At 54.5% G+C, this 57,671-nt stretch carries 46 protein-coding genes (2 of these 46 cut by a window edge); 23 read left to right on the forward strand and 23 right to left on the reverse strand.

Going from position 1 to position 57,671, the window contains the following annotated elements:
* The 6 genes from ABLU86_RS10540 to serC all read right to left on the reverse strand — a co-directional run.
* Positions 1-481 carry the 5' portion of a ComEC family protein gene (locus ABLU86_RS10540; RefSeq protein ID WP_046883508.1) on the reverse strand. The gene continues 1,775 nt to the left of window position 1, outside the view, so the window shows 481 of its 2,256 coding nt (coding positions 1-481); it begins with the start codon at positions 479-481; its stop codon lies off the left edge, out of view.
* A 205-nt stretch (positions 482-686) separates the two neighbouring features.
* The gene (gene ihfB, locus ABLU86_RS10545; protein WP_004100704.1) at positions 687-974 is read right to left on the reverse strand and encodes an integration host factor subunit beta; all 288 of its coding nucleotides are present in this window, start codon (positions 972-974) and stop codon (positions 687-689) included.
* A gap of 150 nt (positions 975-1,124) precedes the next feature.
* Entirely contained in the window at positions 1,125-2,798 is a 1,674-nt protein-coding gene (rpsA, locus tag ABLU86_RS10550; RefSeq protein ID WP_015367470.1) for a 30S ribosomal protein S1, read from the reverse strand.
* 137 nt (positions 2,799-2,935) lie between these two features.
* Complete coding sequence (gene cmk, locus ABLU86_RS10555) at positions 2,936-3,619, reverse strand: (d)CMP kinase (protein WP_015367471.1); 684 nt, start codon at positions 3,617-3,619, stop codon at positions 2,936-2,938.
* A gap of 193 nt (positions 3,620-3,812) precedes the next feature.
* Positions 3,813-5,096 (reverse strand): 3-phosphoshikimate 1-carboxyvinyltransferase, encoded by a 1,284-nt coding sequence (gene aroA / locus ABLU86_RS10560; protein WP_020079258.1) that lies wholly within the window; start codon positions 5,094-5,096, stop codon positions 3,813-3,815.
* A 74-nt stretch (positions 5,097-5,170) separates the two neighbouring features.
* Entirely contained in the window at positions 5,171-6,259 is a 1,089-nt protein-coding gene (gene serC, locus ABLU86_RS10565) for a 3-phosphoserine/phosphohydroxythreonine transaminase (RefSeq protein WP_020079259.1), read from the reverse strand.
* Between the two features lie 448 nt (positions 6,260-6,707).
* Here serC and ABLU86_RS10570 point away from each other — a divergent pair, with 448 nt between their 5' ends.
* The 6 genes from ABLU86_RS10570 (at position 6,708) to ABLU86_RS10595 (ending at position 14,202) form a co-directional block, all read left to right on the forward strand.
* The gene (locus tag ABLU86_RS10570; RefSeq protein WP_015367475.1) at positions 6,708-6,935 is read left to right on the forward strand and encodes a hypothetical protein; all 228 of its coding nucleotides are present in this window, start codon (positions 6,708-6,710) and stop codon (positions 6,933-6,935) included.
* A 137-nt stretch (positions 6,936-7,072) separates the two neighbouring features.
* Positions 7,073-8,833 (forward strand): 30S ribosomal protein S12 methylthiotransferase accessory factor YcaO, encoded by a 1,761-nt coding sequence (gene ycaO, locus ABLU86_RS10575; RefSeq protein WP_015367476.1) that lies wholly within the window; start codon positions 7,073-7,075, stop codon positions 8,831-8,833.
* Positions 8,834-9,213: 380 nt separating this feature from the next.
* The gene (gene focA / locus ABLU86_RS10580) at positions 9,214-10,071 is read left to right on the forward strand and encodes a formate transporter FocA (protein WP_015367477.1); all 858 of its coding nucleotides are present in this window, start codon (positions 9,214-9,216) and stop codon (positions 10,069-10,071) included.
* Positions 10,072-10,122: 51 nt separating this feature from the next.
* Complete coding sequence (pflB, locus tag ABLU86_RS10585; RefSeq protein WP_015367478.1) at positions 10,123-12,405, forward strand: formate C-acetyltransferase; 2,283 nt, start codon at positions 10,123-10,125, stop codon at positions 12,403-12,405.
* Positions 12,406-12,596: 191 nt separating this feature from the next.
* Positions 12,597-13,337 carry a pyruvate formate lyase 1-activating protein gene (gene pflA / locus ABLU86_RS10590; protein WP_015367479.1) on the forward strand — a complete coding sequence of 247 codons (741 nt, stop codon included), beginning with the start codon at positions 12,597-12,599 and terminating at the stop codon, positions 13,335-13,337.
* Between the two features lie 73 nt (positions 13,338-13,410).
* Positions 13,411-14,202 carry a hypothetical protein gene (locus tag ABLU86_RS10595; protein ID WP_213708180.1) on the forward strand — a complete coding sequence of 264 codons (792 nt, stop codon included), beginning with the start codon at positions 13,411-13,413 and terminating at the stop codon, positions 14,200-14,202.
* A 63-nt stretch (positions 14,203-14,265) separates the two neighbouring features.
* On the opposite strand, the gene ABLU86_RS10600 is transcribed toward ABLU86_RS10595, so the two are convergent.
* The 9 genes from ABLU86_RS10600 to lrp form a co-directional block, all read right to left on the reverse strand.
* A complete protein-coding gene (locus ABLU86_RS10600; protein WP_015367480.1) occupies positions 14,266-15,414 on the reverse strand; it encodes an MFS transporter in 1,149 nt (382 codons plus the stop codon).
* Positions 15,415-15,687: 273 nt separating this feature from the next.
* The gene (locus tag ABLU86_RS10605) at positions 15,688-16,551 is read right to left on the reverse strand and encodes a dimethyl sulfoxide reductase anchor subunit family protein (protein WP_020079261.1); all 864 of its coding nucleotides are present in this window, start codon (positions 16,549-16,551) and stop codon (positions 15,688-15,690) included.
* Position 16,552: 1 nt separating this feature from the next.
* A complete protein-coding gene (locus ABLU86_RS10610; protein ID WP_015367482.1) occupies positions 16,553-17,170 on the reverse strand; it encodes a DMSO/selenate family reductase complex B subunit in 618 nt (205 codons plus the stop codon).
* 10 nt (positions 17,171-17,180) lie between these two features.
* A complete protein-coding gene (gene dmsA / locus ABLU86_RS10615; RefSeq protein WP_059444707.1) occupies positions 17,181-19,619 on the reverse strand; it encodes a dimethylsulfoxide reductase subunit A in 2,439 nt (812 codons plus the stop codon).
* A 194-nt stretch (positions 19,620-19,813) separates the two neighbouring features.
* A complete protein-coding gene (gene serS, locus ABLU86_RS10620; RefSeq protein WP_015367484.1) occupies positions 19,814-21,106 on the reverse strand; it encodes a serine--tRNA ligase in 1,293 nt (430 codons plus the stop codon).
* A 92-nt stretch (positions 21,107-21,198) separates the two neighbouring features.
* Positions 21,199-22,542, reverse strand: coding sequence for a replication-associated recombination protein RarA (gene rarA, locus ABLU86_RS10625; RefSeq protein ID WP_015367485.1), 1,344 nt, complete (start codon positions 22,540-22,542; stop codon positions 21,199-21,201).
* 8 nt (positions 22,543-22,550) lie between these two features.
* Positions 22,551-23,162: an outer membrane lipoprotein chaperone LolA gene (gene lolA / locus ABLU86_RS10630; RefSeq protein WP_015367486.1), complete on the reverse strand. Its 612-nt coding sequence runs from the start codon at positions 23,160-23,162 to the stop codon at positions 22,551-22,553.
* Positions 23,163-23,284: 122 nt separating this feature from the next.
* On the reverse strand, positions 23,285-27,364 hold the full coding sequence (gene ftsK, locus ABLU86_RS10635) for a DNA translocase FtsK (protein WP_045364544.1): 4,080 nt from the start codon (positions 27,362-27,364) through the stop codon (positions 23,285-23,287).
* 135 nt (positions 27,365-27,499) lie between these two features.
* On the reverse strand, positions 27,500-27,994 hold the full coding sequence (gene lrp / locus ABLU86_RS10640; RefSeq protein ID WP_000228469.1) for a leucine-responsive transcriptional regulator Lrp: 495 nt from the start codon (positions 27,992-27,994) through the stop codon (positions 27,500-27,502).
* Positions 27,995-28,526: 532 nt separating this feature from the next.
* On the opposite strand from lrp, the gene trxB reads away from it, so the two are divergent.
* The 5 genes from trxB to infA all read left to right on the forward strand — a co-directional run bounded on the left by trxB (position 28,527) and on the right by infA (position 34,423).
* Positions 28,527-29,495 (forward strand): thioredoxin-disulfide reductase, encoded by a 969-nt coding sequence (gene trxB / locus ABLU86_RS10645; RefSeq protein ID WP_015367489.1) that lies wholly within the window; start codon positions 28,527-28,529, stop codon positions 29,493-29,495.
* A gap of 114 nt (positions 29,496-29,609) precedes the next feature.
* Complete coding sequence (gene cydD, locus ABLU86_RS10650) at positions 29,610-31,376, forward strand: cysteine/glutathione ABC transporter permease/ATP-binding protein CydD (protein ID WP_348796118.1); 1,767 nt, start codon at positions 29,610-29,612, stop codon at positions 31,374-31,376.
* Entirely contained in the window at positions 31,377-33,098 is a 1,722-nt protein-coding gene (cydC, locus tag ABLU86_RS10655) for a cysteine/glutathione ABC transporter ATP-binding protein/permease CydC (RefSeq protein ID WP_020079265.1), read from the forward strand.
* Positions 33,099-33,140: 42 nt separating this feature from the next.
* The gene (aat, locus tag ABLU86_RS10660; RefSeq protein ID WP_015704873.1) at positions 33,141-33,845 is read left to right on the forward strand and encodes a leucyl/phenylalanyl-tRNA--protein transferase; all 705 of its coding nucleotides are present in this window, start codon (positions 33,141-33,143) and stop codon (positions 33,843-33,845) included.
* 359 nt (positions 33,846-34,204) lie between these two features.
* On the forward strand, positions 34,205-34,423 hold the full coding sequence (gene infA, locus ABLU86_RS10665; RefSeq protein ID WP_001040187.1) for a translation initiation factor IF-1: 219 nt from the start codon (positions 34,205-34,207) through the stop codon (positions 34,421-34,423).
* Positions 34,424-34,674: 251 nt separating this feature from the next.
* Here infA and clpA read toward each other — a convergent pair whose 3' ends face one another.
* Together clpA and clpS are read right to left on the reverse strand one after the other, a co-directional pair.
* Positions 34,675-36,954 carry an ATP-dependent Clp protease ATP-binding subunit ClpA gene (clpA, locus tag ABLU86_RS10670; protein ID WP_015367493.1) on the reverse strand — a complete coding sequence of 760 codons (2,280 nt, stop codon included), beginning with the start codon at positions 36,952-36,954 and terminating at the stop codon, positions 34,675-34,677.
* Positions 36,955-36,984: 30 nt separating this feature from the next.
* Complete coding sequence (gene clpS / locus ABLU86_RS10675; RefSeq protein ID WP_015367494.1) at positions 36,985-37,302, reverse strand: ATP-dependent Clp protease adapter ClpS; 318 nt, start codon at positions 37,300-37,302, stop codon at positions 36,985-36,987.
* A gap of 324 nt (positions 37,303-37,626) precedes the next feature.
* Here clpS and cspD point away from each other — a divergent pair, with 324 nt between their 5' ends.
* Entirely contained in the window at positions 37,627-37,848 is a 222-nt protein-coding gene (gene cspD / locus ABLU86_RS10680) for a cold shock-like protein CspD (RefSeq protein WP_015367495.1), read from the forward strand.
* Between the two features lie 68 nt (positions 37,849-37,916).
* Here cspD and macB read toward each other — a convergent pair whose 3' ends face one another.
* Positions 37,917-39,863 carry a macrolide ABC transporter ATP-binding protein/permease MacB gene (gene macB / locus ABLU86_RS10685; protein WP_059305359.1) on the reverse strand — a complete coding sequence of 649 codons (1,947 nt, stop codon included), beginning with the start codon at positions 39,861-39,863 and terminating at the stop codon, positions 37,917-37,919.
* Entirely contained in the window at positions 39,860-40,975 is a 1,116-nt protein-coding gene (macA, locus tag ABLU86_RS10690) for a macrolide transporter subunit MacA (RefSeq protein ID WP_015367497.1), read from the reverse strand. The genes macB and macA overlap by 4 nt, the downstream gene beginning before the upstream one ends.
* 158 nt (positions 40,976-41,133) lie before the next feature.
* On the opposite strand from macA, the gene ABLU86_RS10695 reads away from it, so the two are divergent.
* Entirely contained in the window at positions 41,134-42,090 is a 957-nt protein-coding gene (locus tag ABLU86_RS10695; protein WP_015367498.1) for a VirK/YbjX family protein, read from the forward strand.
* On the opposite strand, the gene ABLU86_RS10700 is transcribed toward ABLU86_RS10695, so the two are convergent.
* Positions 42,087-43,745, reverse strand: coding sequence for an ATP-dependent endonuclease (locus tag ABLU86_RS10700; protein ID WP_213708441.1), 1,659 nt, complete (start codon positions 43,743-43,745; stop codon positions 42,087-42,089). The genes ABLU86_RS10695 and ABLU86_RS10700 overlap by 4 nt on opposite strands.
* A 395-nt stretch (positions 43,746-44,140) precedes the next feature.
* Between ABLU86_RS10700 and aqpZ the strand changes: the two genes are divergently transcribed.
* From aqpZ to hcr, 4 genes are all read left to right on the forward strand, one after another.
* A complete protein-coding gene (gene aqpZ, locus ABLU86_RS10705) occupies positions 44,141-44,836 on the forward strand; it encodes an aquaporin Z (RefSeq protein WP_015367500.1) in 696 nt (231 codons plus the stop codon).
* 117 nt (positions 44,837-44,953) lie between these two features.
* The gene (locus tag ABLU86_RS10710; RefSeq protein WP_015367501.1) at positions 44,954-45,853 is read left to right on the forward strand and encodes a lysine exporter LysO family protein; all 900 of its coding nucleotides are present in this window, start codon (positions 44,954-44,956) and stop codon (positions 45,851-45,853) included.
* A gap of 143 nt (positions 45,854-45,996) precedes the next feature.
* Positions 45,997-47,649 carry a hydroxylamine reductase gene (gene hcp, locus ABLU86_RS10715; protein WP_047036376.1) on the forward strand — a complete coding sequence of 551 codons (1,653 nt, stop codon included), beginning with the start codon at positions 45,997-45,999 and terminating at the stop codon, positions 47,647-47,649.
* Positions 47,650-47,660: 11 nt separating this feature from the next.
* Positions 47,661-48,629 (forward strand): NADH oxidoreductase, encoded by a 969-nt coding sequence (gene hcr / locus ABLU86_RS10720; protein ID WP_020079271.1) that lies wholly within the window; start codon positions 47,661-47,663, stop codon positions 48,627-48,629.
* A gap of 95 nt (positions 48,630-48,724) precedes the next feature.
* Here the strand turns inward: hcr and ABLU86_RS10725 are convergent, their stop codons facing one another.
* A complete protein-coding gene (locus ABLU86_RS10725; protein ID WP_042895408.1) occupies positions 48,725-49,159 on the reverse strand; it encodes a DoxX family protein in 435 nt (144 codons plus the stop codon).
* A 152-nt stretch (positions 49,160-49,311) separates the two neighbouring features.
* Here ABLU86_RS10725 and poxB point away from each other — a divergent pair, with 152 nt between their 5' ends.
* From poxB to ABLU86_RS10745, 4 genes are all read left to right on the forward strand, one after another.
* Positions 49,312-51,030, forward strand: coding sequence for a ubiquinone-dependent pyruvate dehydrogenase (poxB, locus tag ABLU86_RS10730; protein WP_182940692.1), 1,719 nt, complete (start codon positions 49,312-49,314; stop codon positions 51,028-51,030).
* Between the two features lie 38 nt (positions 51,031-51,068).
* Positions 51,069-52,070, forward strand: a complete 1,002-nt coding sequence (gene ltaE / locus ABLU86_RS10735; RefSeq protein ID WP_015704864.1) for a low-specificity L-threonine aldolase — start codon at positions 51,069-51,071, stop codon at positions 52,068-52,070.
* Between the two features lie 10 nt (positions 52,071-52,080).
* On the forward strand, positions 52,081-53,523 hold the full coding sequence (locus tag ABLU86_RS10740) for an SDR family oxidoreductase (RefSeq protein WP_020079273.1): 1,443 nt from the start codon (positions 52,081-52,083) through the stop codon (positions 53,521-53,523).
* Positions 53,524-53,610: 87 nt separating this feature from the next.
* A complete protein-coding gene (locus ABLU86_RS10745; RefSeq protein ID WP_015367508.1) occupies positions 53,611-54,624 on the forward strand; it encodes an NAD(P)-dependent oxidoreductase in 1,014 nt (337 codons plus the stop codon).
* A 45-nt stretch (positions 54,625-54,669) separates the two neighbouring features.
* On the opposite strand, the gene ABLU86_RS10750 is transcribed toward ABLU86_RS10745, so the two are convergent.
* Together ABLU86_RS10750 and ABLU86_RS10755 are read right to left on the reverse strand one after the other, a co-directional pair.
* Entirely contained in the window at positions 54,670-55,512 is an 843-nt protein-coding gene (locus tag ABLU86_RS10750) for an N-acetylmuramoyl-L-alanine amidase (RefSeq protein WP_015367510.1), read from the reverse strand.
* Positions 55,500-56,639 carry a GGDEF domain-containing protein gene (locus tag ABLU86_RS10755; RefSeq protein WP_015367511.1) on the reverse strand — a complete coding sequence of 380 codons (1,140 nt, stop codon included), beginning with the start codon at positions 56,637-56,639 and terminating at the stop codon, positions 55,500-55,502. Before ABLU86_RS10755 ends, ABLU86_RS10750 begins: the two co-directional genes overlap by 13 nt.
* 365 nt (positions 56,640-57,004) lie before the next feature.
* Between ABLU86_RS10755 and yahO the strand changes: the two genes are divergently transcribed.
* Together yahO and ABLU86_RS10765 are read left to right on the forward strand one after the other, a co-directional pair.
* On the forward strand, positions 57,005-57,277 hold the full coding sequence (gene yahO, locus ABLU86_RS10760) for a DUF1471 family periplasmic protein YahO (protein ID WP_020079275.1): 273 nt from the start codon (positions 57,005-57,007) through the stop codon (positions 57,275-57,277).
* A gap of 299 nt (positions 57,278-57,576) precedes the next feature.
* Positions 57,577-57,671, forward strand: the 5' portion of a protein-coding gene (locus ABLU86_RS10765) for an outer membrane protein transport protein (protein WP_047047590.1). Its footprint extends 1,093 nt past the window's final position; the window shows 95 of its 1,188 coding nt (coding positions 1-95); its start codon is at positions 57,577-57,579; its stop codon lies beyond the right edge, outside the window.

The following is a 57,671-nucleotide window of genomic DNA, read 5'->3' on the forward strand; positions in this document are numbered from 1 at the left end:
TAAGCGGGCGATGCTGTGCAAGAGCGTAGCGCTGGCTATCGAAGCCGCCCTCATTTAACTGCCCATGTACCGGACGAGCGCGGATGGTCATCAGCCAGCGCTGCCCAACGCAGCCTGCTTCAGGTAGTTCGCTGCCGTAGAGGGTAATCCCAACCGCAGGATATAAACGCCGACCCTCAAGACGAATTATCTTACCTTGCCAGCTCGTCAGGCCATCACCGCCTACCAGCTCAATAATGGCCTGTCGGTTGCGACCGGGAATATGCTCAGTGGGCCACAGCGCTTGCCGGGCATGTAATATTCCCCATACGAAAAATAGCAACGTCAATGCGGCATACGTTGTGCAAGGTTTGCGCAGCGTTGCAATGATTAGCGCAGCGCCAATCAAGCACCAGACGCTTAGCATATTCGGTAGCGCCGGTAGCCAAAGCAGCGGCGAAATTCCGATTATGGCGCAGCCTGCCAGATGTGGTAATCGCATAACACCTCCCTGTTATCGGGGAGTGTCAGACAATTCGCCGCCGTGATCATGCATAAAAGAATGGAGTTGCGTCGCGCTATCCGGGAAATGTTGGCGCTTGCTATCAGGTAACAAAAGTTTTGCGAGCGGACGCGAAAAACAGACATAAAAAAAGCACCCTCAGGTGCTTTTTTATTAAGTAAGTCTTTGCCTGATGCGGAAAAACTTACTCTTCGTAAATATTGGCGCGGTCGCGTAGTTCTTTCCCGGGCTTAAAGTGAGGAACGTATTTACCTTCCAGTTCCACTTTATCGCCAGTCTTCGGGTTACGCCCGGTGCGAGGTGCTCGATAGTGCAGAGAGAAGCTGCCGAAACCGCGGATTTCAATGCGCTCACCTTGAGCAAGCGTTGAGGCCATATGCTCCAGCATTTCTTTAACAGCATCTTCCACCGCTTTCGCCGGGATATGAGATTGCTGGCTGGCAAGTCTTTCTATCAATTCTGACTTGGTCATTTTTCCTCCGGTTTCCTTCAAGGCAAAGTTAGCTTACAGCTTAAACAAGGGCGGCCGTAGCCGCCCTTTGTGCTTGATTACAGGACGAATCCTGCAATCTGTCAAGTAAACTCGTCATTATTCAGGCCGTTGTGGCCTGAATAACTAAGATTACTCGCCTTTAGCTGCTTTGAAAGCTTCAGCCATTGCGTTGTTAGAGAAGTTTGCATCTTCCTGTTTGTTAACAGTTGCGATTGCATCTTTCTCGTCAGCTTCGTCTTTCGCACGAACAGACAGGCTGATTGCGCGGTTTTTACGATCAACGCCGGTGAATTTAGCTTCAACTTCGTCGCCAACGCTCAGAACCAGAGTTGCATCTTCAACGCGGTCACGGGATGCTTCAGAAGCACGCAGGTAACCTTCAACGCCGTCAGCCAGTTCTACGGTTGCGCCTTTAGCGTCAACTGCAGTTACTTTACCGGTTACGATAGCGCCTTTCTTGTTCAGAGCAACGTAGTTGTTGAACGGATCTTCCGCCAGCTGTTTAACGCCCAGGGAGATACGCTCACGTTCTGCGTCAACCTGCAGTACAACTGCAGCGATTTCGTCGCCTTTTTTGTATTCACGAACTGCTTCTTCGCCTGCAACGTTCCAGGAGATGTCAGACAGGTGAACCAGGCCGTCGATGCCGCCGTCCAGGCCGATGAAGATACCGAAGTCAGTGATAGACTTGATTTTACCTTCAACACGGTCGCCCTTGTTGTGGGTTTCCGCGAACTGCTGCCATGGGTTAGATTTGCACTGCTTCAGACCCAGGGAGATACGACGACGTTCTTCGTCGATATCCAGAACCATAACTTCCACTACATCGCCAACGTTAACAACTTTGGACGGGTGGATGTTTTTGTTGGTCCAATCCATTTCGGAAACGTGAACCAGGCCTTCAACGCCTTCTTCGATTTCAACGAAGCAGCCGTAGTCGGTCAGGTTGGTCACGCGACCGGTCAGTTTGGTACCTTCCGGATAACGCTTAGCGATAGCTACCCACGGATCTTCGCCCAGCTGTTTCAGGCCCAGGGATACACGGGTACGCTCGCGGTCGAACTTCAGCACTTTAACAGTGATTTCGTCGCCAACGTTTACGATTTCGCTCGGATGCTTAACGCGTTTCCAGGCCATATCGGTGATGTGCAGCAGGCCGTCAACGCCGCCCAGATCAACGAATGCACCGTAGTCAGTGAGGTTCTTAACGATACCTTTGACTTCCATGCCTTCCTGCAGGTTTTCCAGCAGCTGATCGCGCTCTGCGCTGTTTTCGGATTCGATAACGGCACGACGAGAAACAACGACGTTGTTACGTTTCTGGTCCAGCTTGATGACTTTGAATTCAAGCTCTTTGCCTTCCAGGTGCAGCGTGTCGCGCACCGGACGAACGTCTACCAGGGAACCCGGCAGGAACGCACGAATACCATTCAGCTCAACAGTGAAGCCACCTTTAACTTTGCCGTTGATAACACCGACTACAGTTTCAGCGTCTTCGTAAGCTTTTTCCAGCGTGATCCAAGCTTCGTGACGTTTAGCTTTCTCACGGGACAGCAGGGTTTCACCGAAGCCGTCTTCTACTGCATCCAGAGCAACGTCAACTTCGTCACCAACCTGGATTTCCAGCTCGCCCTGGGCGTTTTTGAACTGCTCAGCCGGGATGGCGGACTCAGATTTCAGACCAGCGTCAACCAGTACGATATCTTTGTCGATAGCAACAACAACACCACGAACGATGGAACCCGGGCGGGTTTCGATTTCTTTTAAGGATTCTTCAAATAGTTGAGCAAAAGATTCAGTCATGTTTAATCTTCAGGTTTCATATTTAACGTCCACCTGGCTCCGTGCCGGATGGGGTTGTTTAACATACCCGCTAACACTCCGTTGCTGCGGGGGTACTGCTATAATTCGGAGGCTTGCGACGCTTTGCCGGTTAACGGTTAAGCGATAGCCAGTTTTTCGCGCGCATATTGTAGCGCTTTTTCAATTACTTGCTCAATGCTTAGTTCAGTGGAATCGAGAACTAATGCATCAGCGGCCGGGACAAGCGGCGCCACAGCACGATTACGATCGCGATCGTCACGCTCTTTTATCTCGGACAAAAGACGTTCAAAGTTAACACTAAAACCCTTCTCCTGCAACTGTAGCAGGCGGCGCTGGGCACGTTCTTCCGCCGATGCATCGAGGAAAATTTTAACCGGCGCATCCGGGAACACGACGGTGCCCATATCGCGGCCGTCGGCAATCAGGCCAGGCAGTTCGCGGAAGGCGCGTTGACGGCGCAGCAGCGCTTCACGTACACGTGGGAAAGCCGCGACCTTAGAGGCGGTATTGGCCACTTCCTGGGTACGGATCTCTGCGCTGACATCCTCGCCTTCCAGCACCACTTCCAGGTTGCCGTCAGTAGAAATAAACCGCACATCGAGATGAGCTGCCAGCGGAACCAGCGCCTCTTCTGACTCGACGTCTACGTGATGATGTAAGGCTGCCAGCGCAAGAACGCGGTAAATGGCCCCGGAATCCAGCAGATGCCAGCCAAGCGCTTCCGCCATTGCCTTGCACAACGTGCCCTTACCCGCACCGCCAGGTCCATCAATGGTGATTACCGGAACATTTGCCGTCATCTTTTTCTCCTTCAGCAAGGCGCATGAATATAAACGCCGCGCATTATACGCATCAATGCGCCAGAAAGTGAGCATTGCGTGCAAATTACGGAATAGAAGAAATTAAATGTAGAAGAATTGCGCAATTATAGCGGGCTGGCAGAATACCAGCCCGCAAGATGACAAAGCTTTACCTTAAAGGACAGAACAGACTTTACGCGAGGGTACTAATTCGCGCCAACTGCTCGAAATAATCCGGGAACGTTTTCGCCGTGCATTTCGGATCAAGGATAGTGACCGGCGTCGCCGATAAGGCCACCAGCGAGAAGCACATCGCCATGCGGTGATCGTTGTAGGTACCGATTTCAGCAAATTTCAGCGTCTCAGGCGGCGTAATACGAATATAATCTTCGCCCTCTTCTACTTCGGCGCCCACTTTACGCAGTTCAGTGGCCATCGCGAACAGGCGGTCGGTCTCTTTCACCCGCCAGTTGTAAATATTGCGTAGCACCGTGGTGCCTTTCGCGAATAGCGCCGCAGTGGCGATAGTCATTGCCGCATCCGGGATATGGTTCATATCCATATCGACAGCATTCAGCTCACCGCGGGTACAGGCGATGAAATCGTCGCCCCAGGTAATTGTCGCGCCCATTTTTTCCAGCACATCGGCAAAGCGAATGTCGCCCTGAACGCTATTGCGGCCAATCCCGGTCACTTTTACCGTACCGCCTTTAATCGCGCCGGCAGCAAGGAAATAAGAGGCTGAAGAAGCATCACCTTCCACCAGATAGTCGCCCGGCGACTGATACTGTTGCTTGCCGCGTACGACAAAGCGCTGGTAGTTGTGGTTTTCAACGTCAACGCCAAAGGTTTTCATCAGGTGCAGCGTGATGTCGATGTAAGGTTTGGACACCAGGTCGCCTTTAATCGCGATTGTCGTGTCCTGCGGCGCCAGCGGCGCAGTCATCAGTAAAGCGGTAAGGAACTGGCTGGAGACGCTGCCATCGACTTCCACCTGGCCGCCATTGAAACCGCCGCGCAGGCGCAGAGGCGGATAGTTTTCCTGCTCCAGATACTCAATTTGCGCGCCCCCCTGGCGTAACGCATCGACCAGGTGGCCTATCGGTCGCTCTTTCATTCGCGGTTCGCCGGTCAGCACAATATCGTTGTCGCCGAGGCACAACGCCGCCGCCAGTGGGCGCATCGCCGTACCAGCATTACCGAGAAACAACTCCAGCGCGCCGCTGGCCTGAAGCGGACCGCCGTTGCCGGTGACTTCACAGCGAGTACGATCGGCGGACAGGGTATAGTGAACTCCCAGGGCGTTAAGCGCATTAAGCATGTGGCGAACATCATCGCTGTCCAGCAAATTGGTCAGCACGGTGGTGCCGTGGGCTAATGCCGCCAGCAGCAAAGCGCGGTTAGAAACACTTTTTGACCCGGGTAGGTTTACGGTGCCATCAACGCGCGCAATGGGTTGTAACGTCAGGGATTCCATGAAACTCGACTCTCAAAAAAACAGAATAAAAACCCCGCAGACCGGCCGCGGGGATGAAAATAAGCGCTCAGCAATTAGCCGCGACGACGTTCAAAGTCCTGCATGAAGTCGGTAAGCGCCTTGACGCCGGCCAGCGGCATCGCATTGTATATAGAAGCGCGCATACCGCCCACCACGCGGTGGCCCTTCAGCGCATGCAGACCAGCCGCAAAAGATTCTTCAAGGAACAGTTTGTCCAGCGCGCTATCCGCCAGTTGGAACGGCACGTTCATCCGCGAGCGGTTGGCCGCGGCAACATCGTTACGATAGAAATCGCTATTATCAATCACGCCATACAGCAATTCAGCCTTCTGCTGGTTGATTTTATCCATCGCAGCGACGCCGCCCTGCTCTTTCAGCCATTTAAATACCAGCCCCGCCAGATACCAGGCGAAGGTCGGCGGCGTGTTGAACATTGAATCATTGGCGTTCAGCACGGTGTAATCAAGGATCGATGGGCAGGCGACGCTGGCTTTACCCAGCAGATCTTCACGCACGATAACCAGCGTTAACCCTGCCGGGCCGATATTCTTCTGCGCGCCAGCGTAAATCACGCCATAGCGGCTGACGTCAATTTCATGCGACAAAATACTGGAGGAGTAATCCGCGGTAACGACCACATCATCGCCAAAGTTTGGCGTTTCGTGGATAGCGATACCATCAATGGTTTCATTTGGACAGAAGTGCAGGTAAGCCGCGCCCGGCGTCAACTGCCATTCACTCATCGGTTTAACGGCTCGCAGGCCGTCAACGGTGGTTTTCGCATCAATAACGTTTGGCGTGCAGTATTTTTGCGCTTCTTTCACGGCACTTGCCGCCCAGTAGCCAGCATCCACATAATCTGCTGTCGTTTTGTCACCCAGCAGATTTAACGGGATCCCGGCAAACTGGCCGCGACCGCCGCCATGACAGAACAACACTTTATAGTTGGAAGGGATATTAAGCAGATCGCGGAAATCCTGTTCTGCCGTTTCAGCCACCTGGATAAACTCTTTACCACGGTGGCTGATTTCCATTACCGACGTCCCCAGACCGTGCCAGTCGCACAGTTCCTGTTGCGCCAGTTTGAGAACTTCTGCCGGCAGCATTGCCGGGCCCGAACTAAAGTTATAGACCTGAGCCATTTCCCCTCACCACGTTGCTATATTGTCTGCACGCGAACCGTCGCGGGCATAAGTTATTCCTGTGGCTATCGGTTTTATCATTCAGTGACACACACCGCAACGAGTAAAACTAAGCGGCCCATAAATGAGGCCATCGTCACACAAAAGAATCAACCAGCTTGACGTCATTAAACCGACATAATTGCTGCAAGAGAATCGCTTTTTAGCCTGCGTTCCGTCACCCATTCCGGATTTTGACCCACGGCATAAATAGTTATCCACTACATTCACAGGTAACGATCTCGCCATAGCGCAATCCGTCAACTCATTTAATACTTGAATATTATCTTAATTCTTCATGAATTATGTTTCCGCGAGAGCATCGCCATTTACCGCTGCATTTCCAGATCATTAAAATTTTTAAGCCAGCCGATGAAGACTGGTATTAATCACTTTTAAAGGAATAGTTATGCGTGAATTAACCTATAACGAAATGTCTGATGTGAGCGGCGGCTTTGGCCTGTTATCCATTCCGGCAGCAATTGGTTTGCTGGTCAGTATCCCGACAATTGTCATCGGCGCGATTACCGGGCCCTTTACGCTGGGGGCAGGCTTCGCAGTGATGGCGGCAGGCATCGTCGGTACCAGTCTTGCTGGCGCCGCTATGATCGTTAGCATTTGTACGCCAATCCTGTAACTTGCTATGGCATGTGGAGTTTCTCCGCATGCCATTTATCGCTCTTCTCTTTTTATCCATTGCCGCGGCTAACGACATAGCCACTTACCGGTAAAACCCGTATCATTGCCCATCCTGCCAACAATAAACGAATTGCTATGACCCAGACATTTATCCCCGGCAAAGATGCCGCCCTGGAAGATTCCATCGCTCGCTTCCAGCAGAAACTGCTCGACCTCGGATTTGATATCGAAGAGGCCTCGTGGCTGAACCCGGTACCACACGTGTGGTCCGTTCACATTCGCGATAAAGAGTGCGCGCTGTGCTTTACCAATGGTAAAGGCGCGACGAAAAAGGCGGCGCTGGCTTCCGCGCTGGGCGAATATTTCGAACGTCTGTCCACCAACTACTTCTTCGCGGACTTCTGGTTAGGCGAAACCATCGCCAACGGTCCATTTGTTCATTATCCGAACGAAAAGTGGTTCCCGTTGACCGAAGATGATGAAGTACCGGAAGGCCTGCTGGATGCCCGCCTGCGCGCCTTTTACGATCCGGACGATCAGCTGACCGCCAGCATGCTCGTGGATTTGCAATCCGGTAATGACGAGCGCGGCGTTTGCGGCCTGCCGTTTACCCGTCAATCCGACGGCGAAACTGTTTATATTCCGATGAATATCGTCGGCAACTTGTACGTTTCTAACGGCATGTCAGCGGGTAATACCCCGAATGAAGCGCGCGTGCAGGGCTTGTCTGAAGTCTTTGAGCGTCACATTAAAAACCGTATCATAGCAGAGAGTATCAGCCTGCCGGAGATCCCGGCTGAGGTAATGGCGCGCTATCCGGGCGTCGTTGAATCTATCGCTAAACTTGAAGCTGAAGGTTTCCCGATCTTCGCTTACGATGGCTCATTGGGCGGCAAATACCCGGTTATTTGCGTGGTTCTGTTTAACCCGGCTAACGGCACCTGCTTCGCCTCTTTCGGCGCCCATCCGGATTTCGGCGTGGCGCTGGAGCGTACCGTCACCGAACTGCTACAGGGCCGCAGCCTGAAAGACCTCGACGTCTTTACCCCGCCGACCTTTGATGACGAAGAAGTCGCCGAGCACGCCAACCTGGAAACTCACTTCATTGATTCCAGCGGCCTGATCTCCTGGGATATGTTCAAACAGGATGCCGACTATCCGTTTGTAGACTGGAATTTCTCCGGCACGACTGAAGAAGAGTTCGCCACCCTGATGGCTATCTTCAAAGCAGAAGATAAAGAAGTCTATATCGCAGACTACGAACATCTGAGCGTCTATGCCTGCCGAATCATCGTTCCAGGGATGTCCGATATTTATCCGGCGGAAGACCTGTGGCTTGCAAACAACAGCATGGGCGCGCATCTGCGCGACACTATTCTCTCCCTGCCGGGTAGCGAGTGGGAAAAAGAAGATTATCTGGCGCTTATTGAGCAAATGGACGACGAAGGTCTTGATGACTTCACGCGTGTACGCGAGCTGTTAGGACTGGCAACCGGCAAAGACAACGGCTGGTATACCCTGCGCATCGGCGAGCTAAAAGCGATGCTGGCGTTGGCCGGCGGCGACCTGGATCAGGCGTTGATTTGGACGGAGTGGACCATGGAATTCAATGCCTCCATCTTCAGCCCTGAGCGCGCCAACTATTATCGTTGCCTGCAAACGTTGCTGCTGCTTAGCCAGGAAGAAGAACGCCAGCCGTTACAGTATCTGAATGCCTTCATCCGTATGTATGGCGCGGATGCAGTAGAAGCCGCGAGCGCCGCTCTGAGCGGCGAAGCGCCGTTCTATGGCCTGCAGGCGGTCGATAGCGATCTGCACGCTTTCCCGGCGCATCAATCTTTACTGAAGGCCTACGAAAAGCTACAACGTGCAAAAGCGGCCTTCTGGGCCAAATAACCCTTTATAGGTAAAAAATAACGTACGGAGCCGACAGCGGCTCCGTTTTCTTATGATTTTAGCCAAAACCATGCCATTTTGTAGCCCATGAGTTAACTTTAAGTAAAAAACAATATTTGGTGATATTTAGATTGTTAATTTTAATAAAAATACTCCATTCTAATTAACCGTAATCAATGGTCACTCATGGAAATCTTCAACATTATTTATAAATATTAAAATTTAGTTTTTTATTAAAAATCAAAAAGATAAAGCAATAACAGGCTAATTCCACACGCAAAATGGGCCTATGACTCCGGTAGGATATGATCTACATCAAATTCCCTTCTATAATGCTTTGTTAGTATCACACCGCCAACTTATATAAAGAGAGAGTTAGTGTGAAAGCTGACAACCCTTTTGATCTTTTACTCCCTGCCGCGATGGCGAAAGTCGCCGAAGAAGCAGGTGTCTATAAAGCGACGAAACATCCGCTGAAGACGTTTTATCTGGCGATTACCGCCGGTGTCTTCATCTCCATCGCTTTTGTGTTTTATATCACGGCGACCACCGGTACTGCCGCAATGCCATTCGGGATTGCCAAACTTATCGGCGGGGTATGCTTCTCACTAGGTCTGATTCTTTGCGTTATCTGCGGTGCTGACCTCTTCACCTCTACCGTACTGATCGTCGTGGCGAAAGCCAGCGGGCGTATTACCTGGGGTCAGCTGGCAAAAAACTGGCTTAACGTCTATGTTGGAAACCTCATCGGCGCACTGCTATTCGTATTATTAATGTGGTTATCCGGCGAGTATATGACGGCCAACGGCGGCTGGGGCTTAAATGTTCTGCAAACTGCAGACCACAAAATGCACCATACGTTTATTGAAGCCGTCTGCCTGGGTATCCTGGCGAACCTGATGGTTTGTCTGGCTGTCTGGATGAGTTACTCCGGCCGCAGCCTGATGGACAAAGCGATGATCATGGTGTTGCCGGTTGCGATGTTTGTCGCCAGCGGCTTTGAACACAGCATCGCTAATATGTTTATGATCCCGATGGGTATCGTAATTCGCAACTTTGCAAGCCCGGAATTCTGGACCGCTATCGGTTCAACTCCGGAGAGTTTTTCTCACTTAACCGTTATGAACTTCATCACTGATAACCTGATTCCAGTCACTATCGGAAACATCATCGGCGGTGGTTTGTTGGTTGGGTTGACATACTGGGTCATTTACCTGCGTGGCGACGATCATCATTAATGGTTGTCTCAGGCAGTAAATAAAAAATCCACTTAAGAAGGTAGGTGTTACATGTCCGAGCTTAATGAAAAGTTAGCCACAGCCTGGGAAGGTTTTGCGAAAGGTGACTGGCAGAACGAAGTCAACGTACGTGACTTTATCCAGAAAAACTACACCCCATATGAAGGTGACGAATCCTTCCTGGCTGGCGCAACTGATGCGACCACCAAGCTGTGGGACAGCGTAATGGAAGGCGTTAAACAGGAAAACCGCACTCACGCGCCTGTTGATTTCGACACTTCCCTCGCATCCACCATCACTTCTCACGACGCGGGCTACATCGAGAAAGCGCTCGAGAAAATCGTTGGTCTGCAAACCGAAGCTCCGCTGAAACGTGCGATTATCCCGTTCGGCGGTATCAAAATGGTTGAAGGTTCCTGCAAAGCGTACAATCGCGAACTGGACCCGATGCTGAAAAAAATCTTCACCGAGTACCGTAAAACTCACAACCAGGGCGTTTTCGACGTATATACCCCGGACATCCTGCGCTGCCGTAAATCCGGCGTGCTGACCGGTCTGCCGGATGCCTACGGCCGTGGTCGTATCATCGGTGACTATCGTCGCGTTGCGCTGTACGGTATCGACTTCCTGATGAAGGACAAATTCGCCCAGTTCAACTCGCTGCAGGCGAAACTGGAAAGCGGCGAAGATCTGGAAGCAACCATCCGTCTGCGTGAAGAAATTGCTGAACAGCATCGCGCGCTGGGTCAGATCAAAGAGATGGCGGCTAAATATGGCTACGACATCTCCGGTCCGGCGACTACCGCTCAGGAAGCTATTCAGTGGACCTACTTCGGTTACCTGGCCGCCGTTAAATCTCAGAACGGCGCGGCAATGTCCTTCGGTCGTACTTCCAGCTTCCTGGATATCTACATCGAACGTGACCTGCAGGCGGGTAAAATCACCGAGCAAGACGCGCAGGAAATGGTTGACCACCTGGTCATGAAACTGCGTATGGTTCGCTTCCTGCGTACCCCGGAATATGATGAACTGTTCTCCGGCGACCCGATTTGGGCAACGGAATCTATCGGTGGTATGGGCGTTGACGGCCGTACTCTGGTAACCAAAAACAGCTTCCGCTTCCTGAACACCCTGTACACCATGGGGCCGTCTCCGGAGCCGAACATCACTATCCTGTGGTCTGAAAAACTGCCGCTGAGCTTTAAGAAATTCGCCGCTAAAGTATCCATCGATACCTCTTCTCTGCAGTACGAGAACGATGACCTGATGCGCCCGGACTTCAACAACGACGATTACGCTATCGCATGCTGCGTAAGCCCGATGATTGTTGGTAAACAAATGCAGTTCTTCGGCGCTCGCGCTAACCTCGCGAAAACCATGCTGTATGCTATCAACGGCGGCGTTGATGAAAAACTAAAAATGCAGGTTGGTCCGAAATCTGAACCGATCAAAGGCGACGTCCTGAACTTCGACGAAGTTATGGAGCGCATGGATCACTTCATGGACTGGCTGGCTAAACAGTACGTCACCGCGCTGAACATCATTCATTACATGCACGACAAGTACAGCTACGAAGCCTCTCTGATGGCGCTGCACGACCGTGACGTTATCCGCACCATGGCGTGTGGTATCGCAGGTCTGTCCGTTGCTGCTGACTCCCTGTCTGCTATCAAATATGCGAAAGTTAAACCGATTCGTGACGAAGACGGTCTGGCTGTTGACTTCGAAATCGAAGGCGAATATCCGCAGTTTGGTAACAACGATGCTCGCGTCGATGACATGGCCGTTGACCTGGTTGAACGTTTCATGAAGAAAATTCAGAAACTGCATACCTACCGCAACGCTATCCCGACTCAGTCCGTTCTGACCATCACTTCTAACGTCGTGTATGGTAAGAAAACCGGTAACACCCCAGATGGTCGTCGCGCTGGCGCGCCGTTCGGACCAGGTGCTAACCCGATGCACGGCCGTGACCAGAAAGGCGCTGTAGCCTCTCTGACTTCCGTTGCTAAACTGCCGTTTGCTTACGCTAAAGATGGTATCTCTTACACCTTCTCTATCGTGCCGAACGCGCTGGGTAAAGATGACGAAGTTCGTAAGACCAACCTGGCGGGCCTGATGGATGGTTACTTCCACCACGAAGCGTCCATCGAAGGTGGTCAGCACCTGAACGTGAACGTCATGAACCGCGAAATGCTGCTCGACGCGATGGAAAACCCGGAAAAATATCCGCAGCTGACCATCCGTGTATCTGGCTACGCAGTACGTTTTAACTCCCTGACTAAAGAACAGCAGCAGGATGTTATTACCCGTACCTTCACTCAGACCATGTAATTCCCTGTCTGACTGAAAAAGCGTACAATAAAGGCCCCACATCAGTGGGGCCTTTTTAACACGTGATTCCCTGCCGCAGCCTGCTTTGCCAGTTATCTATACTTTGGGTACCTGTCAAAACAGACTTAACACAGCCGGTTTGAGCTGTGCATCACAGGCCCTGGAGGGCCGAACCCGGAGATATCACCGCAATGTCAACTATTGGTCGTATTCACTCCTTTGAATCCTGTGGCACCGTCGATGGCCCAGGCATCCGCTTTATTACCTTCTTCCAGGGCTGCCTGATGCGCTGCCTTTACTGCCATAACCGCGACACCTGGGATACCCATGGCGGTAAAGAAATCACCGTTGAAGAATTGATGAAAGAAGTGGTGACCTATCGCCACTTTATGAATGCTTCCGGCGGTGGCGTCACCGCCTCCGGCGGCGAGGCGATCCTGCAGGCTGAATTTGTCCGCGACTGGTTCCGCGCCTGTAAAAAAGAAGGTATCCACACCTGCCTGGATACCAACGGCTTCGTACGTCGCTACGATCCGGTGATTGACGAGCTGCTGGAAGTCACCGATCTGGTGATGCTTGACCTTAAGCAGATGAACGATGAAATCCACCAGAACCTGGTCGGCGTTTCTAACCATCGTACGCTGGAGTTCGCACAGTATCTGTCGAAGAAAGGGATTAACGTGTGGATCCGCTACGTCGTGGTTCCCGGCTGGTCTGATGATGACGATTCCGCGCATCGTCTGGGTGAGTTTACCCGCGATATGGGTAACGTCGAGAAAATCGAACTCCTGCCCTACCATGAGCTGGGTAAACACAAATGGGTGGCAATGGGCGAAGAGTACAAACTTGACGGCGTACACCCACCGAAGAAAGAGACCATGGAGCGGGTAAAAGGCATCCTGGAGCAATATGGTCATAAAGTGATGTACTAAATTTCAATCAAACGGCTGCCTGGTGAGGCAGCCGTTTTGCTTTTATCACAGGGAAAAAAGAGGAAAGGAAGCAATGCGATTACTGATTTCAGGGCTGATATTATTCATGGTCCAAGGCGCTTATGCGGCCGACAGCTGCAATATTGATGCGATTATCAAGCAGGCCTGGCCCGATGCTCAATCGACAGCTCAGGGGGTCGTCACGCCGGGCAAGCAACTGATCAAAACACAAAATGAATCGCCTTTTAGCGCCATTTGTCGTATCTGGCCGGCGCATCCAGAGCTTACGCTGGCTGCCGTTCCACTCATGGAACTGGAACAACGTGATTTTGACCACACTGCCAATTTGGAACTGCTGGTGCTTGATACCGCGACCCTCGCGGTTAAGCAACGTTTACATCTTCCCGAACGCATGAACGATGACGCGTTCTATATCAGCGACCTTGCAATTGATACCGCACGCTGGAAGATAGCCCCAGGGCAGACCGCATTTGGCGTGCGTATACAGAAAAGGGGAAGCTCCCGCGTCAACCCCATGTATGAAGAGGCGCTGTGGCTTTACACCATCGATCGCGGCCAGCTGCGCATGGTACTGGATGGCATTGTGCTACAAGACAACGGTGGAGAGTGGGATGGCAACTGCGCCGGGGAGTTTAATGATATTAAACGCACGCTGGCAATAGACGCCGCAAAACATCACGGCTTTAGCGATATAAAAGTCAGCGAAAAAAATACCGCCTCAACGTCCTGGCTGAACGACAGTGACGAATGCACATCGAAAGACACTCTGACGCAAGCATCCTGGACGCTGCAATATGATGGTCAGCAATATCGCGTTCCGGCTAAGTTACGCCCAATACCGTAGCGATATTGTTATACTCACCATAGCAGGCCTCGATGGGGTAACCCCATTGAGGCTTAAAGGATATCAGGCGTGTGCCACCGGCGTCGGATGATGCCCGGCTTTGCGCAGCAGGGTCAGCAGATAGATAAACGATACGCTGGCGATCATGATAAACAGCAGATTATCCGAGAAGTTCTGCATCAACATCGCCGTCAGGGTCGGCCCCAGCAGGCTGCCGATGGTATAGCTCATCAGCAGCGCCTGGTTCATCGCCACCAGTTGATGGTGTTCAACCTTCTCGCAGGCCCAGGCCATCGCCACCGGATACAGAGTAAAACCGGATGCGCCGAGCACAAAAAGCGCTGGCGCCATTGCCGCCTGGCTCAGCATCGCCAGACAGCCCAGAATCACCACAAAGACCTGTACGCGCAGCACCAGCAGGCGGCCATAGCGGTCAGCCAGACGCCCGACCGGCCACTGCCCGAGAATGCCTGCGCTAACCATCACCGCCATCCAGAAACCAATACCCGAATCGCTGACGCCCTGATGATTTAGCCACAGCGGCATCAGGCCGTACAGTGAACCAAGCACGATGCCGGAGATGATGCAGCCATTCACACCGTGACGTGCCTGACGCAGTTTCAGCATCGGCCAGATACGTACCGTTTCATGCGGCTCGTCGGCCTGGCTCATAATACGTGTAAACATCAGCGGCAGGATCGCCGCCAGCGCCAGGCCGGTAACCCACGGCAGCACGCTCATTAAATCGGTCGGTAATTTGCTGACCATCAGTTGGCCCAATACAGTACCGATGTAATAGACCATCATGTACGCCGCCAGCAGTCGACCGCGGCTGCGGGAAGTACCGCTGCACACCAGTGCGCTTTCGACCACCACCCAAATCATTGCACAGCCCACGCCGGCGATAAAACGCCAGCTCAGCCATGTCCAGAAGCCGAGTGTGATACCCAGACCAACGCAGCCGACAGCAAAAATTAATGACGCCAGATAATAGCTACGGTTAAACCCCAGACGTTTAATGACCCAACCGGCAAATAGTGTTCCCACCAGATTACCGGTGAAATAAGAAGAGCCGACCATCCCAACCTGCCAGGTTGGCATATTTTCATGGGCGAGCCACAGCGGGACAAGCGTATTTAAAACCGCGATTGCCAGCGTCAACAGAAGCAGGCCACAGAGCAACATTTGCACTGGGCGAGTGTAGATGGTCATGGGTATTAACCGTGAGGAAGTTCAGATTTCGTGCGCATCATGCCACTGCTGTAAACATTGTCAATCCGCCAGAATTCAGGCCTGACGCGGTTTTCAGGGCAACGATAGAAGTTTTTTATCCAGCGGAACGGCAACGGAATTATTCTTTATATTATTCCATTGTTTTTATTAATTTATTGGAAAACTATAGTGGGAATATCAGTAGAAAAATTTCATGAATCAACCGCATTTTTTAATCACGCCGGAATAGGCTTCCGGCGTGATTTCACGTTATTAACTGGCGATAGCCATACCGACGGTCATATGCAGACCATAGAATACGCCGCGGCCAATCATCTCGCCGACCAGCACCAGCACAAACGCCAACCCCAGAAGCGGCAATGCGGGTTGATAACCTTTAAGCTGCGGTACAATCCAGCAGACCAACGCCAGAACTAACGCGACCGTCCGCCATGCCATTAAGGAACCATAATTCGGCACCAGCGCCGAGGCCTGTTGGATTGAACTATGGATCGTCGCCAACTCGCTGCCCTGAATCAGCGCGACGGTCACGCTAATCACTAACGCCACCAGCATGATCACCGGCAATAAACGCATCGCCCAACCGTCCACACCCGCGACACGCAGCAGCAGGTAACCCAACAGCGGCCCGCCGATAAACAGGGTCAGGAAGAAGTTGAGCGGTGTCCAGATGGTGTACCAGGTGGGTACGGTATCGATAGTGTTATATACGCGGATCATCATCCAGACAAAGATGACGCCGAGGATCATGGTGACGACCAGCCACAGATTACGCAGCCCGGACGGTAATTTATTTACCACCGCCAGCAGCCAGCCAATCCCGCCGACGGCGAAGAAAAGCGCGCCGCTGGCTATTTCATTGCTTAACGAGGATGCGCCAACGCGGTTCAGCGAATTAAACGCGCGCATTGGCGAACCAAGGTGCATGGTGGAGGCGATAAAACCGATCCCCATTAACACCCATAGCCCAAACATGCTCATTATCACCCGCCGCCGCTGCTCGCGCGAAAGTTCGCCCTTCATCAACGCCAGCGCGAGAACGATAAAGCCCCCGGCGACGCATTGACCGAAGACCGTGAAAATCATCAGCGGCCATTCATGCCATCCATTTCCCATTTTAGACCTCCTTCGGATTGGCCAGATAGCCGGTGGTATCGCCGCACGGACGGCTGTTGGCGTTTGGTTTTATCACAATGCTCGGCCTGGTGAAGTGCGCCGACGGCAGCGGCGCCACGGCGGCCAGTTGGCCGTGCTTTTCACGCAGTTCGGCAATCGGCCCGAAGTCCAGCGCCCGCAGCGGGCAGGACTCGACGCAAATCGGTTTCTTTCCTTGTGCGACGCGTTCGTGACAGCCGTCGCATTTGGTCATATGCCCTTTAGCGGCGTTGTACTGCGGCGCGCCATACGGGCAGGCCATATGGCAGTAGCGACAGCCAATGCACACCTCTTCATTGACCACCACAAAACCATCTTCGCGCTTGTGCATCGCCCCGCTCGGACAGACCTTGGTGCACGCCGGGTCTTCACAGTGGTTACAGGCGATGGAAAGGTAGTAGGCAAAAACGTTCTGATTCCAGACGCCGTTGTCCTCCTGCCAGTCGCCGCCGGCATACTCGTAGATACGACGGAAGCTGACGTCCGGCGTCAGGTTCTTGTAGTCTTTACAGGCCAGCTCGCAGGTTTTGCAACCGGTGCAACGGGCGGAATCGATAAAAAATCCATACTGAGTTGTCATCGGTTACTCCTTACAGCTTTTCAACCTGGACGAGGTTGGTATGCGATGGGTTGCCTTTCGCCAACGGCGACGGACGTTGGGTGGTCAGCACGTTAATGCTGCCGGCCTGATCCACGCGTGAGGCGTCCGGGTTATACCAGGCGCCCTCGCCCAGCGCGACGACGCCCGGCATCATACGTGGCGTCACTTTCGCTTCGATATGGACTTCGCCGCGGTCGTTGAAAATACGAATGCGATCGCCATTGACGATGCCGCGCGTCTTCGCATCGATCGGATTGATCCACATCTCCTGACGGCAGGCTGCCTGCAGGACATCAACGTTGCCATAAGTTGAGTGGACGCGAGACTTGTAGTGGAATCCCGTCAGCTGTAACGGATATTTAGCAGTCAACGGATCGTTGTAATTTTCAAACCCAGGAGTGTAGATCGGCAGCGGATCGATGACATCGCCTTCCGGCAGCTCCCAGGTCGCGGCGATTTTGGCGAGCTCCTGGGAATAGATTTCGATTTTGCCCGATGGCGTGGTCAGCGGGTTGGCCTGCGGATCGTCACGGAAGGCTTTATACGCCACATGATGACCTTGCGGGTCACGCTGCTTGAAGATGCCCTGCTGGCGGAAAGTATCGAAATCCGGAAGTTCGGGAATCGCTTTACGCGACTGCTCATACAAATAACGCATCCAGCCTTCCTGAGTGCGGCCTTCGGTAAACTTCTCCGCCACCCCCATGCGTTTCGCCAACTCGGTGGTCATCTCATAGATAGTTTTGCATTCGAAACGCGGTTTGATCGCCTGGTCGGCAAAGATGACATAGGACATATTGCCGCAGGAGGCGTCCAGCGCGAAGTCCATCTGCTCAGAGGCGGTACAGTCCGGCAGCAGAATATCGGCGTATTTCGCAGACGACGTCATGTGGCAGTCGATTACCACGATCATTTCGCACTTCTTATCGTCCTGCAGGATTTCGTGGGTGCGGTTGATCTCGGAGTGCTGGTTGATAAGGCAGTTACCCGCGTAGTTCCAGATCATCTTGATCGGCACGTCGAGCTTATCTTTGCCGCGTACGCCATCACGCAGCGCGGTCATTTCCGGACCACGTTCAATCGCATCGGTCCACATAAACATAGAGATGCTGGTCTCAACCGGATTTTCCAGCGTCGGCATACGTTCGAAAGGCAGGCTATATGAACCTTCACGCGCGCCGCTATTGCCGCCGTTAATCCCTACGTTGCCGGTCAGAATGGCGAGCATGGAGATGGCGCGGGTGGCGATTTCGCCGTTGGCGTGACGCTGAGGTCCCCAGCCCTGGCTGATATACGCCGGTTTCGCCGTCGCTATCTCGCGAGCCAGCTTCACAATGCGCTCACGCGGGATCCCGGTAATGGTGGATGCCCACTCCGGCGTTTTAGCGATACCGTCGGAACCCTGACCAAGGATGTAAGCTTTATAATGTCCATTCGCCGGCGCATCGGCAGGCAGGGTTTTCTCGTCGTAGCCGACGCAGTATTTATCGAGGAAGGGCTGATCGACCAGATTTTCAGTAATCATCACCCACGCCAGCGCTGAAATGAGCGCCGCGTCGGTTCCCGGACGAATCGGGATCCATTCATCTTCACGCCCGGCGCCGGTGTCGGTATAACGCGGATCGATAATGATCATGCGGGCATTGGATTTCTGCCGCGCCTGTTCAAGGTAGTAAGTCACCCCGCCGCCGCTCATGCGCGTTTCGCCAGGGTTATTGCCAAACAGCACCACCAACTGACTGTTTTCGATATCCGACGGGCTATTGCCATCGGCCCAACCGCCATAGGTGTAATTCAAACCAGCCGCAATCTGCGCCGATGAATAGTCGCCATAATGATTGAGATAGCCGCCGCAGCAGTTCATCAGACGAGCAATCAGCGTTTTTCCTGGCGGCCAGGAACGAGTCAGAGTCCCGCCGAGCGTACCGGTTCCGTAGTTCAGATAGATAGATTCGTTGCCATAATCTTTAATCAGACGCTGCATATTGCTGGCGATAGTGTCGAACGCCTCTTCCCAGCTAATTTGTTCGAATTTTCCCTCACCGCGTTTGCCGATGCGCTTCATCGGATATTTCAGCCGGTCAGGGTTATAGACGCGGCGGCGCATAGAGCGGCCTCGCAGACAGGCGCGAACCTGATGCAGACCGTCGTAGTTATCATCGCCGGTATTATCGGTTTCTACGTACTTAATCGCACCATCAACCACGTGCATGCGCAGCGGACAGCGGCTGCCGCAGTTTACTGTGCAGGCGCTCCAGACCACTTTCTCACTGGCTGGCGCCAGCGTATCAGCGGCGTGCGCAATACGCGTGAAGGGTAAGGTCAATGCGTTGCTGGCCATCGCCAGGCCGCCTATCGCCGTGGTTTTCATTAAACCACGTCGGCTAACTTCGGCAGCCAGTAAAGCATCGGGGGCTTTGATTTTCATAGATACTCGCTTTGGTTGCTCACAATAAGCTGACAATCGTTATATAATTTTATATATATCGGATTTTATTGGCTTTTTATGCTGTATTAATCCAAAGGGAGTATCACCGGATTCACTGAATGGATTATTGCCCGGTATCAATAAGGATATAAAAAAAGCGCCCACAGGCGCTTTTAAGGAAAGAGCAGTAAAGATTAACCGATATATTCGAGGCCACGCATATACGGGCGCAGAACTTCCGGGATCTCGATACGGCCATCGGCCTGCTGATAGTTTTCCATTACCGCAACCAGCGTACGGCCAACCGCCAGACCAGAACCATTCAGGGTATGAACGAGACGAGTCTTTTTGTCGGACTTGCTGCGGCAACGCGCCTGCATACGACGTGCCTGGAAATCCCAGACGTTAGAGCAGGAAGAAATTTCGCGATAGGTATCCTGCGCCGGAACCCACACTTCGAGGTCATAGGTTTTACAGGCGCTAAAGCCCATATCGCCGGAACACAGCGCTACCTTACGGTACGGCAGACCCAGCAGTTGCAGAACCTTCTCAGCGTGGCCGGTCATCTCTTCCAGCGCCGCCATAGAGTCTTCCGGACGTACGATCTGCACCATTTCAACTTTGTCGAACTGGTGCATACGGATCAGACCGCGGGTATCACGACCATACGAACCCGCTTCAGAACGGAAGCACGGAGTATGGGCGGTCATTTTAATCGGCAGATCGTCTTCGTCGATGATTTCGTCGCGGACCAGGTTGGTCAGCGGCACTTCGGCGGTCGGAATCAACGCATAGTTGCTGCTATCAGCTTCTTCTTCCAGCGGACGAGTATGGAACAGGTCGCCGGCGAATTTCGGCAACTGGCCAGTACCATACAGCGTGTCCTGGTTCACCAGGTAAGGAACATAGTTCTCGCTATAGCCGTGCTGTTCGGTGTGCAGATCCAGCATAAACTGCGCCAGCGCGCGGTGCAGGCGAGCCAGCTGGCCTTTCATCACCACGAAACGGGAACCGGTTAGCTTAACGGCGGCGGCGAAGTCCAGCCCCCCGTGCATTTCACCCAGCGTAACGTGGTCGCGCACCTCGAAATCGAACTGACGCGGCGTCCCCCAGCGGCTGACTTCAACGTTGTCGTTTTCGTCGCGGCCCACCGGCACGTCATCGTGAGGAATGTTCGGGATCGCCAGCGCGATATCGCGAATTTCCGCCAGCAGCGTTTCCAGCTCGGACTTTGCGGCATCCAGCTGTTCGCCAAGCTTGTTCACTTCCAGGCGTAATGGCTCGATATCTTCCCCGCGCGCTTTCGCCTGGCCAATGGATTTCGATCGGGAGTTACGCTCCGCCTGCAGGTTTTCGGTTTGAACCTGCAGAACTTTACGACGCTCTTCAAGAGCGCGCAGTTTATCTACATCCAGCTTAAAGCCCCGGCGTGCCAGTTTTTCTGCGACTGCGTCTGGCTCGGTACGCAGCAGATTGGGATCGAGCATGCTTATCCTGTGCTTATCGAATTTAAATAGGAAAAATGGCCGCAAACTACGGCCACGGAAATATAGGTAATAACCTTACCGCAACGCCACAATTAGCGGTAGCGTTTTATCTGGCTATTTTGATCCAGTTCGGCAAGCCAGGCGAGCTTTTCAGCGATTTTGCCCTCGAGCCCCCTGTTTGTTGGCTGATAATAGCGCGTTTGCGCCATTTCCTGCGGGAAATACTGCTCGCCAGCGGCGTAGGCGTTAGGTTCATCGTGCGCGTAGCGGTACTCCTGACCATAACCCATTTCTTTCATGAGTTTGGTCGGCGCATTGCGTAAATGTACCGGCACGTCGTAATCAGGGCGATCGCGGGCATCGGCCAGCGCAGCCTTAAAGGCGGTGTAGACCGCGTTACTCTTCGGCGCGCAGGCCAGATAAACAATCGCCTGAGCAATAGCCCGTTCGCCTTCCGCCGGCCCAACGCGGGTAAAACAATCCCACGCGGAAATGGCCACCTGCATGGCGCGAGGATCGGCGTTGCCGACATCCTCAGACGCGATAGCCAGACAACGGCGAGCGACATACAACGGGTCGCCGCCTGCGGTAATGATTCGTGCGTACCAGTACAGCGCCGCATCCGGCGCGCTACCGCGCACGGACTTATGTAACGCGGATATAAGATCGTAAAAACGGTCGCCTTTATTATCAAAACGCGCGCTACGCTCGCCGGCAATTTCGGTAAGCAGTTCCGCTTTCAGCACTCGCTTGCCTGAATCGTCGTTTTCAGCCATATCGGCCATCATTTCCAGCGTGTTCAACGCCCGGCGCGCATCGCCGTTGACCAGCTCGGCAATCGCTTTGCGGGTTTCATCCGGCAGGATAATATCTTGCCCACCGTAGCCTCGCGCTTTATCGCTCATCGCCTGGTTGAGCACCTGCTCGATATCGTCCGTGGTCAGTGATTTGAGCAAATAGACTCGGGCGCGGGAGAGCAAAGCGGAATTAAGTTCGAATGACGGGTTTTCGGTCGTCGCGCCAATAAAAGTAATAGTGCCGTCTTCGATGTGCGGCAGAAAGGCATCCTGCTGGCTTTTATTGAAACGATGCACTTCATCAACAAACAGGATAGTGCGTCGACCAGCGTTGCGATTTTGCCGCGCACGTTCGATAGCTTCGCGGATCTCTTTGACGCCAGATGTAACAGCCGAGATACGCTCGACATCAGCATTGGCGTAGCGAGCGATCACTTCCGCAAGGGTAGTTTTACCGGTGCCCGGCGGCCCCCACAGGATCATCGAGTGCAGATGCCCTGCCTCAATCGCCCGCGGCAGCGGTTTACCCGGCGCCAGCAGGTGCTGCTGGCCAATGTACTGCGCTAAATTTTCTGGCCGCATACGGGCGGCCAGAGGTTGAAATGCATTATCGGAAAAATCGAGCGAAAAGTTGCTCACATTCGCCTCTACTTACGTTGATCGTCCACCGTCACCCCTTGCGGCGGCGTAAAAGTGAACTTAGATGCGTCGACGGCGCCATTCTGCTGCGACTTCAGCTGATAGCTGCTGCGCTGGTCGTCTTGCTCAACGGCGCTGAACTGATGGATAGTACCGTCACGGCCCACATTGATTGTGAACTGCTTGAGGTTGCCGTTACCGCTTTTCGGCGTCAGCACAAAATCATCGCCGTTTTGTTTGATGTTGTATTGCTGCCAGTCCGCTGACTGGTTGCGGGCGATCAGCATGAACGGCGTGTTGCTGGTCGCGTTTTTCAGCCAGGTTGCGGTTGCCTGCTCCACAAACGGATTATAGAACCACAGCGTTTTCCCATCCGATACCAGAATACTTTCATCCGGCTGGGTCATATGCCAGTTGAACAGATTCGGGCGCTTCACCCACAAATCGCCCTGCCCGTCCTGCACGGCATTACCGCTTGCGTCGGTCACTTTCTGAGTGAAGCTGGCATGGAAACTGCTGACTTTATCCAGACGGCTTTTTAAGTCGCCGGCAGCGTCTGCCCAAACCTGGCTTACCACGAAGCCAGACAATAATGCACAGGTGATGGCAAGTTTCTTCATTGTTGATCCTTATTGTGCGTCACTCCCGACGCGGGAGCCTGTTCTGTCCCTACTGTAGAGCCGTTGAGAGCAACGGAATAGCAGAACAGGCTGATTTTGCGCTTATTTACCGAACTTTGCACTTACTCGAAGGGCGGCGGCGCCAGGACTTCACGGTTACCGTTATGGCCTTGCTCGCTGACGATCCCCTGAGCTTCCATCTGCTCAATGATACGCGCCGCGCGGTTATAGCCGATACGGAACTGACGCTGCACCCCCGAGATCGAGGCTTTGCGCTTCTCGGTTACGAAGTTGACCGCCTGATCGAACAGCGGATCCAGCTCTTCCCCGCCATCAAAGCCGCCACCACCGCCTTCGCTTTCGCTATCGGAGGTAATACCGTCAACATACTGCGGACGACCGCGCGCTTTCCAGTCCTGCACCACGGCGTGTACTTCCTGGTCACGGACAAACGCGCCATGGACGCGAACCGGCATCGTGGAGTTCGGCCCGGAATAGAGCATATCACCCATGCCCAGCAGCGATTCTGCGCCCCCCTGGTCAAGGATGGTACGCGAGTCAATCTTGCTCGATACGGTGAAGGCGATACGCGTCGGAATGTTGGCCTTGATAAGACCGGTAATCACGTCAACCGACGGACGCTGGGTCGCCAGCACCAGATGAATGCCCGCCGCGCGCGCTTTCTGCGCCAGACGCGCAATCAGTTCTTCCACCTTCTTACCGACGGTCATCATCAGATCGGCGAATTCATCCACCAGCACCACGATGTACGGCAGTTTTTCCAGCACCGGATGCACGGCGTCCATACTGTCGCCCGGTTTCCAGTAAGGATCCGGGATCGGGCGTCCCATGCGTGCGGCCTCAGCGATCTTCTCGTTGTAGCCCGCCAGATTACGCACGCCCAGCGCCGACATCAGCTTATAACGGCGCTCCATTTCATTGACGCTCCAGCGCAGCGCATTGGCGGCGTCTTTCATGTCGGTGACCACTTCCGTCAGCAGATGCGGGATACCTTCGTACACCGACAGCTCAAGCATTTTCGGGTCGATCATGATGAAACGAACGTCTTCCGGCTGCGCCTTATAGAGCATGCTGAGGATCATGGCGTTCACGCCGACCGATTTACCCGAACCAGTGGTACCGGCAACCAGCAGATGCGGCATTTTCGCCAGATCGGCCACCACCGGATCGCCGGCGATATCTTTGCCCAGCACCACGGTAAGCGGCGATGGGTTCTCGCGGAATTTCGGACAATCGAGCACTTCGCGCAGGTATACGGTCTGGCGTTTTTTGTTCGGTAATTCCAGGCCAACGTAAGGTTTACCCGGAATAACTTCCACCACACGCACCGCCACGGTCGACAGCGAACGCGCAAGGTCGCGCGACAGGTTAGAGATACGCGCGGCCTTCACCCCCGGCGCGAGGTTCAGCTCGAAACGAGTGATCACCGGACCCGGTGAGTAGTTCACCACATCCGCTTTAATGCGGAAATCGGCGAGACGCGCTTCGACCAGACGCGCCATCTGCTCAAGCGCAAAGGTATCAACAGGTTCAACTTCGCTCGGCGGCGGCGTCAAGAGATCCAGCGACGGCAGCGGCGTTGTTGGTCTTTGCAGTGGACGGCTGTCGCCATTACGCATCAGTAGCGGATGAATAAGGCTATCCTGCGGCGACGGAGCGGGCTGCTGATAAGGCTGCTGAGCAACCGGCTGTTGTTGCTGCATTGGCTGCTGCGCAGGTTGATAAGCCTGCGGCTGCGGCGCTACCGGCTGATGGTGTACGGGCGGCTGCGCAGGTTGATAACCCTGCTGTGGCGCAGCTGCCGGTTGTTGATAATGCTGAGCCGGTTGCTGGGGCTGCACTTCCGGCGTCGGCGTAAACAACGGCTCGCTTGGACCATCATTGACCAGCGTTTTCATCGGCGAGAACTCATAGTCCGCCGGTGAGAAGGGATTGGCTCCCGGCGGCTGCTCGCTGGCATAGCGCTGCTGCTGGGTCGCGGCAAACTGGCGCGCCAGTTCGGCTTCAGCGGCAGCGTCTTCGTCCTGCTCATCGCTTTCGGATTCCCAGGACTCGCCATAGCGCTGTTGCTGGGTAGCGGCAAACTGACGCGCCAGCTCGTCCTGTTCCAGCGCATCGGCTTCTTCGTCGCTCAGCGGCTCATTATCGTAATGATGTTCAAGCTCGGCCCGACGCGCGCGCTCTTCAGCAATACGCTGAGACGGCAGCTTAATGCCATAGGAAGCAAGCTCCCGACGTGTCGGCACACGGACGCGATTCGGACGCGGCAATTTCGGACCAATGCCTTCTTTTACCTGTACCCGCGGGCCGCTGGATGCCGGGCTGAAAACTGGCGCTGCGTCAGCGGCGGTTGACGCCACTGAGGCGGCTGCGGCTGTGCTGCCAGAAGTGGTGGCCTGATGAACGCCTGCGGCGACGGCCGTCACGGCGGCGGCATCAACTGACGGTTTGGATGGGGCAGCCGGGGTGGTGATCGGTTTGGTCGCCACCGGGCTCGCCGGTTCAGGGATTGGCTGATACCAGGATTCAAGCAACTCACGCTCGCGCGCGCGCTTCTCTTCGACTTCCTCGAAGTAGTACATCGGCGGGCGTTTAGTTTCTTCCTGAGGAGTCTCAGGCTCAGCGGCTGGCGCCGGTTCCTGATGATAAATAGGTTGTTGAACAGCCGGTTCAGGCTGGTATATCGGCTGCTGCGGATGCGCGGCTTCCGGCTGGTAAACCGGTGGCTGCTGCGGCGCATACTCAGGCTGATACACAGGCTGTTGTGGATGCGCGGCTTCCGGCTGGTAAACCGGCGGCTGCTGCGGCGCATACTGAGGCTGATACGCCGGCTGCTGTGGATGCGCGGCTTCCGGCTGATAAACCGGCGGCTGCTGCGGCGCGTATTCAGGCTGATACACCGGCTGCTGTGGATGCGCGGCTTCCGGCTGGTAAACCGGCTGCTGCTGCGGCGCGTATTCCGGCTGATACACTGGCTGCTGAGGATGCGCGGCTTCCGGCTGGTAAACCGGCGGCTGCTGCGGCGCATACTCAGGCTGATACGCCGGCTGCTGAGGATGCGCGGCTTCCGGTTGATAAACCGGCGGCTGCTGCGGCGCATATTCAGGCTGATACACCGGTGGTTGCAGGTGAGCGGCCTCCGGTTGGTATGCCTGCCCTGTCCCCTGCTCCGCCCATGCCTGCGGCGCAACGACAGCGGCGGAGGCGGCGCCGATCGGGTCGGCCACCGTATGGCCATTCAGTAGCGGATCGTAAGGGTCTAAATCGCCAGGACGCGCGGCGCTGGCGCCTGAGAACAGGACATCATCCGCAGCGACAGGCGCGCCGCTGGCGCTGTATTGTACTGCTTCCGCATCATCCATACGTTTACCGGAGAACAGCGCGGCATCGGTTTTACGCCCCATCGGGTTGGCGAACTTTTCCGCCAGACGCTTACGACGCGCTAGCGCACTGCGTAAGATGCGGGCGCGACGCGATTCCCGCGGCTGTGCGGTATCGTCGTCTTCTTCATCTTCATATTCATCATCTTCATATTCCCCTTCATCAACCCAGGTATCGTCCCGACGGGTACGATTACTGGCAAAGGTCAGAATAGAAAGGATTGCGCCGCCGAGTTTCTCGGCAATGCTGACCCATGACCAGCCGGTAAACAGCGTTAAACCCGCGGCCCAGATACAAAGCAAGGCGATAGTGCCGCCGCTACTGTGCAGCAAGGGTTGTAAGGTGGTGCTAAGCAGGCTGCCAATGACGCCGCCGGAAGCAAAGTACCAGATATCATCGGCGTTAATTGCCGCCAGGCCGCAGGAGGTGAGGATCAGCGCCAGCGCGCCGATCAGGCGCAACGAAACAGCGAAGTAATCGACATACTCGTCATTTTCCTGATGACGCCATGCAAACCAGCAGCCGCCGATGATGATCACGGGGATGGTGTAGGCCATTACGCCAAAGATGAAAAATAACGTGTCCGCCAGCCACGCGCCGGGCATGCCGCCCAGATTATGGATAGGCTCATGCCATGCGGTCTGTGACCAACTGGGATCGGATGGATTAAAGCTCAGTAATGCCGCCATCAGCCAGATGGCAAAAAGAGAGCAAAGGATGAGTAACGCCTCAAGAACGCGGCGCCCGCTGCTTAGCTTCGTTAGTTTGACTTCTTTGTCTTCGGTGTATTCCTGGCTCAAGAAAGGCTCTCCAGGTATCAGGCAATTTCCTGCCTGCTGCTAAAACGGACAACAGCGCCGGGTCTCCCCGGCACTGTTGCTGTATGGATTAACAGGAGTGTAATCAAACTACGTCGATTTTGCACCTGTTCCGTGTTAGCGCGTCTTGATTACCAGACGATTACTCTGCTTGACTTCTTCCATAACCACGTAGGTACGGGTGTCGTTTACGCCCGGCAGGCGCAGCAGGGTTTCGCCCAGCAATTTACGATACGCTGACATGTCCGGTACGCGGGTTTTCAACAGATAGTCAAAATCACCGGATACCAAGTGACACTCTTGAATTTCTTCAAGTTTTTGTACTGCGGCGTTAAATTGCTCAAACACATCCGGCGCACCACGATTCAGAGTAATCTCAACAAATACCAGAAGTGATGCATCCAGATAATGCGGGTTGAGCAGCGCCGTATAGCCCTGAATAAAACCCTGTCTTTCCAGTCGACGCACGCGCTCAAGGCAAGGCGTCGGAGAAAGTCCCACCCGTTTGGAAAGCTCGACGTTGGAAATACGCCCGTCTTTTTGCAGTTCATTCAGAATGTTACGATCGATGCGGTCGAGATCTTTGCCAGGGCGTTTCTTGCTATCTACCATTATTATTGTCTCTCTGTATTCCTTCCCTACTCCTGTTCTGACTCTGCGCCTTCACTGCCAGAGCCCATCCCGTTATTACCCGTACGACGTTGAGTAACCCAGGGGTACGTGAGAAGCCCGTTGCCTGATGGCAGTCACCGACATCACGCATGGCGTCTGTCCACACCATGCGTAGATTTCGCTGACCCGGATAAAAATGGCATTTGCGTGCATGAACATTCGCCGCACGCGAAACACTGCTTTTCTTCTTCCATGAATGTTTTCGCAAAAGCACAGGGGATTGTCAAAGCAAAACATCGATTTTTAGTACAAGATGCCAGATATTCATCATCAACCCCCTCTGAATCTCATGTTTTCATCTTATAATCAGAGCGCTAACAGTAGAATTAATTATATTTTCCGCTCGTTAAATCGCCAATCCATCGGCGGGTTCTATTGCACATATCGTTAACAAAATCGCTACGCTCTTTTTTTACGCCCGCAAATTCCCTACAATCCAGCCCAATGTATGCCAATAAAATATGGGGATCTCATGGGCACAGCCAAACACAGTAAACTGCTTATTCTAGGTTCTGGACCTGCAGGATATACCGCGGCGGTCTATGCTGCGCGCGCAAACCTGCAGCCGGTGCTGATCACCGGCATGGAAAAAGGCGGTCAGCTGACCACCACCACTGAAGTGGAAAACTGGCCAGGCGACCCAAACGATCTGACCGGTCCGCTGCTCATGGAACGTATGCACGAGCATGCCACCAAGTTCGAAACTGAAATTATTTTCGACCATATCAGCAGCGTCGATCTGCAGAACCGTCCGTTCCGCCTGGTCGGCGACAGCGGCGAGTACACCTGTGACGCGCTGATTATCGCTACCGGCGCTTCCGCCCGTTATCTGGGTCTGCCTTCTGAAGAAGCTTTCAAAGGACGCGGCGTCTCTGCCTGCGCCACCTGCGACGGTTTCTTCTATCGTAACCAGAAAGTCGCGGTCATCGGCGGCGGCAACACGGCGGTTGAAGAAGCGCTGTATCTGTCCAACATCGCTGCTGAAGTGCATCTGATCCACCGTCGCGACACCTTCCGTGCGGAAAAAATCCTGATCAAGCGCCTGATGGATAAAGTGGAAAGCGGCAATATCGTGCTGCACACCGATCGCACCCTGGAAGAAGTCACCGGCGACCAGATGGGCGTCAGCGGGCTGCGTCTGCGCGATACTAAAAATAGCGATAACGTTGAAACGCTGGACGTCGCCGGTCTGTTTGTCGCCATTGGACACAGCCCGAACACCGCTATCTTTGAAGGTCAGTTAGCGCTGGAAAACGGTTATATCAAAGTACAATCCGGCATCCACGGCAACGCCACGCAAACCAGTATCCCTGGCGTGTTCGCCGCGGGCGACGTGATGGACCATATCTACCGTCAGGCGATTACCTCCGCCGGCACCGGCTGTATGGCGGCGCTGGACGCGGAACGCTATCTGGATGGGTTAGCTGACGCTTGCAAATAATCTTTACAAGTCAGTAACAAAGGTAAAGAAGGCGACGAAAAGTCGCCTTTATTTTTGCCCCGTTGTAACATTGCCGTGCCCAAAAATCTCATAACGACACCTGCTAAGCGCGCAATGAATAAAACCCGTCAACAAGAGTTAACCCGCTGGTTAAAAGAAAAAAGCATTATCTCCCGTCGCTGGTTGATGATTTCTCGCCTGCTGGGCGTCGTGAGCGGTCTATTGATCGTCGCTCAGGCGTGGTTTCTGGCGCGTATACTTCACCGAATGATAATGGAAAATATCCCGGCGACGGCGCTGCTGCTGCCGTTTACCTTGCTGGCGCTGGTGCTGATCCTGCGCGCCTGGGTGGTGTGGCTACGCGAACGCGTCGGCTTCCACGCCGGCCAGCATATCCGTTATGAAATTCGCCGCCAGGTGCTGGACCGCCTTCAGCAGGCGGGCCCGGCTTGGATTCAGGGAAAACCCGCCGGCAGTTGGGCGACGCTCATCCTTGAGCAAATCGACGATATGCATGATTACTACGCGCGCTATCTGCCGCAGATGACGTTGGCCGCCTGCGTGCCGCTGCTGATTGTTATCACTATCTTCCCCAGCAACTGGGCGGCCGCGCTAATTTTACTCGGCACCGCCCCGCTGATCCCGCTCTTTATGGCGCTGGTCGGGATGGGCGCCGCCGATGCTAACCGGCGCAATTTCCTTGCGCTCGGTCGCCTCAGCGGTCACTTCCTCGACCGTCTGCGCGGCATGGAGACGCTGCGTCTGTTCAACAGCGGCGAGGCGGAAATTAACAATATCCGCGATGCGTCGCAGGATTTCCGCCAGCGGACGATGGAAGTCCTGCGCCTGGCTTTTCTCTCCTCCGGCGTGCTGGAGTTCTTTACCTCGCTCTCTATCGCGCTGGTGGCGGTCTATTTCGGTTTTTCCTACCTCGGCGAGCTCGACTTCGGCCACTACGGCGTCGGCGTCACGCTGATGTCCGGTTTTTTAACCTTGATACTGGCGCCGGAGTTTTTCCAGCCGCTACGTGATTTAGGCACATTTTACCATGCCAAGGCGCAGGCCATTGGCGCAGCGGATAGCCTCAAGACTTTTATGGAAACGCCGCTGGCGCAGGCTGAACGGGGCGTGAAAACGCTAAGCGATCATGAACTGATTCGCCTCGAAGCCCGCGATCTGATGGTGAAATCGCCGGATGGCAAAACGCTGGCAGGCCCGCTGAGTTTCACCCTGAACGCTGGCGAGCGCGTGGTCCTGGTCGGCCAGAGCGGTTCCGGTAAAAGCTCGCTGCTGAATACGCTGACAGGCTTTCTTCCCTATGAAGGTTCGCTACAGGTTAACGGCGTGGAGCTGCGCGATCTCGATGCTGAACGCTGGCGTCGGCTAATTAGCTGGGTCGGTCAAAACCCGCAACTGCCCGCCGCCACGCTGCGTGAAAACGTGCTGCTAGCGTGGCCAGAAGCCACGGAAGCGCAACTGCAGCTAGCCCTGGATAAGGCCTGGGTCAGCGAGTTTATTTCCCAATTGCCACAAGGTATTAATACCCCGTTAGGCGATCAGGCTGGCGGCCTCTCGGTCGGCCAGGCTCAGCGTATTGCCGTTGCGCGCGCGCTGCTGGTGCCGTGCCGCCTGTTGCTGCTTGATGAACCAGCGGCCAGCCTTGACGCTCACAGCGAACAGCGTGTGATGCAGGCGCTATCTAACGCTTCTACCCAGCAGACCACGCTGATGGTTACTCACCAACTGGCAGGACTGGCCGAGTGGGATGCTATTTGGGTGATGCAGAATGGACAGATTGTCGAGCAAGGCGGCTATGCGCAGCTTTCTGCCGCTGGAGGCGCGTTTGCCTCACTGTTAGCCCATCGCCAGGAGGAAATTTAAATGCGCGCACTGTTACCCTATCTGGCGCTATACAAACGCCACAAATGGCTGCTGACCCTCGGCGTGGTGCTGGCTATCGTCACCCTGCTGGCAAGTATCGGGCTATTAACGCTTTCCGGCTGGTTCCTGTCGGCCTCTGCGGTGGTCGGGGTCGCCGGGATTTACAGTTTTAACTACATGCTGCCTGCCGCAGGCGTTCGCGGCGCGGCAATTATTCGTACCGCCGGCCGCTACTTTGAGCGTCTGGTGAGCCACGATGCCACTTTCCGGGTATTGCAGCACCTGCGCGTCGCCACGTTTAGCAAACTACTGCCGCTCTCCCCTGCCGGGCTGGCGCGTTTTCGTCAGGGTGAGTTGCTCAACCGCATCGTGGCAGATGTCGATACGCTGGATCACCTCTATTTGCGCGTGATCTCGCCGCTGGTTGGCGCACTGGTGGTCATCCTGGTGGTGACCATCGGCTTAAGCGTACTCGATGTCACCCTGGCGCTAACGCTTGGCGGAATTATGCTGGCGACGCTACTCCTGCTGCCACCGCTGTTTTACCGTGCCGGTAAGCCGACCGGGGAGCAGATCACCCAGCTCCGCGGGCAGTATCGCCAGCAACTCACCTCCTGGCTACAGGGGCAAGCCGAGTTAATGCTGTTTAATGCCAGCGATCGCTACCGTAAACAGATGGAAAAAACGGAACAGCGCTGGCAGGAGGCGCAGCGCCGCCAGGCTGAGCTCACCGCCCTGTCGCAGGCGCTGATGCTGCTGATTGGCGGCATCGCAGTGATCGCCATGCTGTGGATGGCCTCCGAAGGCGTTGGCGGTAATAGCCAGCCGGGGGCGCTGATCGCCCTCTTCGTGTTCTGCGCCTTAGCGGCATTTGAAGCGCTGGCGCCGGTCACCGGCGCCTTCCAACATCTCGGCCAGGTCATCGCGTCCGCTCGCCGCATTACGCAGATTACCGAGCAGCAGCCCGAGGTGACGTTCAGCCAGCAGACGCCGCAAAGCTTCTCCCAGGTAGCGCTTACCCTGAATGAGGTAACCTTCAGCTACCCGCAGCAGTCGGCCCCGGCGCTAAAAGATATTTCTCTGCAGGTCGCGGCAGGCGAGCATATCGCCATTCTTGGCCGTACCGGCTGCGGTAAATCGACTCTGCTGCAGCTATTGACCCGCGCCTGGGATCCGGCCAACGGTCAGATTCAGCTAAATGGCCAGCCACTTAGCGAGCTGTCTGAAACGACCCTGCGCCAGGCGATGAGCGTCGTGCCGCAGCGGGTGCATCTCTTCAGCGCGACGCTGCGCGATAATCTGCTGCTCGCCGCGCCGCAGGTCAGCGACGCCAGGCTTGCCGAAATCCTGGCGCGAGTCGGCCTGGAGAAATTGCTGGAAGATAGCGGCCTGGATAGCTGGCTTGGCGAAGGCGGACGTCAGCTTTCCGGCGGCGAATTACGTCGACTGGCTATCGCCCGCGCGCTATTGCACGATGCCCCGTTAATGCTACTTGATGAACCCACCGAAGGCCTGGATGCAACAACGGAAAGCCAGATCCTTGATTTACTTAGTGAAGTGATGCGCGATAAAACCGTGTTGATGGTCACTCACCGTCTGCGCGGGCTGGCGCGGTTTAATCAGATAATTGTCATGGACAACGGCCAAATTATTGAGCAAGGTAGTCACGCAGAGCTGCTGGCGAAACAGGGCCGTTATTACCAGTTCAAGCAACGTCTGTAAGCTATTATTGTCAACAATTGCTGGTGCGTATTGAGGTCAAAAATGCGTCTGGTTCAGCTCTCTCGTGACTCTATCGCCTTCCCTTCCCCGGAAGGCGCTCTGCGTGAACCAAATGGCCTGCTGGCGCTGGGTGGCGATCTCAGCCCAGCCCGTTTGTTGATGGCCTATCAGCGCGGTATCTTTCCATGGTTTTCTCCCGGCGACCCTATTTTATGGTGGTCGCCCGATCCACGCGCCGTACTGTGGCCGGAGCAATTCCACTATAGCCGTAGCATGAAACGTTTCCATCAACGTTCGCCCTATCGGGTGACGCTCAATCACGCCTTCGGCCAGGTTATCGAGGGCTGCGCCAGCCATCGCGATGAAGGCACCTGGATCACCCATGGTATCGTTCAGGCCTATCACCAGTTACATGAACTCGGTCATGCTCACTCCATCGAAGTATGGGATGAGGATAGGCTGGTCGGCGGCATGTATGGCGTGGCGCAGGGAGCGCTGTTTTGCGGCGAGTCGATGTTCAGCCGGGCGGAAAATGCCTCCAAAACCGCGCTAATGATCTTCTGTCAGGCTTTTGCCCAGGACGGTGGCAGATTAATTGACTGTCAGGTTCTTAACGCGCATACCGCCTCTTTAGGAGCGATTGAAATCCCGCGCCGCGATTATCTCGATTACCTTTCCGTATTACGCACCTATCGCTTACCGGAGCGATTTTGGGTACCAAGGGTGCTATTTACCGGTAATGGATAAATGTTTTCAGCACATTTCTTAGCGCGGTGGTATAATTGCGCGGTAGAGTAGCTTCTGCCTGTTGCCCCGCCGCCGTTTGGGAATATTAAGAGTCAGATAACGCCCATCGTTCTGTCACTGCCCTTTACGTTTGCGCCTGTCATGTGGTTTTACCGCGTGTATTTCGGGCAATGCGCCAAAACTACTTCGGCGATTTATACCCGTCATGTTTTAAGCTGCAGGCGCTGGCTGCGCGCAATTATTTACCGCCAGCCTGCGACGCGAACTGTTTTGGGTATACGTAAAACTTTACATACTTGCTGAACTTCGGCATTATCTTGCCGGTTCAAAACTACGGTAGTGATACCCCAGAGGACTAGATGGCCAAAGAAGACAATATTGAAATGCAGGGCACCGTACTTGAAACGTTGCCTAACACTATGTTCCGCGTAGAACTGGAAAACGGTCACGTGGTAACTGCGCATATTTCCGGTAAAATGCGTAAAAACTACATCCGCATTCTGACGGGCGACAAAGTGACTGTTGAGCTGACCCCGTACGACCTGAGCAAAGGCCGCATTGTCTTCCGTAGTCGCTAATTGTTTCCGCCGCTAAGGCGTCAGATGCTGAAGGCCGGGCTCCTGCCCGGTCTTTTCATTTCAACTTCCCTCACGCAGGCTGAGTTTTCCGGCGCTTTCACCAACGCCAGGGTGTCGTTTTGCCCTTTTTCGCGATCTGCGCGCCAAGTTTAACGATAAACTCCCGTCATATCCGGACATTTGACCTGAGCGATAAAAAAAGACCGGGCTGTCACCAACCCGGTCTTTATCACTGAACAATTCAGAATTTATTAATGCGCCGCTTCCGGTTTGTGCTTCTGCGCGCTGTGGAAGCCGTAGGTCAGCACATTGTTGGCTTTATCCAACTCAACGGTGACCTGGCCGCCATCCACCAGCGAACCAAACAGCAGCTCGTTTGCCAGCGGTTTCTTCAGGTTGTCCTGAATCACCCGCGCCATTGGACGCGCGCCCATTGCCCGGTCATAGCCCTTCTCAGCCAGCCAGTCACGCGCTTCCTGACTCACTTCCAGCGATACGCCTTTCTGATCCAACTGTACCTGCAGTTCGACGATAAACTTATCGACTACCTGATGGATCACGGTGGTAGAGAGGTGATCGAACCAGATGATGTTGTCGAGACGGTTACGGAACTCCGGCGTAAAGATCTTTTTGATCTCTTCCATCGCATCGGTGCTGTTATCCTGCTGAATAAGACCAATCGATTTACGCTCGGTTTCACGCACCCCGGCGTTGGTGGTCATCACCAGCACCACGTTGCGGAAGTCCGCTTTACGGCCGTTGTTATCTGTCAGCGTACCGTTATCCATCACCTGCAGCAGGATATTGAAGACATCCGGATGCGCTTTTTCGATCTCATCAAGCAGCAGTACCGCGTGCGGATGTTTGATAACCGCATCGGTCAACAGCCCGCCCTGATCGAAACCGACGTATCCCGGAGGGGCGCCAATCAAACGGCTGACGGTATGACGTTCCATATACTCGGACATATCAAACCGCAGCAGTTCAATACCCAGCGCTTTCGCCAGCTGCACGGTGACTTCAGTTTTCCCAACCCCGGTCGGCCCGGCGAACAGGAAGGACCCAACCGGTTTATGCTCATGTCCAAGCCCGGCACGCGCCATTTTGATGGCTTCGGTAAGCGCTTCAATCGCTTTATCCTGACCAAAGACCAGCATTTTCAGGCGGTCGCCAAGGTTTTTCAGCGTATCGCGATCGCTGCGGGAGACGCTCTTCTCCGGGATACGCGCGATGCGCGCAACCACGGATTCGATATCCGCCACATTGACCGTTTTCTTACGCTTGCTGACCGGCATCAGCCGCGCCCGCGCGCCCGCTTCGTCGATCACGTCAATCGCCTTATCCGGCAGATGGCGATCGTTGATGTATTTCACCGCCAGCTCGACCGCCGCACGCACCGCTTTGGCGGTATAACGCACATCGTGGTGCGCTTCATACTTCGGTTTCAGGCCGTTGATGATCTGCACCGTCTCTTCGACAGAAGGCTCGGTCACGTCGATTTTCTGGAAACGACGCGCTAAGGCACGATCTTTTTCGAAGATGTTGCTGAACTCCTGGTAGGTCGTGGAGCCAATCACCCTGATCTTGCCGCCGGAAAGCAGCGGTTTAATCAGGTTAGCCGCATCAACCTGGCCGCCGGAGGCCGCCCCTGCGCCGATGATGGTATGGATCTCATCGATAAACAGGATGCTATTGGTATCCTGCTCAAGCTGTTTCAGCAACGCTTTAAAGCGTTTTTCAAAATCGCCGCGATATTTGGTTCCTGCCAGCAGCGAACCGATATCCAGCGAGTAAATAGTGCAATCCGCCATCACTTCCGGCACGTCGCCCTGGACGATACGCCAGGCGAGCCCTTCCGCAATCGCGGTCTTGCCGACGCCGGATTCTCCCACCAGCAGCGGGTTGTTCTTACGGCGGCGGCACAATACCTGAATAGCACGCTCCAGCTCTTTATCACGGCCGATCAGCGGATCGATACCGCCTACGCGCGCAAGCTGGTTGAGATTGGTGGTGAAGTTTTCCATACGATCCTCCCCGCCTGCTTGCTCTTCGTTACCCGGCTGGCTCGCATTGTTTTCCGAAGGCTGGCTGGGCTCGTCTTTGCGCGTGCCGTGAGAGATGAAATTCACCACATCAAGGCGGCTGACTTCATGTTTACGCAGCAGATAGGCGGCCTGCGACTCCTGCTCGCTGAAAATCGCGACCAGTACGTTAGCGCCGGTCACTTCGCTGCGACCGGAGGATTGGACGTGGAAAACCGCACGCTGCAGCACGCGCTGAAAGCTTAGCGTCGGCTGGGTGTCTCGCTCTTCTTCCGTAGCCGGAAGGACGGGAGTGGTCTGTTCGATGAAGGCTTCAAGTTCCTGACGCAAAGCGACCAGGTCCACGGAACAGGCTTCCAGCGCTTCGCGTGCCGAGGGGTTGCTGAGCAAAGCCAGCAACAAGTGCTCGACGGTCATAAATTCATGACGGTGCTCGCGCGCTCTGGCGAAAGCCATGTTTAAACTGAGTTCCAGTTCTTGATTGAGCATAGGCACCTCCCCCAATTTTCATGCCTGTAATCAGGCTTTCTCTAGCGTACACAGCAATGGATGCTCGTTCTCCTTGGCATACTGGTTCACCATAGCGACTTTGGTTTCCGCAACTTCGGCGGTAAAAACGCCGCAAATCGCCTTACCTTCATAGTGAACCGTGAGCATCAGTTGCGTTGCACGTTCTACATCATAAGAAAAGAATTTTTGTAACACGTCAATAACAAACTCCATTGGAGTGTAGTCATCATTGACTAATATCACTTTATACATAGATGGTGGTTTAAGCGCATCACGAACTTCATCTTCTACCAGTTGATCGAAGTCCAGCCAATCTCTCTTACTCATCGTCAATGTTCGTCATCGGTTGCTGTTGCCAACAGGCCGCGGCCTGTCGATGATCTGAGGTTATGCACGTTACAAATCTACAATAGATCATAGATAACTATCATCTATTGCTTCCATCCGCGACGCCTGTCACATTCCCCAGCAATAGCGTTAACTGCTTCAAATTTTGACGCATTTTTCACCGTCCACCCTTGTCAATTGCTTGACGCATTTCCGTATTTCTCTAAATTGTACTGGCGAGAGTTGGCGAGCAATTGTACAACTCGTGACTCCCTACCGGTTCATTCCATCTTACTTATAAAGATTTACGAAGGATGTCGAAGTATGGAAATGGGTACTGTTAAGTGGTTCAACAATGCCAAAGGGTTCGGTTTCATTTGCCCTGAGGGCGGCGGCGAAGACATTTTCGCCCATTACTCCACCATCCAGATGGATGGTTACAGAACGCTAAAAGCCGGGCAATCCGTTCGGTTTGATGTTCACCAGGGGCCGAAAGGCAATCACGCCAGCGTGATTGTTCCTGTGGAAGCAGAAACGGCTGCATAACTCTTTTGCTTCATTGTGTACATCCTGCTAATAAAATGCCAGTCCTTCTGACTGGCATTTTTATCACCTTACTCCCGTGCCAACGCATCCACAGGGTCTAATCGCGCGGCATTACGCGCCGGCAACCAGCCAAACAGCACCCCGGTCAACGTCGAACATAAAAATGCGGTCAATAGCGCCAGCGGCGAAAAACCGATTTCCCAACCGGGTAAGAACAGTTGCAAAATGAACGCAATCATCAACGATAAACTCACGCCGATGGCGCCGCCCACCAGACAAACCAGCACCGCTTCAATAAGAAACTGCTGGAGAACATCCCTGGCCCGGGCGCCAACCGCCATTCTGATGCCGATTTCACGGGTACGTTCCGTCACTGACACCAGCATGATATTCATCACCCCGATTCCGCCGACGACCAGCGCGATCACCGCCACCAGGGTCAGGAACAGCTGTAAAGTATGTGTGGTTCTTTCCGCCGTTTTCAAGACACTGTCCATATTCCAGGTGAAAACATCTTTTTTGCCATGGCGGAGCTCCAGCAACCGCACCAGCTGCTGTTCAGCGGTGGCGCTATCGTAGCCCTCCTGCACGCGGACGGTTATCGAGTTTAGCCACGATTGCCCCATCACCCGTCCGGCCATCGTGGAGTAAGGCAGCCAGACACGAAGAATTTTGCTGCTGCCGAACATCGATTGCTTCTCATCGGCCACGCCGACAATCGTCGCCGGCATATTACCGACCAAAATCACCTCGCCAACCACTTTCGCCTTGTGAGGAAATAGCTGGCGGCGGGCATTGCTATCCAGCACCACCACCTGCGCCCGGCTATTCAGCTGCAACTCATTGAACGTATTTCCCTCGCTGAACGTCATACCGTAAACATTGAAATATTGCGCGCCAACGCCTTCGGCGCTGGCGGCCACATCGATATTATTGGCGCGCAGGCGCAGGCTTTTCGATACCGCCGGCGTCGCAGAGCTCACCCACGGCTGTTTTTGAATTGCCAGCAGATCATCATATTTTAACGCCTGCTGATAACGCGGATCGTCATCGCCAAAATCTTTGCCGGGGTAAACATCGATGGTATTGGTGCCGATAGCGCGAATATCGGCTAAGACCAGTTGTTTCGCCGCATCGCCAACCACCACAATAGAGACCACCGAAGCGATACCAATAATGATGCCGAGCATAGTAAGCAGCGTACGCATTTTATTCGCCGCCATCGCCCGCCAGGCCATCACCAGCGCCTCGCGAAAACCGCTACTGAACTGACGCCAGACGGAAGGTTCCGCACGGGTTTCGGCGCGAAGCACGCCGCCTTTCTCCGACGATGACGGCGGCGGGTTACGCACAATTTCACCGTCGCGCAGCTCGATGATTCTCTCCGCCTGAGCCGCGACCTGCGGGTCGTGGGTGACGATAATCACCGTATGCCCTTGCGCCTTTAGCTGATGCAGGATGGCCATAACCTCTTCGCCTGAGCGGCTATCCAGCGCCCCGGTCGGTTCATCGGCGAGGATCACCTCACCGCCGTTCATCAGGGCGCGCGCGATACTCACGCGCTGCTGCTGGCCGCCGGATAGCTGCGACGGGAAGTATTCCGCTCGCTCGCCCAGACCTAATCGGGTGAGTAAATCTCGCGCCCGTTCAAGACGAATCCGGCGCTCTTTACCGGCATAGATAGCAGGGACCTCGACGTTTTGCGCCGCCGTGAGGTGCGATAACAGATGGTAACGCTGGAAAATAAAGCCGAAGTGCTCGCGGCGCAGCCTGGCCAGTTCATCACCGCTCAGATGCGCCACATCGACCCCGGCAACCTGATAGGTGCCGCTGGTGGGCTTATCAAGGCAGCCAAGGATGTTCATCAGCGTCGATTTCCCGGACCCTGAAGCCCCGACGATCGCCACCATTTCCCCGGCGGCAATACTGAGGGTTATCCCCTTCAGCACGTCAACTTCACCGTCGCCAGAGGGGTAACTGCGGCGAATATCACGCAGTTCAAGCAGCGCCGTCATTTTGTCGCTCCGGGCGTGCTTTCGCTGATAATCACCTCATCGCCCTCTTCCAGCCCTTTAGCTACCGCCACATCGGTATCGTTACGCGCGCCAATAACGATTTCACGCTCTTTCACTTCCCCGTTGCGCAGCAGGCGCACGTTGTAGCGGTTATCGCCGATGGCGTCGCCCAGCGCGCTAAGGGGAATAGTAATCACGTTTTTCACTTCCGCTAGCTGGATATGCACCTGCGCAGTCATTTCAAGACGCAGGATCCCCTGCGGGTTAGGGACTTCAAAACGCGCATAATAAAATATGGCATCATTGACCTTTTCCGGCGTCGGCAGAATATCTTTCAGCGTACCTTCGTAACGAGTCAGAGGATCGCCGAGTACCGTAAACCAGGCTTTTTGCCCCGGCTTAAGATGGATCACGTCAGCTTCCGAAACCTGCGCTTTGACCAGCATGGTACTGAGGTCCGCCAGGGTCAGGATGTTTGGCGCCTGCTGGGCGGCAATCACCGTCTGTCCCTGCAGGGTAGTGATTTGCGTCACTTCACCGGACATCGGCGCCAGGATACGCGTATAGTCGAGGTTGGTTTTCGCGGTGTCGAGGGTCGCCTGGTTGCGTTTGATCTGCGCTTCGATGGTGCCGATTTGCGCCTCTTTCACCGCCACATCGGTGGCGGCGGTATCCAGATCCTGACGTGAGACCAGCTGACGCTGCGCCAACTGCTGCTGGCGCGCTAATGTTACTTGCGCGAGCTTGCGTTCGGCCTGCGCCTGTTTCAACTGCGCGCGCAATTCCATGAGCGTCGCGTCGACTTCTTTAATCTGGTTTTCCGCCTGCTCCGGGTCGATAACCCCCAGTAGCTGGTCTTTCTGCACTTTATCGCCAATATTGACGCGCAGCGTTTTCAACTGGCCGCTGACCTGGGCGCCGACGTCGACTTTACGCAGCGCATCTAATTTGCCCGTCGCCAGAACGCTCTGCTGCAGGTCGCTTTTGCGCGCCACCAGCGTTTGATACTGCGGCAACGGCGCGTTAAGAATGCGCCATCCCCAAATGGCCGCTATCACTACCACTAACGCCAACAGCCACCAGACTTTCCTGCGTTTTCCATTCAATGTCATAAAAAAATTCCTGATCTTTTCCCCGCAGCTCGGACGATGATTCTATCTAAACCGCGTGACAACAGAACTTAATTTTTAGCAATCCTTCATTTTTGTTTAAGCGGTGTTAATCGGGGGGATGATGAAATGGCGAAAAAATAACAGAACCAGGAATGATCATGTCTTCAATCGCTGAAAATCCAGATTCCGAACTATCGCAACCTAAAACAGGCTGGAAACTTTTCTGCCGTCTCGCCAGCGGAGAGATAACGCCGGGACGTGCCTGGCGTAACCCGGCATACCGCCGCAAGTTTATTTTACGTTCATTGATGAAGCCATTTGCCACCGCGCAATTATTAAACGACCTGGCGCGTCAGCCTCAGCTTCCGGCCATGCTTAACGTACAGCCGGGTTTACCCTGCCGACTGCATCGTCCCTGGTTGTCGGTAAATTGCAGCCAACAGCAGATTCTGGATGCGCTCAATTTCCACTATCAAGCTATGAGTGAACAATTGACGCCGCTGGCGCTAAATGGGTATTTATCACGTGCGGGAACCCTGCTGGCGACTATCAGCGGTAAAGACGATCGGCAGTTTCGTATTGTGCTGCGCGCTGAGCCGAATCTCGATAAGGAAGGTGAAGCCACGCTAAGTTTCGTGACAGAAGAAGATATCGTACTTGCCGAACTCACCTTTACGCTTTGTCGACTGGAAGGCAAACGCGTCATGTGGATTGGCGGGCTTCAAGGTGCCAAAGCAAATGTATCGCATCAGTTGATACAAGATGCGACGAAAGCCTGTCATGGACTGTTCCCGAAACGACTGCTGGTGGAAGCGGCGATGTCAATGGGGCAATCATTCTCTGTTGAGCGCCTGCAGGCAGTGAGCAATACCACACATATTTATCGCAGTATTCGCTATCGCAAGAAAAAACAGGGATTACTGCATGCGGATTACGATAGTTTTTGGCAATCGTTAGGCGCGCATCCGCTGGCGAGCGGCGATTTCCAACTGCCGCTGGTCATGCCGCGTAAACCAATGGAAGAGATTGCCAGTAAAAAACGAGCGGAATACCGCCGTCGTTATGCCTTACTGGATAGCCTACAGCAACAGAGCGTCGCATGCTGCCGCCCCTAATCAGCGCGCCCACGCGCCAGCCACAGCACGCGGGAAAACATCTTTTTCAGTAACGTCGGGACGGCGTCTACTCCCCGCCGCCCGGCCTCCATCGCGACCTCTATCGCCAGATCGGGTTTCGACGAACGATGTATGGCTTTTGTTATCACCCGGCGCATGTTCATCGGCATATTCTCCGGGATCTGCGCCACACGGTGGTATACATCGTCGAACCCCTGACGATACATAAAGTGTTCCATGTCCATTGCCGGAAGCATGGTTAAGTGCACCCGTTCCAGTTCGTTATCATTGTTGAGCAGCCCACGTACCGTAGCGGCATACTTCTTTCCTGCCTCATCGCCATCAACCAGCACATGCCATTCAATCCCCATCCGGCGGGCGAATTTAATCAGCGGCTTGAGCCCGGATTGGGCGAATTCAATCACCTTCACCCCTTCAGCGTCGAAATGATGCCCGCACTGGCGCGCCAGTTCGTTGATAACCCAGGTTTCCGTTTCGCCTTCCACCAGCAACCAGCAGCGGGCAAACAGCGATGAGGCGCGGTTGAAGCGAATGTGAAACGCAATGCGGCGGCTATCTTCCGCATTCATCCCGCCGGGACCGAGCCGCCACGCCGAGACGCGGGACGATTCACGCACCAGGCGACACACCTGCTCAACCGGCGTCAACGACAACAGCTCGCCGGAATTGGTCGTGGTCACTCGCTGCAGCGGTAGCAAATTCAATAAATGCCAGGCGACCGAGAGCATGATCGGATGCAGACGCGTTTCCGGGTCCTCAATCAGCAGCAGCGGCCGCGCATCGCGATCGAGTCGGACGGTTCCCTTCGCCTGTAATAAAGTGGAGAACAGCCCAAGCAGGATCACGCGATGACTGCGTCCGCCGGGTTTATCAATCATTCGGTTAATAATATCGAGATAGCGCCAGCTGCGTTGTTCGTCATGAGAACGGCGGCGCATCAGGCGATTGCGGTTTTGCGCACTGCTCTGCTCGGCGAAATAATGTTCCAGCAGTTGCACCATCGCCGACAGCCCTTCGCGGATTTGCCCGTCGGTGAGATTTTGCGGGTGATTAACCAGCTCGCGGGAGAGAAAATCCAGCTGACGGGCGGTGATCTCAATTTGCGGCGAATGCGGCACGGTACCGTTGTGAATTCGGCGCATAAAGCGGGCGTCGCGCAGGCGCAATACCGGCATTAAGCGCACCAGGTGGCGCGCCAGTTCGTCGATATCTTGCATCTCCAGCGCCTCTCCCTGGCAGTTAATAAAACTACGCAGGGTCATCACGCTGCCGTCATCCGCCAGCTCACCCTCAAGGCGATAGAAAATGCGCTGATAGCCGTCATCACAGGGCACCCAGCAATCGCTAAGCGGACGAAAACGGCGCACGCGATGGTGCCCGGGTTCATTTTCACGGAAAGTTAAAATGATATGCAGATGATGCTCGCGTCCCTGAATATCGCCAGGTGGAAACCAGAAGTCATCGCGCACGAAATGGTACAGGTCAAATTCCGGCGATAACAGCAGCGTCAGAGCGTCCAGCAGGCTGGATTTACCCCAGGCGTTTTCGCCGATCAGCACATTGTTTTGCTCAAGCATCAACGATAAACGGTTGATACCGCGAAATCCGACGATCTCTACACGCTCAAGATGCATATCCCCTCCGCCTGGCCCACATTCTCCTTCAGTAATCAGTAGTATAGCGAGACGCACACGACATGGCACCCCCAGCGTCGCTGGCCGATAATTGAATCCAGAAATGAATGAGTTTGTAAGGTAACGGCTCTTGATTTCATATAATTAATAAATTAATTCATCTTCGGTAGTAGTTTATTTTTCAGTATTGTGTTCTACACTTGCATAAATCATGCATGGTGAAAGGAAAATCATCTCATTGCTCTAAATCAAATTACATCAATTTATTTAACTAGTCCGAGGGTGGCGTTCGTCCCTAAAATAGCGACGCTTTATTTTTATCGTCATCCTTTGCGTCGATAAATAAAGACCGGCACGTCATAACGTGTTCGTTTACATTATTATTTGAGGTGGTTATGTTCAGAAAATTAGCAGCAGAGTGCTTTGGCACATTCTGGCTCGTATTCGGCGGCTGCGGCAGCGCAGTGCTGGCGGCGGCTTTCCCGGAATTAGGAATTGGTTTTGCCGGCGTGGCTTTAGCCTTTGGTTTAACCGTATTAACCATGGCGTTCGCCGTGGGCCATATTTCCGGCGGTCACTTTAACCCGGCGGTGACGTTAGGTCTGTGGGCTGGCGGTCGTTTCCCGGCTAAAGACGTCATTGGTTATATTATCGCCCAGGTTGTCGGTGGTATTATTGCCGCCGCGGTGCTGTATGTTGTCGCCAGCGGTAAAGCCGGTTTTGACGCTGCAGCGAGCGGCTTCGCTTCAAACGGTTTCGGCGAACACTCTCCGGGTGGCTACTCCATGCTGTCCGCTATCGTTATCGAAATCGTGCTGACCTGCGGATTCCTGCTGGTCATTCACGGTGCGACCGATAAAAACGCCCCGGCGGGCTTTGCGCCGATTGCTATCGGCCTGGCGCTGACCCTTATCCACCTGATTAGCATTCCTGTGACCAATACGTCCGTTAACCCGGCGCGTAGCACCGCGGTGGCTATCTTCCAGGGCGGCTGGGCGCTGCAACAGCTGTGGCTGTTCTGGGTGATGCCAATTATCGGCGGTATCCTCGGCGGCGTACTGTATCGTACCCTGCTCGAAAAACGCGATTAACCCTCGCGAAAAGCCCGGCGACGCCGGGCTTTTTCTTTTTGCCGACAGCTTTACTCGGCCTGGCGAATTGGGTAGTGTCATTGGCGCTATTCTTAATTCGCAAGGACCATGCCGTTCATGTTTTCGGGACTATTAATCATTCTGCTGCCGTTGATTGTCGGCTATCTGATTCCGCTGCGTCACCCTTCCGCACTTAAACTGATTACCCGGCTGCTGAGCTGGATTGTTTACGTGATCCTCTTTTTCATGGGGATTAGCCTTGCTTTCCTCGATAATCTCAGCAGCAATCTGTTATCGATACTGCATTACTCCGCGGTAAGCATTGTGGTTATTATTCTGTGCAATATTGCCGCACTGCTATGGCTGGATAAAAAAATGCCGTGGCGGGTCAAGCATCGTCCGGAAAAATTACCCTCGCGCCTGGCGATGGCGCTCGAGTCGCTGCAGCTGCTTGGCGTGGTACTAATTGGTTTCCTGCTGGGGTTAAGCGGCCTCTCATTTTTACAACACGCGACTGAAGCCAGCGAATATACGTTAATTTTCTTGTTATTCCTTATCGGTATTCAGCTGCGTAATAATGGAATGACATTACGGCAAATTGTGCTTAATCGCCGCGGAATGATTGTCGCGGTAGTGGTCGCGGCCAGCTCATTATTTGGCGGAGTGATTAATGCCCTTATTCTTGGCCTGCCCATTAAAACCGGTCTGGCGATGGCGTCCGGCTTCGGCTGGTACTCCCTTTCCGGGATCCTGATGACCGAATCCTATGGCCCGGTCATTGGCAGCGCGACATTCTTTAACGATCTGGCCCGCGAACTGCTGGCTATTATGCTGATCCCCGGCATGGTATTGCGTAGCCGCTCCACCGCGCTTGGGCTGTGCGGCGCAACCTCAATGGACTTTACTCTACCGGTGCTACAGCGCTCCGGCGGCGTAGAAATCGTCCCTGCAGCTATCGTACACGGTTTTATCCTTAGTCTGCTGGTGCCGGTACTGATGGCGTTCTTCTCAGCCTGATCCCCCGTGGCGGTAGATTCCCTACCGCCAAAATTGCGCTAAATCAATCTCCCTTTAAGTTGTGTCAGAAATACCTTTTCTCCGTACAGCCACAGGCATAACCTTAAACATGTATCTAAAATATAACTTTAAAAGGTGTGATCATGTTTTGTGTGCAATGTGAACAAACTATCCGTACGCCGGCAGGAAATGGCTGTTCTTACGCGCAGGGTATGTGCGGTAAAACCGCTGAGACCTCTGATTTGCAGGATCTGTTGATTGCTTCTCTGCAGGGTCTGTCCGCATGGGCCGTTAAAGCGCGTGAATATGGCATCATCGATCATGAGGTGGATAATTTTGCCCCGCGCGCATTCTTCTCTACTTTGACCAACGTGAACTTCGACTCGCCGCGTATCGTTGCTTACGCCCGTCAGGCGATCGCCATGCGCGAGGCGCTGAAAGCGCAATGCCTGAATATTGATGCCAACGCTTCGGTCGACAGCCCGGTAGCCGATCTGCAACTGGTCAGCGATGATCTCGGCGATCTGCAGCGTCAGGCGGCGGACTATACGCCAAATAAAGACAAGGCCGCGATCGGCGAGAATATCCTCGGCCTGCGCCTGCTGTGCCTGTACGGCCTGAAAGGCGCCGCGGCCTATATGGAACACGCGCACGTGCTCGGTCAGTACGACAACGACATTTATGCCCAGTATCATAAAATCATGGCGTGGCTGGGTACCTGGCCTGCCGATATGAACGCTTTGCTGGAGTGTTCGATGGAAATCGGCCAGATGAACTTCAAAGTGATGAGTATCCTCGACGCCGGTGAAACCACGAAATATGGTCACCCAACGCCGACTCAGGTCAACGTTAAAGCCACCGAAGGTAAGTGCATCCTGATTTCCGGACACGACCTGAAAGATCTCTATAACCTGCTGGAGCAGACTGAAGGCACCGGCGTTAACGTCTATACCCACGGTGAAATGTTGCCGGCGCACGGTTATCCGGAGCTGCGTAAGTTCAAACACCTGATTGGCAACTACGGCAGCGGTTGGCAAAACCAGCAGGTTGAATTCGCCCGCTTCCCGGGCCCCATCGTGATGACCTCGAACTGCATCATCGACCCAACCGTCGGCGCCTACGACGACCGCATCTGGACCCGCAGCATCGTCGGCTGGCCGGGCGTCAATCATCTGGAAGGCGAAGATTTCTCCCCGGTTATCACCCAGGCACAGCAAATGGCAGGCTTCCCGTACAGCGAAATCCCGCATCTGATCACCGTCGGCTTCGGTCGCCAGACGCTGCTCGGCGCGGCGGATACGCTGATTGATCTGGTTAGCCGTGAAAAACTGCGTCACATCTTCCTCGTCGGCGGCTGCGACGGCGCGCGCGGCGAACGTAACTACTTCACCGATTTCGCTACCAGCGTACCGGACGACTGCCTGATTTTGACTCTCGCATGCGGTAAATACCGCTTCAACAAACTGGATTTCGGCGATATCGAAGGCCTGCCGCGTCTGGTTGACGCCGGTCAGTGTAACGATGCCTACTCGGCGATTATTCTCGCGGTAACGCTGGCGGAAAAACTGGGCTGTGGCGTAAACGATCTGCCGCTGTCGTTGGTGCTCTCCTGGTTCGAACAAAAAGCCATCGTCATCCTGCTGACGCTGCTGTCGCTGGGGGTGAAAAACATCGTCACCGGTCCGACCGCGCCAGGCTTCTTTACCCCGGACCTGCTGGCTATCCTCAACGAGAAATTTGGTCTGCGTTCCGTCACCACCGTAGAACAAGATATGCAGCAGTTGCTGAGCGCATAAGGAGTCACCGCATGACAATGCCAACCGATCAGTGCCCGTGGCGGATGCAGGTTCATCATATTCAGCAGGAAACGCCTGATGTGTGGACCATTTCGTTGCTGTGCCACGACTACTATCCCTATCGCGCCGGACAGTACGCGCTGGTCAGCGTGCGCCATTCGGCGGATACGCTGCGCGCCTACACCCTATCCTCAACGCCGGGGGTCAGTGAATACATTACGCTGACCGTTCGTCGTATTGATGATGGCGCAGGCTCACAGTGGTTAACCCGCGATGTGAAACGCGGCGACTATATCTGGCTGTCGGACGCGATGGGCGAGTTTACCTGTGAAGATAAAACAACCGATCGTTTTCTGATGCTGGCCGCCGGCTGCGGCGTGACGCCGATTATGTCGATGCGCCGCTGGTTAGCGAAGTATCGTCCGCAGGCGGATGTGCAGGTTATCTTTAACGTGCGTTCGCCGCAGGATGTCATTTTCGCCGAAGAATGGCGTCAATACCCGGTCACACTGGTGGCGGAACACGACGCGACGTCGGGCTTCGTCGCCGGTCGTCTCACCCGCGAGCTGCTGCAAAGCGTGCCGGATTTAGCCAACCGTACCGTAATGACCTGCGGCCCGGCGCCTTATATGGAGATGGTCGAACAGGAAGTGACGGCGCTTGGCGTGACGCGTTTCTTTAAAGAGAAGTTCTTTACCCCGGTGGCGGAAGCCGCTACCGACGGATTGAAATTCACCAAGCTGCAGCCGGCGAAAACGTTCTACGCGCCGGTCGGCACCACGTTGCTGGAAGCGCTGGAGAGCAATAAAGTACCGGTGACCGTCGCCTGCCGCGCTGGCGTCTGCGGCTGCTGCAAAACCAAAGTGGTTGCCGGCGAATATAGCGTTACCAGCACCATGACGCTGACCGATGCCGAAATCGCCGACGGCTACGTGCTAGCCTGCTCCTGCCACCCGCAGAGCGATCTGGTTCTCGCCTGAGGTCAAAACCCCCAAAAGCGCTACGGTACATACCGCTTTCTGGGGCTACAGGACCGTAGGCCGGATAAGGCATTAATGCCTTATCCGGCACTTTTTTACCGCCAGGCCGACTGACCGGCCAACGAATAACGCCCTGCCCCTAATAGCGCAATCGCCAGTGCGCCGATAAAGAAATAGACCAGGCTTTCAATCGCCCATGCGCCGACCGCATCCAGCGCGAACGTTTTACCTGTCCCAACCATCAGCCAGGCCACCGCCATGGTAAACGCCAGCACCAGCGCCGCCGGGCGCGTCAAGACGCCAAGAATAAGTAAACAAGGCGCGACGACTTCCCCCACCAGCACGCCATAGGCAATAAAGCCCGGTACCCCTTTCGCGACCAGCATGCCGCTGATGCCATCCACGCCGTCGATTAGCTTATGCAGACCGTGAAACAACATTAAGCCGCCAACGGCAAGTCGTAACAAGAGTTTACCGGCATCTTCATGCGACAGCGTTTTATTTACTGCGTTTAACAATCCCTTAACCATTTGATGTGCTTCCTGTTTTACACCCTGTGTGATCCCAGAGTATGCACAATATTCCACCAACAAAACCAGTGAAAAATAAGGGGCAATTGGCAACGTAACCTGTAGTTTCATCTAAGCTTGATAGCGTTATCACAAAAAGGAGATGGAAAACCATGAAACAGACCGTAGCGTCATATATTGCCAAAACGCTTGAACAGGCCGGCGTGAAACGTATTTGGGGAGTGACCGGGGATTCCCTCAACGGCTTGAGCGACAGTTTAAACCGCATGGGGACCATCGAATGGATGCCGACCCGCCATGAAGAGGTTGCCGCCTTTGCCGCCGGTGCCGAAGCCCAACTCACCGGCGAGCTGGCGGTGTGCGCCGGTTCCTGCGGACCGGGCAACCTTCATCTGATTAACGGTTTGTTTGATTGCCATCGTAACCACGTACCGGTGCTGGCTATCGCCGCCCATATTCCGTCGAGCGAAATCGGCAGCGGTTATTTCCAGGAAACGCATCCGCAGGAGCTGTTCCGCGAATGTAGCCACTACTGCGAGCTGGTCTCCACACCGGAGCAAATTCCGCAGGTGCTGGCTATCGCCATGCGTAAGGCGGTGATTAACCGCGGCGTGTCTGTGGTGGTCCTGCCCGGCGACGTGGCGCTGAAACCGGCCCCGGAAAGCGCCAGCAGCCATTGGTATCACGCTCCGCAGCCCACGGTCACTCCGGCGGATGAAGAGCTGCACAAGCTGGCGCAGCTGATCCGCTACTCGAGTAATATTGCCCTGATGTGCGGCAGCGGCTGCGCCGGCGCGCACCAGGAGCTGGTGGAGTTTGCGGCAAAAATTAAGGCCCCTGTCGTCCATGCCCTGCGCGGGAAAGAGCACGTCGAATACGATAACCCTTACGATGTTGGCATGACCGGGCTTATCGGCTTCTCTTCCGGTTTCCATACCATGATGAACGCCGACACGCTGATCCTGCTCGGCACCCAGTTCCCTTATCGCGCGTTCTACCCTACCGACGCCAAAATTATTCAGATCGACATCAACCCCGGTAGCATCGGCGCGCATAGTAAGGTCGACATGGCGCTGGTGGGCGATATCAAATCGACCCTGAAAGCCCTGCTGCCGCTGCTGGAAGAGAAAACCGATCGTCGATTCCTCGATAAAGCGCTGGAGGATTATCGCGAAGCGCGTAAAGGGCTTGACGATCTCGCCAAACCCAGCGAAAAAGCGCTCCATCCCCAGTATCTGGCGCAGCAGATTAGCCGCTTTGCCGACGACGACGCGATCTTTACCTGCGACGTCGGTACACCCACCGTCTGGGCGGCGCGCTATCTGCAGATGAACGGCAAGCGCCGCCTGTTGGGTTCGTTTAACCACGGCTCGATGGCCAACGCCATGCCGCAGGCTATTGGCGCCAAAGCGACCGCGCCGAATCGCCAGGTCATCGCCATGTGCGGCGATGGCGGTTTCAGCATGCTGATGGGGGATTTTTTATCGCTGGCACAGATGAAGCTGCCGGTGAAAATCGTTATTTTTAATAACAGCATTCTCGGCTTTGTAGCGATGGAGATGAAAGCCGGCGGCTATCTGACCGACGGTACCGAGCTGCACGACACTAATTTCGCCCACATTGCCGAAGCCTGCGGGATCAAAGGGATACGCGTCGAGAAAGCCTCTGAGGTTGATGAGGCGCTGCAGACCGCCTTTAGCACCGACGGTCCGGTATTAGTCGATGTAGTGGTAGCGAAGGAAGAGCTGGCGATCCCGCCGCAAATTAAGCTGGAGCAGGCCAAAGGATTTAGCCTGTATATGCTGCGGGCGATTATCAGCGGACGCGGCGATGAAGTGATCGAACTGGCGAAAACCAACTGGCTCAGGTAAAACAATGCTATCACCCTGAATCAGAACAAGGATATGCCGTGATAGATCTTCGCAGTGATACCGTAACTCGCCCCGGGCGCGCCATGATGGAGGCCATGATGGCCGCCCCAGTCGGGGACGATGTGTATGGCGACGACCCAACCGTCAATGAACTCCAGCGCTATGCCGCTGAGCTTGCAGGCAAAGAGGCGGCGCTGTTTCTGCCTACCGGCACCCAGGCCAACCTCGTTGGCCTGCTTAGCCACTGCCAGCGCGGCGAAGAGTACATCGTCGGCCAGGGCGCGCATAACTATCTGTATGAAGCCGGCGGCGCAGCGGTGTTGGGCAGTATTCAGCCACAGCCGATCGATGCCGCGGCGGACGGTTCGCTGCCGCTGGATAAAGTCGCGGCCAAAATTAAGCCCGACGATATCCATTTCGCCCCCACCCGCCTGTTAAGCCTGGAGAATACGCACAACGGTAAGGTGTTGCCGCGCGGCTATCTGCAAGAGGCCTGGACGTTCACCCGCCAGCGCAATCTGGCGCTACATGTCGATGGCGCGCGTATCTTCAACGCGGTTGTAGCGTACGGCTGCGAGCTGCGCGATATCGCGCAGTACTGTGATTCGTTCACCATTTGCCTGTCAAAAGGGCTCGGTACGCCGGTCGGTTCTCTGCTGCTGGGCAGCGAAGCGTACATCCGCCGCGCCATTCGCTGGCGTAAAATGGTCGGCGGCGGGATGCGTCAGGCAGGCATTCTGGCCGCTGCCGGTCTGTACGCTCTGCAGAATAACGTAGCCCGTCTGCAGGAGGATCACGACAACGCCGCGTGGATGGCGGAACAGCTACGCGCCGTCGGCGCTGATGTGATGCGTCACGATACCAACATGCTGTTCGTACGCGTCGGCGAGGAGCAGGCTCGGGCGCTCGGCGAATTCATGCAGGCTCGCGGCGTGCTGATCAACGCCTCGCCAGTCGTGCGTCTGGTCATGCATCTCGATGTTAATCGCCAGCAGTTGACGGAAGTGGTCGGTCACTGGCAAGCCTTTTTACAACGCTAAGGAGTCAGGCGTGTCGCAATCTATTCTGGTGCTTGGCGCCAGCGGCTATATTGGCCAGCATCTGGTGCGCGAATTAAGCGCACGAGGTTATCCGGTGTTGGCGGCGGCACGCCATATCGACAGGCTGCAGAAGCTCGATCTTCCCGGCGTCACCTGCCACGCTATCGACCTCAATCAGCCGCAGGATCTCCCGGCACTGCTTCGCGGGGTCGATACCCTTTACTACCTGGTGCATGGCATGGGCGAAGGCGGCGATTTCATCGCCCATGAACGCCGGGTCGCCGTTAACGTGCGCGATGCCTTGCGTCAGACGCCGGTGCGCCAGGTGATATTTCTCAGCTCGCTGCAGGCTCCGGCGCAGGAGCAGTCCGACCATCTGCGCGCCCGTCAGGTGACGGCCGATGTCCTACGCGAGTCAGGGATCCCCGTTACCGAGTTACGGGCGGGTATCATCGTCGGCGCCGGATCCGCCGCTTTTGAAGTGATGCGCGACATGGTTTACAACCTGCCGGTGTTGACGCCGCCGCGCTGGGTACGCTCACGCACAACCCCCATCGCGCTGGAAAACCTGCTCTACTATCTGGTGGAGTTACTTAATCATCCGGCTCGCGAGCACCGCGTCTTCGAGGCCGCCGGCCCGGATATTCTCAGCTATCAGCAGCAGTTCACCCATTTTATGGCGGTCAGCGGCAAGCATCGCCTGTTGATCCCTATCCCCTTTCCGACCCGCTGGATTTCGGTGTGGTTCCTGAACGTTATCACCTCGGTGCCCCCCACCATCGCTAAGGCGCTGATTCAGGGTCTCAAGCACGATCTGATCGCCGACGATCGTTCGCTGCGCGCGCTGATCCCGCAAACCTTGATTCCCTTCGATCAGGCGGTGCGTCGTACTTTGAAAGAGGAAGAACAGCTGGTGAACTCCAGCGATTGGGGCTACGACGCTCAGGCTTTCGCCCGCTGGCGGCCGGAGTATGGCTACTACCCAAAGCAGGCTGGCTGCACCGTTAGCACCCAGGCAAGCCGTAAGGCGCTATGGCGAGTGGTGAACCAAATCGGCGGCAAAGAGGGTTATTTCTTCGGCAACATTCTGTGGAAAATCCGCGGCGCCATGGATCTGCTGGTCGGCCATCGTTTAGCCAAAGGGCGGCCGCAGCATGATTATCTGCAAACTGGCGATACGGTCGACAGTTGGAAAGTGATTATTGTGGAAGAAGAACAACAGCTAACCCTATTGTTTGGCATGAAAGCCCCCGGTCTTGGTCGTTTAAGCTTTACCATTAGCGATAAAGGCGACCATCGTGAACTGGACGTTCGCGCCTGGTGGCATCCGCACGGTATGCCCGGCCTGTTCTACTGGCTACTGATGATCCCGGCGCATCTGTTTATTTTTCGCGGCATGGCGCGACGCATCGCCCGCCAGGCCGAGCAAATCACAGGCAAAAACGAAGATTAAGCGTTATTCTTTCATGATTCTCATTGCATACTCGGGAGAATCACGGAAAAATGCGCACGAAATTCTTTTCTGGGACAGTAGATTGATATGAAGGTACTGGTTACCGGTGCGACCAGCGGATTAGGCCGTAATGCGGTGGAATATCTGCGCAACAAGGGCATCAGCGTGCGAGCGACCGGGCGCAACGAAGCGATGGGTAAGCTTCTGAGCAAAATGGGCGCGGAGTTTATTCCTGCCGATCTCACCGAACTGGTCTCTTCGCAGGCTAAAGTGATGCTCGCCGGTATTGATACGCTTTGGCACTGTTCCAGCTTTACCTCGCCGTGGGGTACCCAGCAAGCCTTCGATTTAGCCAACGTTCGCGCAACGCGCCGCCTTGGCGAATGGTCCGTTGCCTGGGGCGTACGCAATTTCGTCCATATTTCTTCGCCTTCGCTCTATTTCGATTATCACCACCATCGCGATATTCAGGAAGATTTCCGCCCGCACCGCTTCGCCAATGAATTCGCCCGCAGCAAGGCGGCCAGCGAAGAGGTTATCAACCTGCTGGCGCAGGCGAACCCGCATACCCGCTTTACGATTTTGCGCCCGCAAAGCCTGTTTGGGCCGCATGATAAGGTCTTTATTCCGCGAATGGTGCAGATGATGCGCCACTACGGCAGCGTGCTCTTGCCGCGCGGCGGTAACGCGCTGGTGGACATGACTTACTACGAAAACGCGGTGCATGCGATGTGGTTGGCCAGTCAGCCGCAGTGCGACCACTTACCTTCCGCGCGGGCGTGGAATATCAGCAACGGCGAGCCGCGGACGCTGCGCAGTATCGTGCAGAAGCTCATCGACGAGCTGGGCATCAAGTGCCGAATCCGCTCGGTGCCCTATCCGATGTTGGATATTATTGCCCGCAGCATGGAGCATTTCGGCAATAAATCGGCAAAAGAACCCGCTTTCACCCATTACGGCGTTTCGAAGCTCAATTTCGACTTTACCCTCGATATCAGCCGCGCTCAGCAGGAACTTGGCTATCAGCCGATCGTTACCCTCGATGAGGGGGTTACCCGCACCGCCGCGTGGTTAAAAGACCACGGTAAACTGCACGATTAAAACCGACGCTTAAGGCAGCAAGTCACCCTGTTTGCTGCCAAATACTCATCCTTGTCCATATTTTTCCAGCAACGCCTCGGCGATCGCCTGCGTTTGCGCATCGGCCACGCCGTCCCAGCGTGCCGGCCTGAAGTGCATCTGGAAGGCCATAATCACCCGTTTTTGCTGCGCCGGGGTCATCTCTGGGGTGACCTGATAGCCGTAGCGCGACAGCAGGTCTAACAATTCTCCGCTATCAACTGGCTGCCAGCCTGGACGCCCTTGCAAATAAAAGGCGACGCGTGAATCATCAGGCCAGGCGCCAATTCCCTGCTGCGCCAGCGCCCGCCACGGGAACAGCGGGCCAGGGTCGTCCTTGCGCTGCGGCGCGATATCGGCATGAGCCACGACATTTTGCGGCTGAATGTGATAGCGGGCGATGATATCTTTCGCCAGCGGGATAAGCGCGTCAATTTGCGTCGGATTAAATGGGGTAAAACTTTTTATATCGCCGTTTTTTTGCCAGCCGCGATTTTCCAGCTCAATACCAATAGAGGTATCGTTGATACGCGTGCTGCCGCGCCAGAAGCTGATACCGGCGTGCCAGGCTAAATCTTCCTCCGGCACCAGTTGCCAGATACGCGGTTTACCGTGGTGCAGAGGCGGCTGCTCGGGAATTAAATAGTGCGAACTAACCTCTTTATCGGTCAGGGTCGCCAGCGAGACATCAAAGTTATCGGCGGTATAGTGAATGACCAGGACTTTAATACGCGGATAGGCCGCCTGCGCCGGATGACGGGTATCCAACTGATAACCCTGTTTGTCGACAATACCCTGCTCCTGCGCACAGCCTGCCAGCAGCAAAGCGGCAAGCGCAAGCTGGATAATGCGCTTTGCTAATAAGACCATCGATTACGTCCTTCTTGCTTGGCTTTATACAGCGCAGCATCCGCCTGCGCGATTAACTCTGACGCCGGGACGCGCCCGTCCGAGGCGACAATACCCATACTGACCGTCACTAGCGGCCCGGCATCGGATTTGGCATGCGGCAGCGCCGCTTCGCGAATCTTCTGTTGGATCCGCTGCGCCACCGCCGTGGCGCTATCTAATGATTGCAGCGGCAGGACAATCACAAACTCCTCGCCGCCATAGCGCGCCACCATATCCTCCTGCGCGCGTACCGACATTTTCAGCACGGAGGCGATGCAGGAGAGGCAGTAATCTCCCGCCTGGTGACCGTAGTGATCGTTATAACGTTTAAAAAAGTCGACATCGAGGATGATCAGCGCCAGCGGCTCTTTACGTTCCCAGGCCTGCGCTAAAAAATTGTCCAGAGCCCGGCGGTTGGCGGTCGCCGTCAAGGCATCCTGATTCGCCATGTTTTCCAACCGATTAATCAGTTGCATGTTCTCCTGATGGGTTTTCCAGGCCTCGTCATACCAGCGCTGTAATATCTGCCGGCCATAAATCATAATGGCGGTGCATATTCCCCACAGAATCAGAAAACGTAAATCGACACCATGATGTATTTGCACGCCAGCGAGTAATGAAATACCCCATAAAGGAACAAGGTAAGCCACGAGGCCCACCGGAAAATAATAGAGCGCGGCAAGACCGGTGGTCATTAAAATAACCAGCAGCGGCCACGCGAACGGCAGCGACCATAAAATGATGAAGCAGTAACTACTCACCGACCAGCATAAACTGAGAATCAACAAAATAGCGGAAATCACTTTTGTGGCATAAATACCGCTTAATATCCGCCCGGAGATAACCATCATGCAAAGCGCCAGCGAGAAAACGATAATGGCCCCAAGCGCCATCTCCAGATAAGGAATAATATCCTGGTGAGTCAAGCTCTGATGATCGAACTCGGTGAACAGAACGTTGCGGAAGATGACCATCAAGGCAAAGGCGATATTGACGAACGCTAACCACGGCATGCTGCGCGACAGTGCATGTTTTTGCACATTTTCGCGATTGGCCCACAGCATTGCTCGATCCTGGCGCGGATCCAGCCGTTGTTCGGTCGGCATAGCTACTCCTTTTTTAGCGACTGGACAAGCAGTTGAGCTGCCCGCTGTGTCTTTCTCTTTATGATAAACCATCAACCCCGGAATGTCTGTTGCTGGCCGCTTCAGCCCCTCGCCGCTTAACGTCATTTTCAGCTAACGACAGATGAAAATGGTCTTAGGCTCCGACAACGTCTATTACGCAAAAAAAAGCAAGCATTATCAATGAGAACCCTGTCATCTTTTCTTTAAAAAATCGTTAATTTTAGGTCATAAAAATGCAGCATTTCGCTTGAAAAAAAGACGGGCTTGATTCAATCTGATGGCGCTCATTGGTTAGTTAAAACAAGAGCATGATGATAGCAAGATAAACAATGGAGATTAATAATATGAAATATGCAGCTTTAGTGGCAGGTGCAGCATTGTTTTTAACCGCGAACGCGTTTTCTGCAGAAATTCTGAGCAAAGAAGATTTCGCTAAGGTAGAGGGTCAATACCAAAAAATTGGCACCATCTCCTCTACCGGACAAACTGCGCCAAGCGATGCGCGCGAAGAACTGATCAAAAAAGCCGATGAAAAAGGCGCTGACGTTGTGGTGCTCTCTTCCGGTAACACCGATAAGAAACTGCACGTATCCGCGAATATCTATAAGAAGAAATAATTAGTTATTGCCGATATAGAAACATTATCATCGTATGGTGATAGTGTTTCTTACTTATTACTCTGTGAATATTTATTTTTATACTCTTTTTCCATTTACCCCTCGTTAATAGTCATATCAAATATGCGCCTTCATCAGGATGCTAATCCGTATAACGCCTAAAATTGGTAATCCACTCCGTTAACGGACTCGCAATATATCCCCCGGACTATCAGTATAAATCCGACGCTAAAAAAGATATGTCCTCTATACTTTGGGCATAAGAATATGCTCGCGTTTTACATTACCGCAGGTGGCAAATGAAAAAAATCGCATTCCTTATTTCTGGGTTGCTCTGCTCTGGCTTCACCCATGCCAGCGCACTCTATTTTTATGAAATCGGCACCGAAGACGT

This window comes from Klebsiella sp. JN_Kp121, from assembly GCF_040062145.1.
GTDB classification, from domain to species: domain Bacteria; phylum Pseudomonadota; class Gammaproteobacteria; order Enterobacterales; family Enterobacteriaceae; genus Klebsiella; species Klebsiella aerogenes.

Coding starts and splice junctions, on each gene's coding strand:
- ihfB (WP_004100704.1), bottom strand. CDS start 974: ATGACCAAGTCAGAATTGATAGAAAGACTTGCCAGCCAGCAATCTCAT.
- rpsA (WP_015367470.1), bottom strand. CDS start 2,798: ATGACTGAATCTTTTGCTCAACTATTTGAAGAATCCTTAAAAGAAATC.
- cmk (WP_015367471.1), bottom strand. CDS start 3,619: ATGACGGCAAATGTTCCGGTAATCACCATTGATGGACCTGGCGGTGCG.
- aroA (WP_020079258.1), bottom strand. CDS start 5,096: ATGGAATCCCTGACGTTACAACCCATTGCGCGCGTTGATGGCACCGTA.
- serC (WP_020079259.1), bottom strand. CDS start 6,259: ATGGCTCAGGTCTATAACTTTAGTTCGGGCCCGGCAATGCTGCCGGCA.
- ABLU86_RS10570 (WP_015367475.1), top strand. CDS start 6,708: ATGCGTGAATTAACCTATAACGAAATGTCTGATGTGAGCGGCGGCTTT.
- ycaO (WP_015367476.1), top strand. CDS start 7,073: ATGACCCAGACATTTATCCCCGGCAAAGATGCCGCCCTGGAAGATTCC.
- pflB (WP_015367478.1), top strand. CDS start 10,123: ATGTCCGAGCTTAATGAAAAGTTAGCCACAGCCTGGGAAGGTTTTGCG.
- pflA (WP_015367479.1), top strand. CDS start 12,597: ATGTCAACTATTGGTCGTATTCACTCCTTTGAATCCTGTGGCACCGTC.
- ABLU86_RS10595 (WP_213708180.1), top strand. CDS start 13,411: ATGCGATTACTGATTTCAGGGCTGATATTATTCATGGTCCAAGGCGCT.
- ABLU86_RS10600 (WP_015367480.1), bottom strand. CDS start 15,414: ATGACCATCTACACTCGCCCAGTGCAAATGTTGCTCTGTGGCCTGCTT.
- ABLU86_RS10605 (WP_020079261.1), bottom strand. CDS start 16,551: ATGGGAAATGGATGGCATGAATGGCCGCTGATGATTTTCACGGTCTTC.
- ABLU86_RS10610 (WP_015367482.1), bottom strand. CDS start 17,170: ATGACAACTCAGTATGGATTTTTTATCGATTCCGCCCGTTGCACCGGT.
- dmsA (WP_059444707.1), bottom strand. CDS start 19,619: ATGAAAATCAAAGCCCCCGATGCTTTACTGGCTGCCGAAGTTAGCCGA.
- serS (WP_015367484.1), bottom strand. CDS start 21,106: ATGCTCGATCCCAATCTGCTGCGTACCGAGCCAGACGCAGTCGCAGAA.
- lolA (WP_015367486.1), bottom strand. CDS start 23,162: ATGAAGAAACTTGCCATCACCTGTGCATTATTGTCTGGCTTCGTGGTA.
- lrp (WP_000228469.1), bottom strand. CDS start 27,994: ATGGTAGATAGCAAGAAACGCCCTGGCAAAGATCTCGACCGCATCGAT.
- trxB (WP_015367489.1), top strand. CDS start 28,527: ATGGGCACAGCCAAACACAGTAAACTGCTTATTCTAGGTTCTGGACCT.
- cydD (WP_348796118.1), top strand. CDS start 29,610: ATGAATAAAACCCGTCAACAAGAGTTAACCCGCTGGTTAAAAGAAAAA.
- cydC (WP_020079265.1), top strand. CDS start 31,377: ATGCGCGCACTGTTACCCTATCTGGCGCTATACAAACGCCACAAATGG.
- aat (WP_015704873.1), top strand. CDS start 33,141: ATGCGTCTGGTTCAGCTCTCTCGTGACTCTATCGCCTTCCCTTCCCCG.
- infA (WP_001040187.1), top strand. CDS start 34,205: ATGGCCAAAGAAGACAATATTGAAATGCAGGGCACCGTACTTGAAACG.
- clpA (WP_015367493.1), bottom strand. CDS start 36,954: ATGCTCAATCAAGAACTGGAACTCAGTTTAAACATGGCTTTCGCCAGA.
- clpS (WP_015367494.1), bottom strand. CDS start 37,302: ATGAGTAAGAGAGATTGGCTGGACTTCGATCAACTGGTAGAAGATGAA.
- cspD (WP_015367495.1), top strand. CDS start 37,627: ATGGAAATGGGTACTGTTAAGTGGTTCAACAATGCCAAAGGGTTCGGT.
- macB (WP_059305359.1), bottom strand. CDS start 39,863: ATGACGGCGCTGCTTGAACTGCGTGATATTCGCCGCAGTTACCCCTCT.
- macA (WP_015367497.1), bottom strand. CDS start 40,975: ATGACATTGAATGGAAAACGCAGGAAAGTCTGGTGGCTGTTGGCGTTA.
- ABLU86_RS10695 (WP_015367498.1), top strand. CDS start 41,134: ATGTCTTCAATCGCTGAAAATCCAGATTCCGAACTATCGCAACCTAAA.
- ABLU86_RS10700 (WP_213708441.1), bottom strand. CDS start 43,745: ATGCATCTTGAGCGTGTAGAGATCGTCGGATTTCGCGGTATCAACCGT.
- aqpZ (WP_015367500.1), top strand. CDS start 44,141: ATGTTCAGAAAATTAGCAGCAGAGTGCTTTGGCACATTCTGGCTCGTA.
- ABLU86_RS10710 (WP_015367501.1), top strand. CDS start 44,954: ATGTTTTCGGGACTATTAATCATTCTGCTGCCGTTGATTGTCGGCTAT.
- hcp (WP_047036376.1), top strand. CDS start 45,997: ATGTTTTGTGTGCAATGTGAACAAACTATCCGTACGCCGGCAGGAAAT.
- hcr (WP_020079271.1), top strand. CDS start 47,661: ATGACAATGCCAACCGATCAGTGCCCGTGGCGGATGCAGGTTCATCAT.
- ABLU86_RS10725 (WP_042895408.1), bottom strand. CDS start 49,159: ATGGTTAAGGGATTGTTAAACGCAGTAAATAAAACGCTGTCGCATGAA.
- poxB (WP_182940692.1), top strand. CDS start 49,312: ATGAAACAGACCGTAGCGTCATATATTGCCAAAACGCTTGAACAGGCC.
- ABLU86_RS10745 (WP_015367508.1), top strand. CDS start 53,611: ATGAAGGTACTGGTTACCGGTGCGACCAGCGGATTAGGCCGTAATGCG.
- ABLU86_RS10750 (WP_015367510.1), bottom strand. CDS start 55,512: ATGGTCTTATTAGCAAAGCGCATTATCCAGCTTGCGCTTGCCGCTTTG.
- ABLU86_RS10755 (WP_015367511.1), bottom strand. CDS start 56,639: ATGCCGACCGAACAACGGCTGGATCCGCGCCAGGATCGAGCAATGCTG.
- yahO (WP_020079275.1), top strand. CDS start 57,005: ATGAAATATGCAGCTTTAGTGGCAGGTGCAGCATTGTTTTTAACCGCG.